This is a genomic window from Collinsella aerofaciens (assembly GCF_015557435.1).
GTDB classification, from domain to species: domain Bacteria; phylum Actinomycetota; class Coriobacteriia; order Coriobacteriales; family Coriobacteriaceae; genus Collinsella; species Collinsella aerofaciens_Z.
The window spans coordinates 1-53945 of record NZ_JADNOH010000037.1; the positions used below are offsets into that span (position 1 = coordinate 1).

At 64.4% G+C, this 53945-nt stretch carries 74 protein-coding genes and 2 pseudogenes (1 of these 76 running past the window's edge); 54 read left to right on the top strand and 22 right to left on the bottom strand.

The features are described 5' to 3' along the window. The first annotated feature begins 249 nt into the window (after positions 1-249). On the top strand, positions 250-1137 hold the full coding sequence (locus I2G43_RS02675) for a methyltransferase domain-containing protein (RefSeq protein WP_324249485.1): 888 nt from the start codon (positions 250-252) through the stop codon (positions 1135-1137). A 168-nt stretch (positions 1138-1305) separates the two neighbouring features. Then, the gene (locus tag I2G43_RS02680) at positions 1306-1605 is read left to right on the top strand and encodes a YhbY family RNA-binding protein (protein ID WP_006234690.1); all 300 of its coding nucleotides are present in this window, start codon (positions 1306-1308) and stop codon (positions 1603-1605) included. 69 nt (positions 1606-1674) lie between these two features. On the opposite strand, the gene I2G43_RS02685 is transcribed toward I2G43_RS02680, so the two are convergent. The 10 genes and pseudogenes from I2G43_RS02685 to I2G43_RS10460 form a co-directional block, all read right to left on the bottom strand. Next, entirely contained in the window at positions 1675-4674 is a 3000-nt protein-coding gene (locus I2G43_RS02685) for an AfsR/SARP family transcriptional regulator (RefSeq protein WP_195534984.1), read from the bottom strand. Positions 4675-5121: 447 nt separating this feature from the next. Continuing rightward, complete coding sequence (gene nagB / locus I2G43_RS02690) at positions 5122-5850, bottom strand: glucosamine-6-phosphate deaminase (protein WP_117583336.1); 729 nt, start codon at positions 5848-5850, stop codon at positions 5122-5124. Positions 5851-6121: 271 nt separating this feature from the next. Further along, positions 6122-6619: a PTS sugar transporter subunit IIA gene (locus I2G43_RS02695; RefSeq protein WP_035136902.1), complete on the bottom strand. Its 498-nt coding sequence runs from the start codon at positions 6617-6619 to the stop codon at positions 6122-6124. A 71-nt stretch (positions 6620-6690) separates the two neighbouring features. Continuing rightward, positions 6691-8028 (bottom strand): phosphoglucosamine mutase, encoded by a 1338-nt coding sequence (glmM, locus tag I2G43_RS02700; protein ID WP_195534985.1) that lies wholly within the window; start codon positions 8026-8028, stop codon positions 6691-6693. A gap of 123 nt (positions 8029-8151) precedes the next feature. Beyond that, entirely contained in the window at positions 8152-8547 is a 396-nt protein-coding gene (gene rpsI, locus I2G43_RS02705; RefSeq protein WP_195534986.1) for a 30S ribosomal protein S9, read from the bottom strand. Between the two features lie 2 nt (positions 8548-8549). Beyond that, positions 8550-8993 carry a 50S ribosomal protein L13 gene (gene rplM / locus I2G43_RS02710; protein WP_022094635.1) on the bottom strand — a complete coding sequence of 148 codons (444 nt, stop codon included), beginning with the start codon at positions 8991-8993 and terminating at the stop codon, positions 8550-8552. Between the two features lie 234 nt (positions 8994-9227). After that, complete coding sequence (locus I2G43_RS02715) at positions 9228-10106, bottom strand: patatin-like phospholipase family protein (RefSeq protein WP_195534987.1); 879 nt, start codon at positions 10104-10106, stop codon at positions 9228-9230. Positions 10107-10492: 386 nt separating this feature from the next. Further along, positions 10493-12043, bottom strand: a complete 1551-nt coding sequence (locus I2G43_RS02720) for a recombinase family protein (protein ID WP_195534988.1) — start codon at positions 12041-12043, stop codon at positions 10493-10495. Between the two features lie 2 nt (positions 12044-12045). Further along, positions 12046-12528, bottom strand: a complete 483-nt coding sequence (locus I2G43_RS02725; protein ID WP_229071520.1) for a LexA family protein — start codon at positions 12526-12528, stop codon at positions 12046-12048. A 36-nt stretch (positions 12529-12564) separates the two neighbouring features. Further along, positions 12565-12726: pseudogene (locus I2G43_RS10460) on the bottom strand (helix-turn-helix domain-containing protein); the annotation flags it as partial. Positions 12727-12827: 101 nt separating this feature from the next. Here I2G43_RS10460 and I2G43_RS02730 point away from each other — a divergent pair. The 52 genes and pseudogenes from I2G43_RS02730 to I2G43_RS02975 all read left to right on the top strand — a co-directional run bounded on the left by I2G43_RS02730 (position 12828) and on the right by I2G43_RS02975 (position 45706). Continuing rightward, complete coding sequence (locus I2G43_RS02730; RefSeq protein ID WP_117637851.1) at positions 12828-13025, top strand: helix-turn-helix domain-containing protein; 198 nt, start codon at positions 12828-12830, stop codon at positions 13023-13025. A 28-nt stretch (positions 13026-13053) separates the two neighbouring features. Continuing rightward, positions 13054-13392, top strand: coding sequence for a hypothetical protein (locus tag I2G43_RS02735; protein ID WP_195534990.1), 339 nt, complete (start codon positions 13054-13056; stop codon positions 13390-13392). 47 nt (positions 13393-13439) lie between these two features. After that, the gene (locus tag I2G43_RS02740; RefSeq protein ID WP_117637853.1) at positions 13440-13640 is read left to right on the top strand and encodes a hypothetical protein; all 201 of its coding nucleotides are present in this window, start codon (positions 13440-13442) and stop codon (positions 13638-13640) included. A gap of 88 nt (positions 13641-13728) precedes the next feature. Continuing rightward, positions 13729-13929, top strand: coding sequence for a hypothetical protein (locus I2G43_RS02745; protein WP_117637854.1), 201 nt, complete (start codon positions 13729-13731; stop codon positions 13927-13929). Next, positions 13917-14315, top strand: a complete 399-nt coding sequence (locus I2G43_RS02750) for a hypothetical protein (RefSeq protein WP_158551308.1) — start codon at positions 13917-13919, stop codon at positions 14313-14315. Before I2G43_RS02745 ends, I2G43_RS02750 begins: the two co-directional genes overlap by 13 nt. Beyond that, the gene (locus I2G43_RS02755; RefSeq protein WP_158551309.1) at positions 14312-14677 is read left to right on the top strand and encodes a RusA family crossover junction endodeoxyribonuclease; all 366 of its coding nucleotides are present in this window, start codon (positions 14312-14314) and stop codon (positions 14675-14677) included. Before I2G43_RS02750 ends, I2G43_RS02755 begins: the two co-directional genes overlap by 4 nt. A 125-nt stretch (positions 14678-14802) precedes the next feature. After that, positions 14803-15231, top strand: a complete 429-nt coding sequence (locus I2G43_RS02760; RefSeq protein WP_195534991.1) for a hypothetical protein — start codon at positions 14803-14805, stop codon at positions 15229-15231. Between the two features lie 42 nt (positions 15232-15273). Beyond that, a complete protein-coding gene (locus tag I2G43_RS02765; protein ID WP_117765307.1) occupies positions 15274-15570 on the top strand; it encodes a hypothetical protein in 297 nt (98 codons plus the stop codon). Continuing rightward, positions 15558-16841 (top strand): ParB/Srx family N-terminal domain-containing protein, encoded by a 1284-nt coding sequence (locus tag I2G43_RS02770; protein WP_195534992.1) that lies wholly within the window; start codon positions 15558-15560, stop codon positions 16839-16841. The genes I2G43_RS02765 and I2G43_RS02770 overlap by 13 nt, the downstream gene beginning before the upstream one ends. Continuing rightward, positions 16842-17846 (top strand): DUF1351 domain-containing protein, encoded by a 1005-nt coding sequence (locus I2G43_RS02775; RefSeq protein WP_195534993.1) that lies wholly within the window; start codon positions 16842-16844, stop codon positions 17844-17846. A 1-nt stretch (position 17847) separates the two neighbouring features. Beyond that, entirely contained in the window at positions 17848-18420 is a 573-nt protein-coding gene (locus I2G43_RS02780; protein WP_229071509.1) for an ERF family protein, read from the top strand. After that, complete coding sequence (locus I2G43_RS02785; RefSeq protein WP_117637860.1) at positions 18421-18774, top strand: hypothetical protein; 354 nt, start codon at positions 18421-18423, stop codon at positions 18772-18774. It abuts the gene before it with no gap. Further along, positions 18771-19325, top strand: a complete 555-nt coding sequence (locus I2G43_RS02790) for a single-stranded DNA-binding protein (protein ID WP_195534994.1) — start codon at positions 18771-18773, stop codon at positions 19323-19325. The genes I2G43_RS02785 and I2G43_RS02790 overlap by 4 nt, the downstream gene beginning before the upstream one ends. A gap of 19 nt (positions 19326-19344) precedes the next feature. Next, entirely contained in the window at positions 19345-20040 is a 696-nt protein-coding gene (locus I2G43_RS02795; protein ID WP_195534995.1) for a conserved phage C-terminal domain-containing protein, read from the top strand. After that, the gene (locus I2G43_RS02800; protein WP_195534996.1) at positions 20024-20752 is read left to right on the top strand and encodes an ATP-binding protein; all 729 of its coding nucleotides are present in this window, start codon (positions 20024-20026) and stop codon (positions 20750-20752) included. The genes I2G43_RS02795 and I2G43_RS02800 overlap by 17 nt, the downstream gene beginning before the upstream one ends. Beyond that, the gene (locus I2G43_RS02805) at positions 20739-21134 is read left to right on the top strand and encodes a hypothetical protein (protein WP_118349165.1); all 396 of its coding nucleotides are present in this window, start codon (positions 20739-20741) and stop codon (positions 21132-21134) included. The genes I2G43_RS02800 and I2G43_RS02805 overlap by 14 nt, the downstream gene beginning before the upstream one ends. Continuing rightward, positions 21131-21379 carry a hypothetical protein gene (locus I2G43_RS02810; protein WP_195534997.1) on the top strand — a complete coding sequence of 83 codons (249 nt, stop codon included), beginning with the start codon at positions 21131-21133 and terminating at the stop codon, positions 21377-21379. The genes I2G43_RS02805 and I2G43_RS02810 overlap by 4 nt, the downstream gene beginning before the upstream one ends. A gap of 11 nt (positions 21380-21390) precedes the next feature. After that, entirely contained in the window at positions 21391-21600 is a 210-nt protein-coding gene (locus I2G43_RS02815; RefSeq protein ID WP_195534998.1) for a hypothetical protein, read from the top strand. Beyond that, entirely contained in the window at positions 21597-21788 is a 192-nt protein-coding gene (locus I2G43_RS02820; protein ID WP_195534999.1) for a hypothetical protein, read from the top strand. Before I2G43_RS02815 ends, I2G43_RS02820 begins: the two co-directional genes overlap by 4 nt. Positions 21789-21790: 2 nt before the next feature. Beyond that, positions 21791-22297 (top strand): hypothetical protein, encoded by a 507-nt coding sequence (locus I2G43_RS02825; protein ID WP_195535000.1) that lies wholly within the window; start codon positions 21791-21793, stop codon positions 22295-22297. Between the two features lie 2 nt (positions 22298-22299). Then, positions 22300-22485, top strand: coding sequence for a hypothetical protein (locus tag I2G43_RS02830; RefSeq protein ID WP_117637868.1), 186 nt, complete (start codon positions 22300-22302; stop codon positions 22483-22485). Then, a complete protein-coding gene (locus I2G43_RS02835; protein ID WP_195535001.1) occupies positions 22482-22703 on the top strand; it encodes a hypothetical protein in 222 nt (73 codons plus the stop codon). Before I2G43_RS02830 ends, I2G43_RS02835 begins: the two co-directional genes overlap by 4 nt. Further along, entirely contained in the window at positions 22700-22834 is a 135-nt protein-coding gene (locus I2G43_RS10595; protein WP_264297873.1) for a hypothetical protein, read from the top strand. The genes I2G43_RS02835 and I2G43_RS10595 overlap by 4 nt, the downstream gene beginning before the upstream one ends. A gap of 112 nt (positions 22835-22946) precedes the next feature. Continuing rightward, positions 22947-23378: a hypothetical protein gene (locus tag I2G43_RS02840; RefSeq protein ID WP_117765325.1), complete on the top strand. Its 432-nt coding sequence runs from the start codon at positions 22947-22949 to the stop codon at positions 23376-23378. Continuing rightward, positions 23362-24645: a PBSX family phage terminase large subunit gene (locus tag I2G43_RS02845; protein WP_195535002.1), complete on the top strand. Its 1284-nt coding sequence runs from the start codon at positions 23362-23364 to the stop codon at positions 24643-24645. The genes I2G43_RS02840 and I2G43_RS02845 overlap by 17 nt, the downstream gene beginning before the upstream one ends. Before the next feature lie 224 nt (positions 24646-24869). Further along, positions 24870-26159, top strand: coding sequence for a phage portal protein (locus tag I2G43_RS02850; protein WP_195535003.1), 1290 nt, complete (start codon positions 24870-24872; stop codon positions 26157-26159). A 50-nt stretch (positions 26160-26209) separates the two neighbouring features. Then, positions 26210-27880: a phage minor capsid protein gene (locus I2G43_RS02855; protein ID WP_195535004.1), complete on the top strand. Its 1671-nt coding sequence runs from the start codon at positions 26210-26212 to the stop codon at positions 27878-27880. Further along, positions 27853-28017: a hypothetical protein gene (locus I2G43_RS02860; protein ID WP_158573939.1), complete on the top strand. Its 165-nt coding sequence runs from the start codon at positions 27853-27855 to the stop codon at positions 28015-28017. Before I2G43_RS02855 ends, I2G43_RS02860 begins: the two co-directional genes overlap by 28 nt. Before the next feature lie 200 nt (positions 28018-28217). Then, positions 28218-28778, top strand: a complete 561-nt coding sequence (locus I2G43_RS02865; protein WP_195535005.1) for a phage scaffolding protein — start codon at positions 28218-28220, stop codon at positions 28776-28778. A 3-nt stretch (positions 28779-28781) separates the two neighbouring features. After that, complete coding sequence (locus tag I2G43_RS02870; protein WP_195535006.1) at positions 28782-29663, top strand: hypothetical protein; 882 nt, start codon at positions 28782-28784, stop codon at positions 29661-29663. A 14-nt stretch (positions 29664-29677) separates the two neighbouring features. Next, positions 29678-29833, top strand: a complete 156-nt coding sequence (locus I2G43_RS02875) for a hypothetical protein (protein WP_158559642.1) — start codon at positions 29678-29680, stop codon at positions 29831-29833. Beyond that, positions 29823-30182, top strand: coding sequence for a hypothetical protein (locus tag I2G43_RS02880; RefSeq protein ID WP_117637878.1), 360 nt, complete (start codon positions 29823-29825; stop codon positions 30180-30182). Before I2G43_RS02875 ends, I2G43_RS02880 begins: the two co-directional genes overlap by 11 nt. Before the next feature lie 32 nt (positions 30183-30214). Next, a complete protein-coding gene (locus tag I2G43_RS02885; RefSeq protein ID WP_147336073.1) occupies positions 30215-30508 on the top strand; it encodes a putative minor capsid protein in 294 nt (97 codons plus the stop codon). Between the two features lie 2 nt (positions 30509-30510). Then, a complete protein-coding gene (locus tag I2G43_RS02890) occupies positions 30511-30861 on the top strand; it encodes a minor capsid protein (protein ID WP_118349157.1) in 351 nt (116 codons plus the stop codon). A 1-nt stretch (position 30862) separates the two neighbouring features. Further along, positions 30863-31261 (top strand): phage tail terminator protein, encoded by a 399-nt coding sequence (locus tag I2G43_RS02895; RefSeq protein WP_161160593.1) that lies wholly within the window; start codon positions 30863-30865, stop codon positions 31259-31261. A 2-nt stretch (positions 31262-31263) separates the two neighbouring features. Further along, positions 31264-31980, top strand: coding sequence for a phage tail tube protein (locus I2G43_RS02900; RefSeq protein ID WP_117637882.1), 717 nt, complete (start codon positions 31264-31266; stop codon positions 31978-31980). Between the two features lie 108 nt (positions 31981-32088). Continuing rightward, positions 32089-32592 carry a hypothetical protein gene (locus I2G43_RS02905; protein WP_158573936.1) on the top strand — a complete coding sequence of 168 codons (504 nt, stop codon included), beginning with the start codon at positions 32089-32091 and terminating at the stop codon, positions 32590-32592. Next, positions 32592-33248 (top strand): Gp15 family bacteriophage protein, encoded by a 657-nt coding sequence (locus tag I2G43_RS02910; RefSeq protein ID WP_161160595.1) that lies wholly within the window; start codon positions 32592-32594, stop codon positions 33246-33248. The genes I2G43_RS02905 and I2G43_RS02910 overlap by 1 nt, the downstream gene beginning before the upstream one ends. 2 nt (positions 33249-33250) lie before the next feature. Then, positions 33251-35941 carry a phage tail tape measure protein gene (locus I2G43_RS02915; protein WP_195535007.1) on the top strand — a complete coding sequence of 897 codons (2691 nt, stop codon included), beginning with the start codon at positions 33251-33253 and terminating at the stop codon, positions 35939-35941. Further along, entirely contained in the window at positions 35938-36651 is a 714-nt protein-coding gene (locus I2G43_RS02920) for a distal tail protein Dit (RefSeq protein ID WP_117637885.1), read from the top strand. Before I2G43_RS02915 ends, I2G43_RS02920 begins: the two co-directional genes overlap by 4 nt. Continuing rightward, positions 36651-39203 (top strand): phage tail spike protein, encoded by a 2553-nt coding sequence (locus I2G43_RS02925; protein WP_195535008.1) that lies wholly within the window; start codon positions 36651-36653, stop codon positions 39201-39203. Before I2G43_RS02920 ends, I2G43_RS02925 begins: the two co-directional genes overlap by 1 nt. Positions 39204-39224: 21 nt before the next feature. Next, entirely contained in the window at positions 39225-39545 is a 321-nt protein-coding gene (locus tag I2G43_RS02930) for a hypothetical protein (RefSeq protein WP_117637887.1), read from the top strand. Between the two features lie 3 nt (positions 39546-39548). After that, on the top strand, positions 39549-40451 hold the full coding sequence (locus I2G43_RS02935; RefSeq protein WP_195535009.1) for a BppU family phage baseplate upper protein: 903 nt from the start codon (positions 39549-39551) through the stop codon (positions 40449-40451). Between the two features lie 12 nt (positions 40452-40463). Next, the gene (locus I2G43_RS02940; RefSeq protein WP_195535010.1) at positions 40464-41372 is read left to right on the top strand and encodes a DUF6273 domain-containing protein; all 909 of its coding nucleotides are present in this window, start codon (positions 40464-40466) and stop codon (positions 41370-41372) included. A gap of 104 nt (positions 41373-41476) precedes the next feature. Continuing rightward, complete coding sequence (locus I2G43_RS02945) at positions 41477-41947, top strand: hypothetical protein (protein ID WP_324249486.1); 471 nt, start codon at positions 41477-41479, stop codon at positions 41945-41947. Positions 41948-41981: 34 nt separating this feature from the next. Beyond that, positions 41982-42119: pseudogene (locus I2G43_RS10685) on the top strand (DUF6273 domain-containing protein); the annotation flags it as partial. A 192-nt stretch (positions 42120-42311) separates the two neighbouring features. Next, positions 42312-43514: an RNA-directed DNA polymerase gene (locus tag I2G43_RS02950; protein WP_324249487.1), complete on the top strand. Its 1203-nt coding sequence runs from the start codon at positions 42312-42314 to the stop codon at positions 43512-43514. Next, the gene (locus I2G43_RS02955) at positions 43511-43756 is read left to right on the top strand and encodes a hypothetical protein (RefSeq protein WP_117637890.1); all 246 of its coding nucleotides are present in this window, start codon (positions 43511-43513) and stop codon (positions 43754-43756) included. Before I2G43_RS02950 ends, I2G43_RS02955 begins: the two co-directional genes overlap by 4 nt. A gap of 74 nt (positions 43757-43830) precedes the next feature. Then, complete coding sequence (locus tag I2G43_RS02960; protein WP_233514508.1) at positions 43831-44256, top strand: hypothetical protein; 426 nt, start codon at positions 43831-43833, stop codon at positions 44254-44256. A 13-nt stretch (positions 44257-44269) separates the two neighbouring features. Further along, on the top strand, positions 44270-44575 hold the full coding sequence (locus tag I2G43_RS02965) for a hypothetical protein (RefSeq protein WP_117637892.1): 306 nt from the start codon (positions 44270-44272) through the stop codon (positions 44573-44575). A 3-nt stretch (positions 44576-44578) separates the two neighbouring features. After that, positions 44579-45391 carry an N-acetylmuramoyl-L-alanine amidase gene (locus tag I2G43_RS02970; RefSeq protein WP_117765363.1) on the top strand — a complete coding sequence of 271 codons (813 nt, stop codon included), beginning with the start codon at positions 44579-44581 and terminating at the stop codon, positions 45389-45391. A 3-nt stretch (positions 45392-45394) separates the two neighbouring features. Then, a complete protein-coding gene (locus tag I2G43_RS02975) occupies positions 45395-45706 on the top strand; it encodes a hypothetical protein (protein WP_117637894.1) in 312 nt (103 codons plus the stop codon). A 333-nt stretch (positions 45707-46039) separates the two neighbouring features. Here the strand turns inward: I2G43_RS02975 and I2G43_RS02980 are convergent, their stop codons facing one another. From I2G43_RS02980 to I2G43_RS03030, 12 genes are all read right to left on the bottom strand, one after another. Further along, entirely contained in the window at positions 46040-47104 is a 1065-nt protein-coding gene (locus I2G43_RS02980; RefSeq protein ID WP_195535011.1) for a GH25 family lysozyme, read from the bottom strand. After that, positions 47085-47795: a C39 family peptidase gene (locus I2G43_RS02985; protein WP_195535012.1), complete on the bottom strand. Its 711-nt coding sequence runs from the start codon at positions 47793-47795 to the stop codon at positions 47085-47087. The genes I2G43_RS02980 and I2G43_RS02985 overlap by 20 nt, the downstream gene beginning before the upstream one ends. Continuing rightward, positions 47788-48048: a phage holin gene (locus I2G43_RS02990; protein WP_087193579.1), complete on the bottom strand. Its 261-nt coding sequence runs from the start codon at positions 48046-48048 to the stop codon at positions 47788-47790. The genes I2G43_RS02985 and I2G43_RS02990 overlap by 8 nt, the downstream gene beginning before the upstream one ends. 1 nt (position 48049) lies before the next feature. After that, positions 48050-48496: a hypothetical protein gene (locus tag I2G43_RS02995; protein WP_195535013.1), complete on the bottom strand. Its 447-nt coding sequence runs from the start codon at positions 48494-48496 to the stop codon at positions 48050-48052. Between the two features lies 1 nt (position 48497). Then, positions 48498-48944, bottom strand: coding sequence for a carbohydrate-binding protein (locus tag I2G43_RS03000; RefSeq protein ID WP_195535014.1), 447 nt, complete (start codon positions 48942-48944; stop codon positions 48498-48500). 74 nt (positions 48945-49018) lie between these two features. Next, on the bottom strand, positions 49019-50128 hold the full coding sequence (locus I2G43_RS03005; protein WP_229071511.1) for an RNA-directed DNA polymerase: 1110 nt from the start codon (positions 50126-50128) through the stop codon (positions 49019-49021). Positions 50129-50343: 215 nt separating this feature from the next. Further along, entirely contained in the window at positions 50344-50484 is a 141-nt protein-coding gene (locus tag I2G43_RS10690; protein ID WP_416378102.1) for a DUF6273 domain-containing protein, read from the bottom strand. A 12-nt stretch (positions 50485-50496) separates the two neighbouring features. Beyond that, positions 50497-50907 (bottom strand): hypothetical protein, encoded by a 411-nt coding sequence (locus tag I2G43_RS03010; RefSeq protein WP_195535016.1) that lies wholly within the window; start codon positions 50905-50907, stop codon positions 50497-50499. Between the two features lie 119 nt (positions 50908-51026). Beyond that, positions 51027-51929 carry a DUF6273 domain-containing protein gene (locus tag I2G43_RS03015; protein ID WP_195535017.1) on the bottom strand — a complete coding sequence of 301 codons (903 nt, stop codon included), beginning with the start codon at positions 51927-51929 and terminating at the stop codon, positions 51027-51029. 12 nt (positions 51930-51941) lie between these two features. Beyond that, positions 51942-52943 (bottom strand): BppU family phage baseplate upper protein, encoded by a 1002-nt coding sequence (locus I2G43_RS03020; protein ID WP_195535018.1) that lies wholly within the window; start codon positions 52941-52943, stop codon positions 51942-51944. Beyond that, entirely contained in the window at positions 52943-53344 is a 402-nt protein-coding gene (locus I2G43_RS03025; RefSeq protein WP_195535019.1) for a hypothetical protein, read from the bottom strand. Before I2G43_RS03025 ends, I2G43_RS03020 begins: the two co-directional genes overlap by 1 nt. 8 nt (positions 53345-53352) lie before the next feature. Then, positions 53353-53945 carry the 3' portion of a phage tail spike protein gene (locus I2G43_RS03030; protein ID WP_195535020.1) on the bottom strand. 1570 nt of this gene lie beyond the right edge of the window, so 593 of the gene's 2163 nt are visible here — the last part of the coding sequence; its start codon lies off the right edge, out of view; the stop codon is at positions 53353-53355.

A 53945-nucleotide genomic window follows, 5' to 3' on the forward strand; every position in this document is an offset into this window, starting at 1 on the left:
TCGCACGGAGAGCACATTAAGTGCTCTCCGGCTCGTGCGGAACTCGCGATCGACCTTATATATTTGTCCTCCCCGGGGCTCCCGCACAACGGGACCTCGGTTGGGTTCTATCCCGATTGCAGTTGCTTCGCTCCTGCACCACTTGGTTGGTATGGCGGTTTGGCGTTGGAACGGTTCTTTTTCTGATATATGCTGGTTGCGGTTCTTCTTTTGGGAGGGGCCGCTTTTTTGTTGTGAGGGGGATGGCCCGTGGCTGATGGGGTAATTCGTTCTGAGCTGCTTTCTGTGGATTGGAATGATGAATGGATGCGTTTGCAGGCTGCTCGGCATCGGGCTGATGACTCTTTTGAGTGGGATAAAAGAGCTCGGCATTTTCGGCCGCTGGAGACTGCCCCTTATGCCCGGGATTTTATGGAGCTGTTGGCGCTCCGGCCTGGTGAGTCGGTGCTTGATATGGGGTGTGGGGCTGGTTCGATTGCTATTCCGCTTGCGCAGGCCGGGCATCCTGTGATTGCTGCCGACTTTTCCCCTGCTATGTTGGGCACGCTTGATGCTGGCATTGAATACTATGGGCTCGAGGGTCGCATTGCACCGCTTGAGCTTGCTTGGGATGATGACTGGGATTTGGTTGGACCGGTCGCAAAAGCGGTAGATGTTGCCTTTGCCAGCCGCTCGGTTACTACGACCAATCTGAAAGGTGCGCTTGCCAAACTCGATCGTACGGCTCGCCGGCGTTGTGCTGTCACGATGGTCGCCAATTCCAGCCCGCGCTACGATCTGCATCTGATGAATGCCATCGGCGCCTCGTTTACCTGCAGCAATGGCTTTGTGTATGCCTTTAATATCCTCATTCAGATGGGTGCCCTGCCGCAGGTTTCGTACTTTGAATCGCCTCGTCGCGACACTTTCGATAGCCTCGAGGCGGGTGTGGCGGACTTTTCCCGCATGCTCGAGCATGGCAACGAGGATAAGGTCGACCGCCTGCGCGATTACATTGCCCAACACATGATTGAGAACCCCCATGCCGGCGAGCCAGGCTCCAAGGGTGCGCCGCAGGGACGCTTCATGCTCGATCATATCCGCAAGGTTCGCTGGGCGTTTATTGCCTGGGAGCCGGTCTCCGCGAGTCGTCCGTAGCCCATCTATAAACTGCTCGCAGCCCGCACCGGCCACTCACCCGGCATCCGCATTCTTTTTGAACTGGGCAAACGCGCTCCACACCACGCCGTTCCTGCGCTATCGTGGGACAGCTCACGTAGATTAAGGCCCCATCGCGGGGCGCCCATACATAGAAAGCGAGAACCCATGGCACTGACAGGAGCACAGGTCAAGCAGCTTCGCAGCATGGCCCATCACCTCAACCCCGCCATCATCATCGGCAAGTCCGACGTCAACGAGGGCACCGTCGAGCAGACGGTCGCCTACCTGGAGAAGCATGAGCTCGTTAAGTGCTCCGTGCTCGACGGCTCCAGCCTTTCCGCCCGCGAGGCCGCCGAGGAGCTCGCCGAGCGCTGCCACGCCGAGGTCGTCCAGGTCATCGGCCGCAAGTTCTCGCTGTATCGCGAGTCCTCGCGCAAGGACATCGAAAAGATCAAGCTCGTCTAAGAGCCAACGATCCGGCAAGCCAGCATACAGCAAGCCTGCGGGCGTCCGAGCAATTCGGACGCCCGTTTTTTATCGCTCGACCAGCACGCGGTTAAGCCTACCCTCCACCAAGCGCTCGTACAGACGCCGCGTTTCGGGCTCGGGCACGCCATTGACCTGCTCCCTCAGGTGGTGCATATGCCCGCTGTACAGCTCGACAATATCGCGCCGCCGCCCCGCCGCGCCGTAGACGCGCATAGCGCAACGCACCATGTCCTCGCGCGCTGTCTCTTGGCGCAGCCCCGACTCCACCAGCCATACCGCCGACTGCAGGTCGTTTTCTTCTAGGGCGGCATTCGCTCCCCGAATCATGCAGTCGATATACTTCGATTCCATAATGCGCCGCATGCGCAAAAAGTAGGTGGGATTGCAGCCATTGGGAACATACAACGGACCGGCGTAGAGCTGCTCGATCTTGAGGCACAGCTCGACCAGATGGGGTCCGCGCGCACCCGTGCGATTTCCCAACACCTCACGACTAATCTGATCGAATAGCCTCACATCAGTCTTAACATAGTCACCGTTAAGCCCAATGCACTCATTTTGGATCAGCACACACGATTTGCCGTCCGGCGTCGGCCCCAAGGCCGAGCGCAGGCGTGATATCGTCGAATACAGGTTGTTACGGGCGCTATTGAACTCTGCGTGGGGCCATAGCTCCATGGCCAGCGTCTCGCGGTCGACCAGCGCATCCATGCCCAGCGCAAGCCGTTCGGCGAGCGTTGCCGCTTTCTTGCGGCGCCACATCTTGTCCGTGATGGGAAACCCGTCGCGCTCGGCGCGAAACGCCCCAAACATGCGAATCTCGATATGGTCGACAGTATCGACGGCTTCGACCTCGCCAGCCTGAAACAGGCGCTCACCCTCCCCTTCCAGATCGTCACGCAGCGAATACCGCGATAGTTCGCGCACCGGGAGTTTCTTGCGGATTCTGGCCGCCGGCTCGCCCAGACAATGCATGGCAAGGCGCGCAAAGAGCCGATACGATGGGTCCAAAATCCCTGCGCGGTTCATGGACATCCAAGCCGCAAGATCGCTGTCTCGCCCTGCACAGGCCAAGTGCAGCGCTACCATCCAAGCCTCCGCACCGCCAACCTGCGTCTGACTTATATCGAGCAGCTCCGCCTCCTCGCGCACCGAAACCATCGAGGTGTTACGCAGATACGCCGCACGCTCCAGCAGCAACGCGTTGTCGCGCATGTACGCAATTGGCTCCTCAGCCAGTTTGAGTACCTGAACCGCGCGGAACTTCGCATTGACCGGCCGTCCTTCCGCCAACGATTGCCAGCCTTCTAGCAACAGGCCAAACAGCTGAATCTGGTTATCGCGCATGCGCACGGCAAAACGATCGAGCTCGTTGAACGCCGCATCGTCGGTTACCGGCAAGCCGGAAAGGAGCCGCCGTGCCGCCAGCACCATGCGTACCCAGATAGCCGGCGCCTTAAGTCCGCGCACATCGAGCGCGTCCCGCACCAGCGCCATCTCGTCGTCGCGCTCGTCGATCCCCGCAAACGACCCATCGAAGAGCTCCACCAGCATGCTATCGGCCCGTATAAAAGTCCCCGCGATATCGAGCTCGCAGTCATAGGCCTTGCGCGTTTTGAGCTGCTGCAGAGCACCACCGCCATCTCCCCGCTCGGCCAACCAGTGCTTGACCCCGATATGCGCAAAGAGCATGTCGAGCGCCGTGTGTTCCGTCTCGATTTCCGGCACAGCAAGGTTCATGGGAAGCCCAAGCCCGTTGTCCCCATAGCAAACTGCCGTAAGGGCCTGGGCGACCTTCCACGAAACGGGATCTATTTCACAGGCTGCCTGATCGCCCGCATGCTCAATGAGCGATGCCATACAGCGGGCGAGCTTTGTGTTGGACACGCTGACTGCCGCCAAATATACACCGAGCGCCTCGGCAGGCGTTGGCTCTGGGGCGGGATCGTCGGCATCGATCGTGCTCAACGCCGCCCGGCAGACATCGGCACCGTGCCCCGTCAGAGCAAGATCGACCCCATACTGCCCGGCAAGTTCAAGGACCACGCTACGGTCCAAAAAGGCGTCGGCTAGGTCCATCGCCGCATCACATCGACCTGCCTTGAGCAAAATTCGAGCTGCCCGCGGAACAAGCTCGGGACGGATCTCGGCCACCAACTTACGCAGACGCAGACGTCCGTTGTCCTCGGCGCCCAGGCACGTAAAGCTCCGGTCGGCGGGATCTAAACCAAAGATCGGGTAATCGCGTACAAGGTAAGACTGGTCGATCATCGACAGCCTCACCCCGCAAGCCTCGAGTTCTGCAATATTGCCCTCGCCCATCAAGATCATGAGGCAGGCGACGCAGAACAGCGCATTATTATCGAGCGAAGCAAGATCGACAAGTGCCGCACCATACACGTTGACAATCTCGTTTTCGAGCAGACCGGCAACATCGCCCTGGCCGTACAGACCCGTCTGCAAAGCCGAAACAAGCTCGGGCACACCCTGTGTGAGCTGGTAAAAGTCAAGCGATGTGCTAATCGAAAACGCCGATGCCCACGCCGAATACTCATAGGCATGCACCTTGAGCATTTGCGCATTGATCTTAACCGAGTCACCCAGCCCATGAATCAGCTGACGATTTGAAGGACGGCAGGAGATAAAGACCCCTACCCCCATAGCGCGCAGGCCGCGAATCCTGTCAATGAGGTCTTCGGTATCATGCTGATCGAGATTTGGCACATTATCAATCGCGACAAGGGAATGCGGCTTGTCTTTGAGCTCTTCGGTTACCACCTCGAGCTGCATAAACACCTCGCGCCCAATGGCTCGATCCGCCTCGATAATCCGAACGGGGCCTCGCGTCGGATCGCTTTTTACCTCTTGGGTGTACTGCAGCAGCACCGAGGTTTTCCCAAAGCCATCAGGCGCGTAGAGAACCACGATGCCGGCCTTTCGGCCCTTGGCGATAAGCTCATTCAGCAGACGCTCGCGTCGCACCATATAGCCTCCGCCCAGCGGCATCAGTTCGAGGTCGTCTATACTATCCAAATCGTTTACCATGCCTGCTCCTCTACTCGACCGTATGGACACCGTAACCGCAAGACCATACAAGCCGCACCATGAATAGGGCGGCCTTGTGTTTTAAGTTGTCTATCGGTACGCAAGCGGCAAGTTTTAGTACAGCGAGGGCCGATTGTTATTAATCCCCCGACTAATCGGTCTTTGAGCAGGTAAATGTACTTGTCGGCTTGTCCCATCCCAGTGGCAGTGTAACTCATATGAGCATGGTTCACCCATGTCATTCAACTCGCCTAGCACCCGCTACCGTCTGCGACCTTTTAGTGGCATTTTTGCATAGAATCTGGTATGGAATGAATCAAGCTGTTGGGTATCCGTCATCCGTCAAGGCTTGCGGCAAGATTTTGGTCAAGCATACGACAAGGACAGCAAAAGGCCCCCGCAAAGCGGAGGCCTTCGGCAAAGCTATGTCGAGATGACGGGCGCGCGCTACTCGCAGAGCGAAAGGGCTGCCTCGTCGGCGACCACGACGCAGTTGGTGTGCAGCTGCAGGATCGAGGCCGGGCACTCGGGCGTAACCGGACCATAGCACATGTCATGCACGGCCTGGGCCTTGGCCTCGCCGTTGGCGACGACCAGGATCATGCGGGCATACATGATGGTCTGGGTACCCATGGTGTAGGCCTGACGGGGCACGTCGTCGATGCTGTCGAACAGACGGCTGTTGGCCTGAATGGTGCTCTCGGTAAGGTCGACGCAGTGCGTACCCTTGGAGAAGTGGTCATCGGGCTCGTTGAAGCCGATGTGACCGTTGTTGCCAATGCCGAGCAGCTGCAGATCCGGGTAACCGGCGGCAGCGACGATCTTGTCGTACTCGGAGCAGGCAGCGGCGGCGTCGGGGTTAGAACCGTCGGGCACATGCGTGTTGTTCAGGTCGATGTTGATGTGATCGAAGAAGTTCTCACGCATAAAATAGTGATAGCTCTGGGGATCGTCATGCGAAAGGCCACGATACTCGTCCAGGTTATAGGTGCTGACCTCGGCAAAGTCGACGTCGCCCTTCTCATACCAAGCGGCAAGCTGCTTGTAGGCGCCAATCGGGGTGGAGCCGGTGGCAAGGCCCAGCACGCAATCGGGCTTGAGGATGACCTGCGCCGAGATGATATTGGCGGCCTTACGGCTCATATCCTCGTAGTCTTTAGCTTTAATGATCTTCATTACGCGTCCTTTCTCGTACAAGAGAGGCAAGGCTCCCCTTACAAGCGCTTGCCCGCGGCCCGCGTCGGCCGCAACCAACGTGTGCGGCCACCAGGGCGAGGTCGCGTAATGTATGTGTCTCGTGTCTAGCCGCGTCGAGGCCCCTGCCCGTCCACGGTGACCCGAAGCCCTTTAGCTTCGGACAAATCCCATCTTGCCACGGAGGGCGCCCTCTTTCAAGGGCGCCCTCCGTAAACGTGTTTGAATTGTAGGCTAAAGGCCAAGCGCGCTCCTAGCGCTCGCGAGCGACGATGAGTTGGTCCATCTCCTCGACATGCTCGCCAACGGAGCCCTTGATGCTCGAGAACTCAACAGAGTTGCACACCAAGATAGGAACCGTCACATCGTAGCCCTCGGCAGCGATTGCTTCGCGATCGAACTCGATGAGCACGTCACCCTTATGGACAATATCGCCCACCTGCGCATGCACGGTAAAGTGCTTGCCCTCGAGCTGAACGGTATCGAGTCCAACGTGGATAAGCACATCCAGGCCATCGACCGTGTTAAGCGCAACAGCGTGTCCCGTGGGAAAAATAGCCTCGACCTTGGCATCGGCCGGTGCGATCACACGCGTTCCGGTGGGCTGAATCGCCACGCCCTGGCCCAAAAGACCGGTGGCAAACGTTTGGTCATTGACCTCGGACAGTGGAATAACGTCGCCCGAGATGGGAGCATCCAGCGTAAGGACTCGACCACGCATACCAAAAGACCTTAGGACTTTAGTGAACATGCTCCCCCTCGGACATACCAATCAACCAAATGAACTTTACCAGTTTACCACTTGGCAACCGTTTTTGACCATTAGGGAAGTTCGCGCTTGACAACCTCAACGATGTCGTCGACAACACGCTGGGTCAGCTCATGCGTTTCGGCCTCGGCCATAACGCGGACCAGCGGCTCAGTGCCACTCGGGCGCACCAGAATGCGGCCGCGGCCGTCAAGCTCCTTCTCGGCGGCAGCGACGGCATCCCAGATGGGCCGGCAGTCGTCCAGGCCGGCCTTGTTGTCGGAATGCACGTTGACGAGCACCTGCGGATACTTCTTCATGATGCCGGCAAGATCGGTGAGGGTGCGACCAGTGCGCTTGAGCACGGCCAGCAGCTGCAGGGCCGTCACCAGGCCGTCGCCGGTGGTGTTGTGCTCCAGGAAGATGATATGGCCGGACTGCTCGCCGCCGATGACGGCGCCGTCTGCGAGCATGCGCTCCAGAACGTAGCGGTCGCCCACGGCGGTCTGGACCATCTCGAAGCCCTGCTCCTTCATAGCGATGGAGAAGCCCAGATTGCACATGACGGTCGAGACAATCTCGGAGTTGGCGAGCTTGCCACGAGCGGCGAGGTCGGAGCCACAGATGGCCAGGATGTAGTCACCGTCGATCTCGTTGCCCTCGCTGTCGACGAAGAGCACGCGGTCGGCATCGCCATCGTGGGCCAGGCCAATGTCGGCGTGGGTGCGCAGGACGAGCTCGCGCAGGGGCTCAAGATGGGTGGAGCCGCACTCGACGTTGATGTCGGTGCCGCAGTAGTCGGTGTTGATGGCATGGACCGTGGCGCCCAGGCGCTGCAATGCGGCGGGCGTGGTCTGGCAAGAGGCGCCGTGACCGCAGTCGACGGCAACAACCAGGCCGTCGAGCCTCAGGCCGTCGAGCGTATCGATAGCGTGGTCGACGTATGCCTTGCGAGCATCCTTCATCTTGATGATGTGGCCCACACCGGCGCCAGTCGGCAGCGTGTCGGCAGCCATGGCCTCCTCGGACATGACCCATGCGCTGATCTCCTCCTCGACGGCGTCGGGAAGCTTCATGCCCTTGCGGCTAAAGAACTTGATGCCGTTGAACTCCGGCGGATTGTGCGAAGCGGAAATGACGATGCCGCCGTCGAGCTCGTTCTGAACGGTGAGCAGCGCCACGGCCGGCGTAGGGATAACGCCGCAGCAGTGTGGACGGCCGCCCTCGGCCATGATGCCGGCGGTCAGAGCACTCTCGAGCATGGTGCCCGAAAGGCGCGTGTCGCGGCCGACGCAGATATCCGGACCAAGGAACTTGGTCGCCGCGCGGCCCAGGCGAAACGCGAGGTCGCACGAGAGGTCGGCATTGGCGACGCCACGAACGCCGTCGGTACCGAAGATGTTCTGGGGCATAGGATTGCTCCTTCCCTAGCGGGCGATATGCAACCGCCCACCCTAGTCGAAAAAGAAAAGCGGGACCCGCCGAGGAATCGGCAGGCCCCGCTTGTACATTGTATCTCGTAAGGAGATAAAACCTTAGCGCTTGGAGAACTGGGGAGCGCGGCGGGCCTTCTTGAGGCCGTACTTCTTGCGCTCGACCACGCGAGCATCGCGCGTAAGGAAACCGGCCTTCTTGAGGTCAGCACGGTAGTCGCCAGCGTTCAGGAGAGCGCGAGCGATGCCCAGGCGCAGAGCGCCGGACTGACCGGAGATGCCGCCGCCATCGCACAGAGCGATAACGTCGAACTGACCGGCGGTGTCGGTCACCTTGAAGGGAGCAAGGGCGTTCTCAACGAGCTGATGACGGCCGAAATACTGCTCGGCGTCACGCTTGTTGACAGTCACCTTGCCGGTGCCGGGGACGAGACGGACGCGGGCGACGGCGTTCTTACGACGGCCGGTACCCTGGTAGACAACGGTGTTCTCAGCCATCTTTAAGCCTCCAGCTCAATCTTCGTGGGGTTCTGGGCAGCGTGCGGATGCTCGGCACCAGCGTAGACCTTAAGCTTGGTCATCTGGGCACGGCCGAGGGTGGTCTTGGGCAGCATGCCGCGAACGGCGCGCTCGATGACCTTCTCCGGGTGCTTCTCCATAGCCTGGCGGAAGCTCTCAGCCTTGAGGCCGCCGTTGTAGCCGCTGTGGCGATAATAGGTCTTCGTGTCGGCCTTGTTACCGGTAAGCTGGACCTTATCGGCGTTGATGACGACAACGAAGTCGCCGCAGTCGCTGTTGGGCGTGAACTGGGGCTTGTTCTTACCGCGCAGGATCATTGCGATCTGGGTGGCAAGACGGCCCAGGACAGCACCATCGGCGTCGACGAGAACCCAGTTGCGCTGGACCTCGCCCTGCTTGGCGTAGTGAGTCGATTTCGAAATCACTTAGACTCCTCCATGTACAGTACGTGTTGTTACAGAGATTCACGGGGCTCTGCAAGTAACCCGTCCATATTACCCCGCTCGCCGCCCGAGTCAACAGGTATTTTGGCTCCGACCAGAGTTTCTGCACATGTCGTCCACGCCCGGTGTTTTCACGGGACGGGGCCTAGAGATCCCTCGACGAGCAAATGGCCCTCTAGGCCCCTATCTGTTATCGCTTTTTGCGGGTCGACCACCTTAGCGCTCGACGAACTCCTGAATTTCCGCGAGCAGGCGCTTTGCCTCCCGGCGGCCCTGGATATACAGGTCGAGCAGCTTGGCCGTGTCATGCTCCACATGGCCGACCTCGACCGGCTTTTGCGGAGCCACGATTAGCGCACGATCCTCGCGCTCATACTTCCACAGGTGCATGCGCTGGACGTTGTAGCGGTCGTGGCGCGCCTCGATGGCCTCGAGCAGATAGGGGTAGTCGCCATAGCGCGCACGCGCGGCCGGCATAAACTCGTAGGGCCCCTTTTCGTACGAGCGGTCCTGCGTGAGCACGACAATCGCGCGATCGTATCCGGCCTCCTCCAGCACGTGCTCCACGGGCACCGAATCTGCCACGCCGCCATCGACGTACTTGTGACCGTCGATCTCGACCGGCGGCGTCACCAGCGGCAACGAGGTTGAGGCGCGTACGCAGTCGATATCGAGCATGGCGTTTTTGACGGGCAGGTAGGCAGCGGTGCCAAACAGCATGTCCGTCGCGACGGCATACATTTCGATGGGACTCGCGTCGAAGGTCTCGTTATCGAAGGGATCTAGACGGTCCTGCACGTCGTTGAAGATAAAGTCGTAGCCGACGATAGAGCCCGTGGATGCAAACGACGCGGCACCCATATAGCGGTTGTCATTGCAGAAGGCCAGATTGATGCGGTTAACGCGGCCGATCTGGTGCGACTTGTAGTTCACGCCGTTGAGAGCGCCGGCCGATACGCCGAACACCGCCGGGATCTCGACACCGGCCTCCATGAGGACGTCGAGCACGCCTGCGGTAAATTGCCCACGGAAGCTGCCGCCCTCCAGAACGAGCGCGACCTTGCCGGCATTTTTCGCCTTATCTTCTGCAGTCATGTTGACCTCCTGCCATTGCGTTTTGGCCTTCTTCTACCCAGTTTTGCGATGGAGGGCGCACTAGTTTTTGGAGTTGAGAAACGGGGCGGAAAGCGCGTCCCGTTCTGAGCGTGGATTCTGGGACGTAGTTTCCGCTGGGCGACAGTTGGGAAAGCGCGTCCCGCCCTGCGTTGCCGCGGCGTTTGCTTAACGCTCGCGCCCTGCACAGAGTTCGATTCTCCGCGGTCTGGGGCTTCCGTTGACGGGTTGGGGCCGGGGCCAGACACCCGATCGGCATCGCATCTATATCTGGTTGAGGCTTTGCGCGGAGAATCCGCGTATTTGCTTCGCAAATACGCGCCGGCTTCGGCCGCCTGCCGGCGTCCTCGCCCGCGGGCTAAAAACGCTCACGCCCTGCACAGAGTTCGATTCTCCGCGGTATCTGATAAGTAATAAAAAAGCAGGTAGGTGCGTTTACCTACCTGCTTGTAACTATTGGTGGAGCTGGCGTTCATTCGGTCGAACACCTCGCCACCTGGACCTATAGCGCCAGGCAGCGACGGATTATCGCCCAAGCCGGCAGAATCGTCAAACGTGAACGCCACGCGCAGGCCGTCGTCATCGTCGGGGCCGCCCAGCACCACGCGCGCCACGAACGTGCGCAGGAGCTGCGCGTCGTCCACCTCGGCGGCGGCCATGCCCTCAAGCCAGAACAGCGCGCGGTCGTAGTCAAGGCGGGCGGCCTCAAGGGCCTCGGCCGTGCGCAGCTCGTCCTTGAGGAGCGCCTGCCGCTGCTTCAGCGCGTCTATGCGCTCCTTGCCGCCCGGCGGCGCGATGCCCGACTCGATGGCCGCCCATATGTTGGAGAACGCCGTCTCGATCTTGGCCAGCTCGCCCTTTATGGTCTCGCTCAAGGGCTTCTCGTCGGCGCGCTCCTCCTCGGCGTCGGCCAGCATGCGAGCGATGCGCTCGCGGCTGTCGGCGCTGCCCAGGGCCTCGCGCACGGCGTCGGCCACGCGCTTCTCCACGACATCGCGGCGCACGGTGCGCCCGCAGCTGCGGCAGCGGTAGTAGTGATAGGGCCTGCCCGACTTGCCCGTGCCGCTGGTGCCGGTCATCAGCCCGCCGTCGCGCCCGTCGTAGAGCTTGCCCGTGAGCGGGAAGTCCCACGCTTCGGTCTTGGCGCGGGGCCTGTGCGAGTCCTCAAGCATCCGTATCACCCTCTCCTCGTCATCCATGGGAACGATGGCGGGCATGCCGCCGGGCACGACCACGCCCGCGTAGTGGTACTCCCCGCCGTTCTCCCGCCGCATCAGTATGCGGCGCACCGTCTGGAAGCGCCACTTGCCGCCGCGCTTGGTGCGGTACGGCTCCCAGGCGCGCACCACGTCGGCCACCGACTTGCCCGACAAGACCATGCGCACGCCCAGGCGGATGGCGGCGGCCTCCTCCTCGTTGACCACGTAGCGCCCGTCCGCTATGTCCCAGCCGTAGCGCACGCAGCCGTTGGCCATGCACCGCTCGGCGTTCTTCTGTATGCCGTCGCGTATGCGCTCGCCGTCGAGCGCGCTCTCGTACTCCGCCAGCACCTCCAGCATGCCCAGCTGCAGCACGCCCGCCGAGCCGTCCGAGATGTCCTCGCCCGCGTACAGTATCTCGACGCGGCAGCGGCGCAGCATGATGCGCGCCATGGCCATCTCGTCGCGGTTGCGCATGATGCGCGTCACCTTCCAGATGACCACGAAATCGAACAGCCCGCGCCTGGCGTCCGCCATCATGCGCTGGAACTCCGCGCGGTCGGTGTTGGTGCCGGTCTGCGCGTAGTCGCAGTACGTGGCCACCACGCGCAGGTCGTTCTCGGCGCAGTAGGCGCGGGACTTCTCCACCTGTATCTCTATGGACTCGCCGCGCTGGTTGTGGCTCGAGAAGCGGGCGTATATCGCCGCGCGCCCGCCCACGGCTACTCCATCTCGTCGGCGGCCTGGAACCACACCACCGTGCCGATCACGCGCACGGGTCCGTCGTCCATGCCGAAAATCATGTCCTCGTAGTCCTCGAAGCTATCCGCCGACAGCATCAGCTTGGTGCTGCCCTTGTACCAGCGGCGCATGACCGCGCGGTAGTCCTCGGTCTCCACCACGGCGATGGACCCGTTGGCGGGCTGGCGGTCGGGGTCGACCAGCACGTGGCTGCCCTCGGGTATGACGCGGTTCATGCAGTCGCCCTCGACCTCCAGGGCGAACGCGCGCGGATGCCCGGCGCACACCGAGGCGGGCACCTCAACGCGGTGCGCTATCTCCTCCTCGTCGGCGAGCGCGCCGGCGTGCACGCGCCCGAGCGTGAGCAGCGGCACGGTGGCGCTGCTGGCCACCACGGGCATGGCACCAGCGGGCATATAGGAGCTGCCCTTGGGCTTTTTGGTCACGGGGTCAATCTGATCCATTCCGCCGTCTTCTATAAGGTGTGACTTACTAATCTGATAGCAGGCCGCCATGCGCTCAATAGCTCCCATACGGGGTTCGGAGCGGCCATTTTCCCACTGCGAAACGGCGTTACCTGTCACACCTGCAATCTCACCCAGTTCATCCTGGGTAACGTCGAAAATCTGCCGTAACTTCTTTATGTTGTCGGATATCGGCATCTTAACTCCTTCCAGGACTTAAATTTATTTTCAATTTTACCAAAATTAATCTTGACCGTGTTCTGAAGATTAATTACAGTTATGGACAGAAAGGAGGGAGTATGAAGTCACTCAAGCAGGCGCGCATGAGCAAGGGCGTAACCAAGAAGGCAATGGCTGAACATCTGGGCATTTCAGGACCTACATACGATGTTTATGAAGACCACCCCGACCGTATGCGCATCGAGACGGCTAAAAAGGCCGCCGACTTCTTGGGCTACAAACCCGAAGAAATTTTTTTCGCTTCAAACTGTAATTAGATTTACCTATCAGAAAAGGAGACACCCCATGACCACCAAGAGCCACCAGCCCGAGTTCGTCGATGAGATCATCGGCAAAACGCTCGACCACCTCATCGACGACCGCAAGCGCGTGGCCGTCAACTTCGAGCTGGCCGAGAACGGCTGCATGGAGGAGACGCACGTCAGCCTCAAGCGCCGCATCGCGGCCATGTGGGGCTTCCAGACGAGCGGCATCGAACTTTTGGAGGCGAGCACGACCCGGTTCGAGCTCGGCGGCATGCAGTTCAACGTCTACAGCTCCGTGCAGTTCAGCGTGAACGGCAAGGGCTGGAGCACCGACTTCAAGCGCATCGAGCGCGACAGCGCCTACGACGTGAAGGAGTAGGCCATGCTGAACGAGGTGACCGTACGGGGGGGTTCACCGCCCTCAACGTGAAGAGCGGCAAGTGCGTGCTGCAGTTTGAGCTGGACCCGAAGTTCCGCGACTTCATCCCCAAGCTGGTGGAGTTCACGGGGCAGATGCTCAACATCCACGTGTACGACGACCAGGAGGTGATGTTCGTGGATAGGGACACCGGTGAGGTCGCCTACGAGGACGCCCCGCTGCTTCTGCCGGGCGTCGCGGGCGAATGACCCCGATACAGCGCGCCATGTGCGACGAGTGCGCCGCCATGATGCGCGAGTTCTACAAGGACCCAGAGAACGAGAGGAAGTTCCAGGAATGGAAAAGATCAAGGGAAAGAGGGTGCGCGTCGCAGCCGGCAAGCGAAAGACGCGCACCGCAACGGTTCACTTCCGAACCGAGACCAGTGTAACACCCGAGCAGCGCCGCGAGAGGCTGCAGGCCGTTTTCGCCGCCCTGTTCGTCTGCGCGTGCATCGCCGCCACATGGGCGCTGGAGGCAACGGTATGGCCGAGGTAGACGCCAAGGCCCAGGCCCTCGTGGCCAAGGCGTGCGGCTGGGTTGCCTCGAACCCCGATACATGGGCGAAGCTGCGCCGCATCTGCTACCGCCTGATGCTGGAGGGCCACGTCATCCAGCGCGACAACGTGTACACCCTGGCGTGCCAGAACGGCATGACCGTGAGCGAGGCCAGCGAGTTCAAGCGCGACCACAACCTGTGGAGCGTGCTGTCCCGCTACATGGTGCTGCAGCGCCCCTCCATGCTGGCCGCCGTGAGCTTCCGCCGCACGCCGGTGGACTCCGTGGACCTGGTGGGCACGTGGGAGGCCATCGTGGGCCCAGCCGTTTTCGCCGCCTCCACGCTAACCGAGGCGCAGGGCATCTACGACAGGGGCGCGCAATGAGGTGCACCGTCACGGTCGAGGGCCGAATGCCGAGCCTGAACGACTACATCAGCGCCGAGCGCGCCAACCGCTACAAGGCGGCGGCCATGAAGAAGCGCGAGACGGCGCGCGTGAGGGCGGCGGCCATGCAGCAGCGCGCGCCGCGCTTCGAGCGCCGGGTGACCGTGCGCACCACGTTCTACGAGCCCGACATGCGCCGCGACGCCGACAACGTGGGCTTCGCGCGCAAGTTCGTGCTCGACGGCCTGGTGGCGGCGGGCGTAATCAAGGACGACTCCCGCAAGTACGTGGAGCAGTGCCCCGACAGGGTGCTCACCGACAGGGCGCGCCCCCGCGTGGTCGTGGAGGTGAGCGACGAGTGACCCGCCGAGACAAGGGCAGGCCACACAGGGCGTGGCGCAAGGCCGACCTCGACCGCATAGCCGAGCTGGCGGGAAAGGTGCCCGCCCGCGAGATTCGCCGCGAGCTGCGGCTGTCCAAGAACCAGTTGGATAACGCGCGGCGCGTGATCAACGCCAGCGGCGGCCACGTGTCCCTGCGCTGCTACCGCCACCGCCTGGAGCTGTGCCCGTCGTGCGGGTGCCGCAGGGCGACCCTCGGCAAGGACGGCATCTGCGAACCGTGCAGACGCCAGCAGCAGCTTGAGGCCATAGAGGCCCGCATAGCCGAGCTGCTGCCGAGGCTGACCGCAGAGGAGCGCCGCACCTACGAGCGCACCGAGTGCGGCCGAGAGAGCCGCGCCGACCCCATGCCGCAGGCCCCGGACACCTCGGGCATGAGCCGCTACGCCGCCGACAAGGCAGCAGAGGCGCACGACGAGGCCATGGAGCGGTGGCTGTGCCGCTACCTGTACCGCAGGGTCAAGGCGGCGCAGAAGCGCAAGGAGCGCATAGAGAAAAAAGTTCCGAAATCCTGAAAAGTTTTTATCACTTTTAGTTTTCCCAGTTAGGAGACCAAAATGCTCACGGAAATCATCAGCAAGACCGTCGCGGACAAGACGGTGGACAGCATCCTGAAGCGCATCGAGCGCGCCGTCCCCGTGCCCGAGCCGGGCGACGGCGGCTTCGACGCCGCCATGCGCCAGGCGTTCAACATGGGGGCCGCCTGCATGGCCGCGCAAATCAAGAACGGCCCCGTGCCCACCAAGCGCATCGCGCTCATGGGCGAGGTGGCCCGCGTGGCGTGCCGCGCCCGCCTGGTGGGCATGGAGTGCCGCGTGGTCGTAGACGAGGAGGCCCGCGCATGCAATCGCTAGAGGAGGTCGCGATCTGCGACGTGTACCCCTACGAGCGCGCCGACGGCGAGCCGATGAACCCGCGCGACTTCACCACCAAGGAGAGCGCCGAGCACATCGCGGGCCTGGCCGCGCAGTTCAAGGCCAACCGCCTCAACCCCGGCCAGCCCGTCATGAAGCCCATCCTGTACAAGGAGGGCGGCATCTACTGGATCATCGACGGCGAGTGCCGCGTGCGCGCCATGAGGGCCATCGGCACCGAGCGTTTCCTCGCCGAGGTCTACGACGACCTGGACGACGCCGAGCTGGCGCGCGTGGAGGCCGCCAAGGCCATGGTGGAGACCGACGCCAAGCTGGGGCTGACCGCCGAGGAGAAGTCGCGCGGCGTGCAGACCATGCTGGCGCTCGACATTCCCGACGAGGAGGTGGCCGTGGCCGCCCGCACCGACGCGGGCACCGTGGCCAAGGCGCGCCGCGCCACCCGCAGGGTGCAGGACGCCGCCTACGACATGACGCTCGACCGCCTGGCCGCCATCGCCGAGTTCGAGGGCGACGACGAGGCCGTGGCCGAGCTGCGCGACTGCAAGCAGTCCGAATGGCAGCGCGTGTACACGAGCCTGAAGGCCGAGGCCGAGAAGAGGCGCAACCGCGCCGAGGTGGTGGCGGTGCTTGCCGACGCGGGCGTCGAGTTCGTCGACGAATGCCCCGAGGGCTTCGCCGCATGCCGCACGTTTTCCGACTACCGCCCCGACCTGGCGGCGCTGGACGCCTACGTGGCCGACAACGCGGGCGCGGGGCTTCTGGCCGAGGAGACGCCGTTCGGCGTGACCCTGCTGGCGCCGGTGGCCGAGGGGGCCGACGAGGCCGCACAGGCCGCAGCCCAGCGCAAGGCCGACTTCCAGGCCGCCTACGAGGACGGCGCGAAGGCCCGCCGCGAGTGGCTTGCCGCCCACGCGGGCGACCTCAAGTCGATGCGCCGCACGGCTCTGGCTCTGACCGCGTTCGCCATGGAGGCCGAGGCCGTGGAATCGTTCGAGGAGCTGCTGGGCCGACCCATCGACCGCACGCCCACCGAGCTGGCCGTGGCCATGGGCTGGCGGGCGGCGTGGAACATGAGCGGCTGGACGGCCTGGAGCCTCATGGAAGGCGGCAGCCCCGTGTACCTCAACCGAGCGACGGTCGAGAACGTGACCATCATCTACGAGGCCATGAAGGCCGACGGCTACGAGCCGAACGCGGCCGAGACGGAAACCTACGAGGCGTGCATGGCGCGCCTGGGAAGCGAGGAGTAAATGAGCGAAGCAGTTGAGGCCGAGATCATCGAGCCCGAGGAGGCGTCAGAGCTGACCGTGGCGTACTCCCCCGCCGTGATCGAGGCCAACTTCGACGCCCTGGAGGCGCACGTGCGCAGGCTGGTGGCCGACTACGAGGGCGCGACCTACGACATGGGCAAGGACGAGAACGTGAAGGCCGCCAAGCGCGACCGCGCCTACCTCAACGGCATCGCCAAGGAGATAGACGAGCGCCGCAAGGCAGTGAGCCGCGAGTACACGAAGCCCCTGGCTGCGTTCGAGGACAGGTGCAAGGCCGTGGCGGGCATCGCCAAGCAGGCGGCCGACGGCATCAAGGCGCAGCTGGACGATGCCGAGGCCGAGCGCCAGGCGCGCGCATACGCGAAGCTGCAGGAGCACTACGAGGAGTTCGCCGGGCTGCTGGCCCCCGTCGTGCCCTATGAGCGTTTCCACGAGAAGCAGTGGACCAACAAGACCTTCGGCGAGGTGAAGGCATTCAAGGCCCTGGAGGCCAAGGTAGAGCGCCTGGCCCAGGACTGGGAAACCCTCAAGGCGCAGTTCCAGGGCGAGCCGTTCTACGACGAGGCCGAGCGCGAGCTGTTCGCCACCCTGGACCTGGGCGCGGCCATAACGGCGGCGCACAAGGCCGCCGAGGAGCGCCAGCGAATCGCCGAGCTGAAGGCGGCAATGGAGCCGGAACCCGTGGAAGAGCCCGAATCCGAAGCGGTGCCCGAGCCCGCGGAATGCCAGCCCGCAGAGTTCCCGCAGCCGCTTGAGCAGATGCCCGAGCCGCAGCCCGCGCCCATGCCCGCCCCGGTGCCGCCAGCGCCGCCCGCACCGGCACCCGTGGCCAAGGCGGGCGACCCGTGGACGGTCGTGGTGCCGTGCGCCACGCGCGAGCAGATGCAGGGCGTCGCGGCGGCCCTCAAGGCGCAGGGCGTCGTGGGCACCATCATGCACGGCACGGTTGGCCAGGTTTACGAGCGAATGAACGGAGGCTACTAGCATGACCCAGGAACAGCAGCCCATCGACCTCATGGCGGCCGTTGCCCGCGTGCAGCGCGCCGTGGTGGTGCCCAAGGCCAAGTACAACGCTTTCGGCAAGTTCAGCTACCGCAGCTACGAGGACATAGTGGCCGCGCTGAAGGAGCCGTGCGCCAAGGAGGGCCTGGCGTTCTTCATGACCGACGAGCTGGTGCAGATAGGCGACCGCTACTACGTGAAGTCCACGGCGTGCGTGTTCCCCGCCGAGGGCGGCGAGGGCCTGCTGCAGGTGAGCGCCTACGCCCGCGAGGACGAGCACAAGAAGGGCTCCGACGACGCCCAGGTGACCGGCATGGCGTCGAGCTACGCCCGCAAGTACGCGCTGTGCGGGGCGTTCGCCATCGACGGGCAGAGCGACCCCGACGCCATGGAGGAGCAGCCCGCGCCCGAGGAGAAGCAGCCGCCCGCAGACGGCCCCTTCACGGCCCACTGCCGCAGCTGCGGGGCGCGCTACCAGTTCGCCAGCATGCCGCAGTACATGGAGTTCGTGGCCAACAGCCCGTGCTGCCCGCGCCCCGACTGGCAGGTCGAGTAGATGCAGGCGCTCACCGAGGAGCTGGACGAGCTGACCGACAGGCTGGAGGCCGAGCTGAAGACCTGCAAGGAGTCCGGCTGCCAGTACGCCGAGAACGAGGCCGAGTACCGCAAGGCCCTGCGCATCGCCATCCTGAACGAGCGCCAGAAGGGCACGCCCGTCACCATCATCGGCGACGTGTGCCGGGGCCAGGAGCAGATAGCGGAGGCCAAGCGCCGCCGCGACTGCTCCGAGGCCATCTATAAGGCCTCGCAGGAGGCCATCAACGTAATCAAGCTGCGTATCCGCATGGTAGACGCGCAGATCACCCGCATCTGGAACAGCGGGGACGTAACCCAAGGAGGGTATCTATGAGCATCAACCGCGTATGCATATCCGGCAACCTGACCCGCGACCCCGTGCTGCGCTCCACGTCTGGCGGCATGTCCGTGCTGTCCATGGGCGTGGCCGTCAACGACCGCCGCAAGAACCAGCAGACCGGGCAGTGGGAGGACTACCCGAACTTCGTGGACTGCACGCTGTTCGGCACCCGTGGCGAGAAGCTGGCGCAGTACCTCGCCAAAGGCAGCAAGGTGGCCATCGAGGGCAAGCTGCGCTACCGCAGCTGGAACGACCAGCAGACCGGCCAGAAGCGCAGCGCGCTGGAGGTCGTGGTGGACGAGCTGGAGTTCATGAGCAGCCAGCAACAGCAGCAGGGCTACGCGCCGCAGCAGTACGCGCCCCAGGCGGCCCCGCAAGCGCCGCAGGCCCGCACGTACGGCCAGGGACGCCCCGCCCCGGCACCTGCGCCGCAGCAGCCCGCCTACGCGCCGCAGCCGGCCACTCAGCAGGCGTACGCGCCACAGCAGCCCGCGCCGCAGCAGCAGGCCATGCCCGATCTGTACGACGAGGATATCCCGTTTTAGGGAAGGCGACGGCGACACTATGGGCATGGTTATACACGACGACTTCTGGGCGGCCGCGCAGGCCATGCCCGAGAAGCAGCGCGCGCCGTTCATCTACGCCATCGTCGAGTACCGGTTCACGGGCAAGGAGCCGCAGGGCAGCCCCGCGTGGCTGCCTACCTTCCTGGTGCTCAAGGGCAGGCTCGACATGGGCGACGAGAAGAGCGAGCGCGCAAGGAAGGCGGCCAACGCCCGCTGGGGCAACAGGCCGGGGAAGGAAGACGCGGTGGACGATGCGGCGGCACGGGCGCAAGCCGATGCGCAAGCACATGCGGGAGCATATGCGGATACAGATGCAGCCGCACATGCGCAAGCAGATGCGGATGCACATGCAGGCGCATCGAGTTGCGGCAATGCAGAGGTTGAGGTTGAGTATATAGATAACCCCTTAATCCCCTTTGACGAAATCGTGCATGCGCTCAACGAGGCAGCCGGCACCCGCTACCGCTCAAGCAGCGCCAAGACCCGCAGGCTGATACACGCCCGCTGGGCCGAGGGCTACCGCCTCCCCGACTTCCTGGCCGTCATCGACACGATGGCAGCCGAGTGGGCGGGCGACCCGAAGATGGCCAAGTACCTGCGGCCCTCCACGCTGTTCTCGCCGAAGTTCGAGGACTACGTGAACAGCGGCCCGAGGACCCGGAAGGAGGCCGACGGCTATGCCGAGTACGACTGAGTGCCCCCACTGCGGGGCGCAGCTGGAGGTCCGCTACGTGGTGCTGGCTGGCCGCCGCACCTTCTGCGGCTGGAAGCCGTGCGGCTGCCCGGGTGCCGTGGCGGAGCGCGACGAGCGTTCGCGCCTTGAGGCCAGGGCCAAGGCCGAGGAGGCCGCAGCCAAACGCCGCCGGGCCTACGAGCGGGCCGGAATCAAGCCCCGCTTCATGACAGCCGCCTCCCCCATGGCCGAGGGCATTGCCGCGAAGGTTGAGCAAGGGCGCGGGGCGTACATCTGCGGCCCCGTGGGAACCGGCAAGACCCACCTGGCGAGCGCCGTGGCGCGGCTCCTGGTGGACGGCGGCACCAGCGTGAGGGTGACCGACATGCTGGGCGTGCTGGCCGCCATCAAGGGCACCTACGGCGGCGACGGCACCGAGGACGGCGTGCTGTCCAGGCTCTCCCGCGTGGGGTGCCTGGTGCTGGACGACCTGGGCAAGGAGTCCCCCACCGACTGGACGCTGGGGCAGGTGTTCCGCGTCGTGAACGACAGGTACGAGAACATGAGGCCCGTGGTCGTGACCACGCAGTACGGCAAGGGCGACCTCATACGCCGCCTGGCCAAGAACGGCGACGAGGAGACGGCGGTGGCCATCGTGAGCCGCCTGTCGGAGATGTGCGACAAGTACGAGCTGCAAGGCAGGGACAGGAGGCTATCGAATGGCAAACGTTGACACGCTGCCCGAGATCCTGCGCCCCCTCATGGAGGGGCCGAGCATCGAGACGCCCAGGTGCGCCGTGTGCGGCGCGCCGTGGCCGCTCAACCGCCACCACATCGTGAGGCGCGGGGCGGGCAAGCTGTTCCGCGACGGGCGCGAGGTTCCCAAGCCCACGGTGATGCTGTGCGGCAGCGGCAACGGCAGCGGCTGCCACGGGCTGGCGCACGCCAACCGGCTGCACTTCCGCTGGGTCAGGGCCGAGCAGAGGTTCAACCGCCCCGCCCCGCCGGGCTCGGGGCACTGGGAGTACCTGCTGCTGCCGGAACCGACCAAGTACGCGGATGCCCTGGCCATGGACGGCTGGGGGCGGCTGCCGAGGGGCAGGCGGTGCATGTGAGCGGGTACGAGCCTTCAAGCGGGTGGAACCTGCCGCCGGGCTGCTTCGAGTCCGACCCCAGGGCACCGTGGAACCGGCCCGACCCGTGGGAGGGCTGCACGTGCCGGGAGTGCCGCTTCTGCGGCCGTGTGCAGGGCGCTGGCGGCGAGGCCGTGTGCGCCTGCGACGCCATGACTGGCGGCGGCCCCGACGTGGAGGCGGTGGACGAGACAAGCGAGGCATGCGAGTGCTTCGAGTTCGAATAGGAGACGAAACGATGAAGAAGATCTACGCGGTGGCCACGGAGAGCGACGTGGTGCTGGCATTCGAGAGCAGATCGGACGCAGACGAGTACGCAGGCGAGCACGACGGCATGGCGGTGCTGCCGGTGCCGTGCGTGGGGGCCTACGAGTACCCCTGCGAGAGGCCGGCCACCGACTGGGACCGAATCGCCGACGCTCTGCCGAAGGGAGGCGAGCAGGCATGAGGCTGTACATGTGCGCATGCGAACGCTGCGGCAAGGAGGTGCCGGCGACCCTGGCGGGTTACGCCAAGATGGTGCTGGGGAACAGCGCGCGAATCGACGGCAAGGCGAGGGCCTTGTGCCCGGAGTGCGCCGAGAGCCTGCGGGCGTGGTTCCTCGCAGGCGCGGTGAAGCCGGAAGGAAGGGAGTAGACATGGGAATCATCTGCGATACCTGCGGGCGCGATATCGACGCCCTGCGGCAGGACAACATGGGCGTAGACGCGCCGCTGTGCGAGGACTGCTGGGGCGAGCAGCAAAGTCATACGGTAGCAGTGCCGCGTCGCGAGGCTCGCAACCTGAGGTTCGAGAACGCCCTACTGCGCGAAAAGCTGGACGCCGGAACCGAAGAGACGGCCGTGCAGAACCTGCGCAAGGGCATCGAGACGGCCTACGAGGCGAGCCGCGAGCGCGCCCTGGCGCTCACGAAGCTGGACGAGTGCGAGCTGTGGCTGGGGCGCTGCGAGCCGAGGGCGGCAGCGTCACCGACGCTCAAGGGCGCGGCCCAGGACGCCGCCATGCCTTGCCTCAAGGCCGAAGAGGCGCACGGTTTCGCGATGCCCGACGTGAACGTGGAGGTGAAGGCCGAGGTAACGGCCGAGGAGCTGGCCAAGAGACTGCGCGGGGCCATGAAGCCGGCCATGCGGATGGCGGTGGAGTAGCCATGGAGCAGCAGACCGAGAAGCCGAAGCGCCGACCCAGTATCGAGGTGCGCTGCCCGAAGTGCGGCATGCGCGAGATCTGGCACCACCTGCCCAAGGGCGGCGACCGCTGCCGCTGGTGCGGCCACCTGTTCGAGGACTTCACCTACCGCAAGGTCGGGCCGAGCGCGAAGGAGGGGGCGCGATGACGAACTGGGAGCACCTTTTCGGCACGCCCGAGCGGGCCATCCACACGGAGACGGAGTTCCACTCGTGGCCCTTCTTCATCGCCGTGTATGAGACGAGCCGCATGAGCAGCTGCACTACCAGCAAGCGGCTGCTGGCCAGCTTCTGCGAGGAGGCCGACTACCTGGAATGGCTCAAGGCCGAGTACGACGACGGCACCATCGAGTGGGAGGAGCGATGAACCGCCCGGGATGCAACTGGGGGTGCCTGCTGTTCATAGCGGCGGCAATCGCCATAGACGCGGCGGCCATCTACGCCATAAGGGCGCTGGCGCTCGGGCTCATGGCCATGGCCGTGGCGGCGTGCGGATAGGGGCAACCGAATACGGAAACAGGCAGAGGGCCGTCCTTCGGGGCGGCCTTTTCCGTGCCCGGCGACACGCTTGCGACCATATGGGCCGAGAGATAAGGGAAGGAGGCCGCAGGTGCCCAAGAAGGACAAGCCGCTCACGGCGAAGCAGGAGGCGTTCGCCCGCGAGATGGCCAAGCCCCGCGCAAAGCAGCAGGACGCGTACCGCGCGGCCTACGACTGCAAGCGCATGAACTACAACTCGATAAGCTGCGCCGCCTCCAAGCTGATGCGAGACCCACGAATCGCGCACAGAATCCAGGAAATCCGCGACGCGGCCGCCAAGGACTGCCGATGGGAGCTGCAGGACGCCGCCGCCCCGCTGTTCGAGGTGCTGGACGGCGCGCTGCCCATCTTCCGCCGCCAGGCGGCCGAGGGCAGCATCAACGGCGACGCACGCCTGGCCATAACCGAGAGCGTGAAGCTGCTCAACGACATGTTCGGCGTGGACGGCGCGAAGGCCGCCATGGCGGAGGCGGGGGTGACCATCGTTGACGACCTCGGTTAGGCTCTCGGACGTCGTGGCCTCCGTGTTCGCCGGCGTGTGGCGCTCCATCAAGGCGCACGAGTTCACGCACTACTGGTTCAAGGGCGGGCGCAACTCCACCAAGTCGTCGTTCATATCCATCGCCATCGTGCTGCTGGTCATGCTCAACCCGGAGGCCAACGCCGTCGTGCTGCGCAAGGTCGGCAACACGCTGCGCACGTCCGTGTACGAGCAGATAGGCTGGGCGTGCGACGTGCTCGGCGTGGCCCGCCTGTTCGACTTCGGCCTGTCGCCCATGGAGGTGACGTACCGCCCCACCGGGCAGGTCATACGCTTTGTGGGATGCGACAAGCCCAAGAAGCTGAAGTCGGCGAAGTTCCGCACCGGCTACTGCGCCGTGGTGTGGTTCGAGGAGGTCGACGAGTTCGACGGCATGGACGAGGTGCGCAGCGTGCTGGCCACGTTCCTGCGCGGCGGCGACATGTTCTGGGTCTTCTACAGCTACAACCCTCCCCGCTCGGCTCGCAACTGGGTGAACAAGGAGGCGCGCGACCTGGAGGCCCACCCGGGCGAGGACGGGCGCTTCATATGCCACACCACGTACCTGGACGTCATAGACGAGCACCCCGAGTGGATAAGCGCCACGGCGCTGGCGGAGGCCGAGCGCAGCCGCCGCAAGACGCCCGAGTCCTACCGCTGGCAATGGCTCGGCGAGGTCATCGGCACGGGCTCCGAGGTGTTCCCCGACGAGCTGCTGGACATACGCCCCATAACGGACGAGGAGCGCGCGTCCATCTCCCTGCGCTCGTTCGGCGTGGACGCGGGCAGCGTGCACCCGTGGGTGTTCATGGAGGCGGGATACGACGAGAACGAGCGCGTGCTGTACCTGCTGGACGAGGAGAGCCGCCAGGGCACCGAGGCCATCGACGTCAAGACCGCCGAGCTGGTGGCGGCCAAGCTGCAGGCGGCCGAGGACCCCGCCGCCGACGTGTGGTGCGACAGCGCGGCGCGCGGCATGATCCTCTACTACCAGGAGCAGGGCATCGGCGCGCAGAAATCGCTCAAGCAGGGCCTAAACGCGCCCAAGAACCGCATCAGGTGGATGCAGAACCTCACGCGCATAGTCATCGACCCCGACCGCTGCCCGCTCGCCGCCAAGGAGTTCCCCGAGTACGAGTACGTGTCAAACGGGCAGGGCGACATAACCGAGACACTGCCGAAGGTGAACGACGACGCGATAGACGCGGCGGGCTACGCCGCAGGACTGTGGATAAGGAGCAACCTCTGATGGAGAAGCGAGGCAACACGGGCTACGCCGAGGCGTGGCTGCGCCGCATGGGATACCAGCCGGACACCCGCATGCAGGGCATGGTGGGCGTATGGTTCGGCTGGTTCGCGGCGAACAACAGCTGGTACCACTACAGCGAGCGGCGCGGCTTCCGCGTGTACAAGCGCGAGCGCGCCAGCCTGCACCCGGCGGCGCTCGTGGCCGACGAGTGGGCCAGCCTGCTCATGAACGAGAGCACGATCATCTCCAGCACGAGCGACGAGCGCCGCGCCTGGATGGCGCGTTACTTCGCCAACCCCACGGCGACGGGCGGCGTCGGCGACGAGGGGCCCGAGGGCGGCCAGGACGCGCCGCAGCCGACAGAGGACGGCGACGCGCCCACATCGTTCGCCATGGACAACGCCGACTTCATAGCCCGCGCGTTCGCCATGGGCACGGGCGCGTGGGTCATCGAGCCGCGAGGCGTGACCGACAGCACCTACACGCCCGACGCCGAGCTGCGCATCGTGCGCTACGACGCCACGCAGATAGTCCCGCTCACGTGGAGCGCCGACGACTGCACGCAGTGCGCGTTCGTGGGCCGCGTGGAGGTCGCCGGGCGCGACTACGACCAGTGCCAGGCGCACGTGCTCAAGGGCGGCACCTACCACATCCTCACGCAGCTGTTCGACACCCGCACGCACAAGCAGGTGGCGGTCGAGGGCATCAGCGCCGACATGGACACGCGCTGCACCCGCCCGCTTTTCGCGCTGGTGCGCCCCGCCGTGTCGAACCGCTTCTACGACTACTGCGCGATGGGCGCGAGCGTGTACTGCAACGCCGTGGGGGCCATGAAGGTGGTCGACGAGGCCGCCACCTCCCTGCTCGACCACATTCGCGTGGGCCGCCCGCGCACGTTCGTGGACAAGACCCTCATAGAGTCCAAGACCGACAAGGGGCCGGACGGCAGCCTCACGAAGACCTACTACGCCTTCGGCGAGGCCGACGACACCATCTTCAGCATGAACCCCGGCGACGAGGGGTCGGCCAAGATTCAGACCGTTCAGAGCGACCTCAAGGCCGACGAGAACGCCAGCGCCATCAACACGGGCCTGCGCCTGCTGTCGGTGGCGTGCGGCTTCGGCAACGGCTACTTCTCCTGGGAGTCGCACACGGGCCTGAAGACCGCCAAGGAGGTGGCGGCCGACAACTCGCAGCTGATGCGATCCATCCACCGGCACGAGAACGCCCTGCGCAAGTCCATCGTGCGCCTCGTGAACGGCATGGCCGACGCGTGCCGCAGCATCAAGGGCGAGGCCGTGCCCTACGGCGACGTCACCGTGGACTTCGACGACTCCATCATCAGCGACACGCAGAGCGCGCGCGAGATGGCCATGAGCGAGGTCGGCGCGGGCATCATGGCCCCGTGGGAGTACCGCCGCCGCTTCTACGGCGAGACCAGCAACGAGGCCAAGGCCAACGTGCCCGAGCAGCAGGGCGGCGCGTTCGACATGCTGGGCGACGGGCTCGCCTGATGCTGGGGCCGGACTACATAGAGCACTTCACCGACGCAGCGCAGGGGGCCATGGACGAATACACCCTGCGCCTGGTGTGCATCTACGCCGCGCTCATAGGCTCCATCGACTTCGAGGGCGACAGCGCCTACTCGCAGGCCGCCCGCAAGGCGGCGCTTGCCGCCAAGGACGTGCAGAAGGCCATGAACGAGGAGGGCCGCAGAGCCGCGCGCGAGGCTGCCAAGGCTGCGGCCGAGGCCGTGGCCAAGAGCGCCGAGGCCGACCTGGCCACGCTGGGCACGGCCATGGGCGCGCTGTCCAAGACGATGCAGTGGAGACTGCACAACTCAACGCGGGCCACGGCGGCGGGAGTGCAGGACGTCGTGAGCCGCGACAACCTGAAGATGCCCGCCAACGTGCAGCGCGCCTACCTCGAAGTCGTGGCGCAGGCCGTGGCTCGGGTGAACTCGGGCATGGCGGGCTACGAGCAGGCCACCCGCGAGGCCGTGCTGAAGCTGGCGCGGCGCGGCGTGTCCGTCGTGGACTACAAGAGCGGGGTGTGGGCGCAGCCCGACGTGGCCATGCGCCGCCACATTCGCACGCAGGCGGTGCAGGCCGGCAGCCGCAACACGCTGGAGCTGCTTGAAGAGACCGGGCACGACCTCGTGCAGACCTCCTCGCACGGCGGGGCGCGCGAGAGCCACGCCAAGTGGCAGGGCCGCGTGTTCAGTCTGTCGGGCAAGTCCAAGAAGTACCCGCCGTTCTACCGCGAGACGGGCTACGGCTCTGTCGATGGCCTGTGCGGCGCGAACTGCAAGCACGACTTCGGCATCTACGTGGAGGGCCAGCAGCTGCGGTACGAGCGCGATCCCGATGGCGGCGACGAGAAGCGCGAGGAGCGATACCAGGCAGAGCAGAAGCAGCGCGAGCTTGAGCGCGGCATACGCGCCGCCAAGCGCGAGGCAACGGCCCTGGAGGCCGCCGGGCTCGACAACACCAAGGAGCGCCTGCGCCTGGGCAAGCTGCAGAAGCGCCAGCGCGAGCACATAGCCGCCCATCCCTACCTGTCCCGCGAGCGCACGCGCGAGGCCGCCGTGGAATCGAAGGAGCGCATCTACCCGCTTGCCACGGACAAGACCTGGGTGCGCGAGAAGTTCATGCCGGGCAAGGGCGCGGGCACCGCCGCAGACGTGAGCCGCCGCGCCGTGAACGGCAGGGCCTACCACGACAAGGTGGCGTCCCTCCCCATCCCGAAGCGCGCAAGCGAGGCCGTGTACGCCGAGAGCCGCCGCATCCTGCGCGACCGCGACGGCACGGGATACGAACGCATGTCCGTCGTGTCGTGGAAGAAGGGCGAGCGCGTCACCGACACCTTCGGACACGGCCTGAAGAGCCAGGCGTGCGGCCTGACCGCCAAGCAGGTGGAGGCGTGCAGGCGCACCAAGGGCGGCGTGGTGCTGATTCACAACCACCCCATGAGCTCGCCGCCGTCGTGGACCGACATTCGAACGGTGGCGGAAAACGACTGGGTGCGCAGCTCGGTGGTGGCGTGCCACGATGGTACAATCTACGAAATCAAGGTGAACGACCGCAGCGTCGTACAAGCGTACGAGGAGCTGCGAGAGCTGGCGAAAAGAGAGTGCCCGAACGCGGGCGGCGACGTTATCGACCAGCTTGCCACCGAAATGCTCTACGAGCGAAACGAGGAAGCGAAATGGTTCAGGCTGACAAAAAAGAAGTGACGCCAGAGGACTGGGTGCTCGTCATAGATGACAGCGCCTCCGAGTCGAAAGCCGCCGAAAAGCTGACCAAAGAAGAGCGCGAGGAGCTTTTCGCCAAGTCCCGCAAGGTTCTGCGCGACGCGGGGCTGATGAAGTAGACCAAGCGACAACCGAGTAGACGCACGGCATCAAGGCCGCCCATCACGGGCGGCCTTTTCTTTTGCCTGGCGACACCTCGGGGAAGATGCGGTCACGCGATGGGGCGGCGACAACATGCCCCGCACGCGACCGCGGCGACAACGGCGGGCCATCCAAGCGCGCAGGGAAGCGCGACAACCAAACACGGAAGGAGCAAGCGATGGCGGACGACAACAAGCCCCAGGGCAACGAGGGCGGCGACAACGGCCAGCAGACCGAGCCCGCGAAGGAGGTCGTGTCCTACGCGAAGTACAAGCGCGAGACCGACGAGTACCAGGAGCAGGTGAAGGCCCTCAAGGCCGAGCTGGAGCAGCGCGACAAGCAGATCGAGGAGTTCACCGCCAAGGCGGGCAACGCCGACGAACTGCAGGCCGCGCTCGACAAGGCCAAGGCCGACAACGAGGCGTACAAGGCCGACGCCGAGAAGCGCGAGGCCGACATGCGCCGCGACTTCGCCATCGACACCAAGCTGGCGCAGATGGGGGTGCGCAACGCCAAGGCGGCGCGCGCGATCATCCCGAACATCGCTGACGCGAAGCTGGACGAGCAGGGCAACCTCACGGGCATCGACTTCGAGGCCCTGAAGAAGGATAACGCCTACATGTTCACCGACCAGCCCCGCGAGAGCGCGGGCGGCGACCCCAAGGGCGGCGCAGGCTCCGACGGCCTGGCCGACTTCCGCGCAGCTTTCGGACTCACCGACGAATCTTCAAAGGAGTAAATCATGCCAAACAGCATCGAACTGCCCAAGGGCTACGAGAACGTGCTCATGGAGGCGTACCGCAAGGAATCCCTGACCGCAGTGCTTGAGAGCGCCGCGCCGCAGGGCAACATCGCGCAGATGGAGCAGCTGGGCGAGTTCTACTACCCCGTCTACTCCATGGGTGGCCTGGGCGACGTGCAGGCCAACGGGCGACTGCCGCAGAACAGCGGCGCGTCCCTGACTTGGAAGCCCATCAGCGCCAACTACGACCGCGGCACCATCCTGGAAATCGACCAGAAAGTGGACGCCCAGTCCTTCAATCTGGCGTTCGGCAACGCCGCCGCGCACTTCAACCGCACCAAGGTGGTGCCCGAGGGAGACGCGTTCGTGTTCTCCACGCTGTGCGCAGGCACCGGCATCACCAAGGAGCAGAAGACCTACTCCGACGGCGCGGACATGCTCAAGGGCCTGAACGCCGCCATGTGCGACATGGACGAGAAGGAGGTGCCGGAAGAGGGCCGCGTGCTGTTCATCACCCCCACCCTGCTGGGTATGGTGAAGGACCTGGACACCACCAAGTCCCGAGAGGCGCTGGACGGCTTCTCCTCCATCGTGAAGGTGCCGCAGTCCCGCTTCTACAGCGCCATCGACCTTTTGGACGGCACCACCAAGGACGAGGAGATCGGCCACTACAAGAAGGGCACCGGCGCGGTGGACATGAACTTCCTCATCGTCCACAAGGACGCCGTGGTGCTGCGCTGGAATTTCGCGCACGGCAAGGTCATCGACGCCGAGGACAACCAGCAGGGCTTCGGCCACCTGTTCAAGTACCGCAAGTACGGCGTGTGCGGCGTCCGCGAGAACCTGGCGCACTACATCACCGCAGGCATGAAGGCCGCATAGGAAGGAGGCGCGACATGCGCACAGTTGGACTGGCCTTCGAGAAGGAGGCCCCGAAGAAGGCCAAGCCCGCCAAGGGCAAGGCGGAAAAGCCCGAGGCGAAGGCCGCAGACGAGCAGCCCGCCAAGGGCAAGGCGGAAAAGCCCGAGGCGGCCGAGGACGATGGAAACTAGAGCCCCGACCCACGAGGACTACCTGGCAGCCGGGCGCGGGGAGCTGTCCGCCGAGGAGTTCAAGGCGGCGCTCCCCCACGCCACGGCAGCCGTGCGCGACCTGATCTTCCCCAACGAGCCGGACGGCTCCGAGGAGTGGGCGCGCGCGGTCATGGCGGCCTGCGAGGTCGACGCCGCATACGGATGCTCGGGCGGCATCATGGAGGGCGGCGGCTTCACCGTCGGCTCGTTCTCGTGGAACCCCGGTACCGAAGGGGCCAGCACCTACCGCAGCGACATGGAGGCCGCCGTCCGCCGCGAGCTGCTTGGAACGCCGCTGCTCTACGCGGGCATCGGGGGTACCAGATGATGCGGGTGCCGCGCTCGGCGCGGCCCTCCACCATGTCCGTCAAGGTGCCCAGGGAGGGCGGCTACGGCGGCGAGTTCGAGCAGCCCGTCGAGGTGCGCCGCGTGCGCTTCGAGCCCGTCTCGGCGTGGCTCGTGCGCGAATACGCCCTGGGCGACGGCGCGCAGGGCCTCGTGATAGCAGACGGCGCGGACAGCCCCGGCATGTTCGACGTGCCCGTGGGCAGCCGCGTGAGCATCGACGGGGGCGAGTGGATGAACGTGGCGAGGTGCACGCCCCGCCGCGCGTTCGGCACCCGTCCCCACCACTGGGAACTGGAGGTGAGGTAGCCATGCCCGCAGCAGTTACGGTCGACCTGACCAAGCTCATGAAGCGTTTCAGCGCGAAGGAGCTGGAGGCCAAGCAGGTGAAGTTCGCCATGAGCGTGGCCGAGGACATGAACGCGTTCACGCCAGAGGACACCAAGCGCATGCACAACTCCATGCAGGCCGCCTCCGACTTCAGGCAGGGCCTCGTCATATGGGACGCCGACTACGCCGCCTACGTGCGCGACCTGCCCGACAGCTCCATCAAGCACGGCAAGAACCCGAGGGCCAAGGCCGACTGGCCGAAGGCCGCGAAGGAAGCGCACGGCGAGGACTGGGAGCGCCTGGCCGTCGACCTCCTGACCGAGGGGGCGTGACATGGCCCCGGACGTGATGGAGGCGGCGAAGGCCGCCATAGAGGCCCTGGGCTACGGCCCGGTGCTCCTCACCCGCCTGGCAGCATCGCGCGGCCACGACGACGCGGTGGTGCTGAGGCCCATGCCCACGGCCGACGCGGTGCGCCACATGGACGGCACCCGCCGTGTCGGATACGTGCTGCAGGTCATCGTGAAGGACACCTCCGAGGCCAAGGCCATGGGCGACGCCTACGACCTGGCCGACGCGTTGGACGGGGCCGACCTGTCCTCGCCCACCGGCTCCTACGGCTTCACCAGCGCGGCGCTGTACACAGAGCCGCAGGAGATAACGCCGCCGGAGGGCGGGCCGTACCTGTGGGAGTTCCGAATCAAAGCGACCATAACCATAGAGAAGGGATAACGATGGCAAAGAACCAAGACCTGGGCTTCGCGCCCAACTATATGAGCGCGCTGGAGATCGACACCACGCCAGACGCGGCCAGCCCCACGTGGGCCATCTTCTCGCGCGGCATCACCGAGGTGAAGCCGACCACCAACGAGACCACCGAGACCAAGGACTACTACGACGGCTACGGCACTCCCACCGACAAGGTGAAGAGCGTGCAGCCGCAGTACGAGGTCACAGGCGACCGCTGCTACGGCGACCCCGCGCAGGACTTCGTTGCCAGCCTGGCGCTTGAGACCGGCGAGGGCCGCACGGGCCACTTCCGCCACACCGACCCCAACGGCGACGTGGTGGAGGGCGACTGCACCTACCTGGGCTTGACCGTCGGCTCGCAGCAGGGCGCGGCGTCCGACCCCGGCGCGTTCTCCTGCACAATCTCGGGCGCTGGCGCTATGCGCTACATCCCCGCCAACAAGCTCAAGCAGCCCACGGGCGTCACCTGCACCGCGCCGACCGGCCCGGCCGTGGGCAAGTCCATGAAGCTCGCGCCGACCGTCACGCCCGCCGAGGCGAACGCCAAGTGCTTCTTCGCATCGGGCAACACCGACGTGGCCACCGTCGACAGCGACGGCAACGTGACGGGCGTGGCCGCAGGCGAGGCGGTCATCACCGTGCGCTGCGCGTCCAAGCCGAGCATCTGCACGCAGGTGAAGGTCACCGTGGCGGCGAAGTAGCCGCAGGCGACACCAGACATAACCTCCTGGACATGGGGGCGCGGGCTAGTGAGCGGCCCGCGCCCCTTTTCTATGCCCGACGCTCACCGCTCACGAAAGGGGCAACAAATGGAGCTTCTGAAAAACATCCGCGCGTACGAGGACGTGTTCTTCGAGGACCCCGAGGAGAACCCCGACACGCCGCGCTTCCGCGTGTGGTTCGACGACAAGCACATCGAGGAGTACCTGGCCAAGGTCGGCAACGCCATCGACCGCGCGCAGGCCAACGAGCAGATGGCCCGCGAGGCCGACACCCCCGAGAAGGCGGCCGAGGCCAACGCCGCGCAGGCCCGCCTCATGAAGCGCACCATCTCGGCGTTCATCGGCACCGAGGGCTGGGAGCAGCTGCTCGCGTGGATGGGCGGCGACGAGGGCCCCATCGCGCCCGAGGAGAACATCCGCATCCTGGGCGAGGTCTTCGCCACGTTCCTCAACATGTTGGCGCGCCACGCGACCAGCGAGCAGCTGATGGCGTGCGGCCTTGCATACAGCGAGCGCGCCGATCAGGTCCAGGCGCTCAACCGCGCCCAGCGCCGCGCCAAGGCCAAGCGCAAGAAGAAGGGCGGCAAGTAATGCTGCCAGCCGCGCTCACGGCCGAGCGGGTGCGGCTGCCCGACGGCACGAGCGCCACGCGCTACCCGTGGAACGGCGAGGAGGTGCTGGTGCGCGACGACGCGCTCACGATCATCCGCGTCATCGAGGTGCTGACCGACGAGGGCAAGTCCGACGACCAGCGCCGGGACGAGTTCCTGGCGCTGTTCTTCGTGGACTGGGCGGACGCGTGGTGCGCATGCGACTACGACGCCGCCGAGTTCGTGCGGATGCGCGACGCGGCGGTATGGGACATGTGCGGACTCGACCTGACCGGCGACCGCCCGCACGAGACCCCGCTGTGGGACTTGGAGGAGGACGCGGCGCGCATACGCACCAGCTTCCGCCAGGCCTACGGCATCGAGTGGGACGAGGTGCGCGGTCGCATCAGCTTTGCCGAGTTCGTGGCACTCGTGGGCGGCTGCCCGCAGGACACGCCGCTCGGCGCGGCCATCCACTACCGCAACCCGGCGACCAAGCCGAAGCCAACCAAATACAACAGGCAGGAGGTCGAGGCCTGGAACGCCGCCCACAAGGCGTTCGAACTCGGCAAAGGCCGCAGCTCACACGGCTCTGAGGAAGGAAGCGACGCGGCGATGCGCGATGTGTTCGCCGCGCTCAAGAGAGCGACGAGGTGAGCATGGACGGCAACGTCATCATCAAAGCGGTGCTCGACACCGTTGACGTATCCAAGAACATCAAGGCCCTGGAGCGCGACCTCCAGGGCATCTCCTGGAAGAACATAACCGAGGGCGACGAGAAGGCCGCGAAGCTGTCGTCCTCGTTCAAGAAGGCCGGCACGGCCGCCACGGTGACGCTGACCGCGCCCGTGGTGGCCGCCGGCAAGGCCGTATTCGGCGTGGCCAGCGACTACGAGCAGGCCAACGCCCGCATAGCCGCCGCGTTCGGCGTGTCCGGCGAGGAGGCCGAGCGTTTCAGCGGCATAGGCAAGCGCATATACGAGGGTGGCTGGGGCCAGTCCCTGGACGAGGTCAACGATGCGCTGATCCAGTGCAAGTCCACCCTTCGCGACGTGTCCGACGAGGACCTGCAGACCGTCACCACCAACGCACTCATGCTGTCGGACACCTTCGGCGCAGACGTGAACGAGTCCATACGCGGCACCAACGCCCTCATGGAGGGCTTCGGGCTGTCCGCCACCGAGGCCAGCGACCTGCTGACGGCGGGCATGCAGCGCGGCCTGAACTACACCGACGAGCTGGGCGACAACCTGAGCGAATACTCCGTGCGATGGGGCGAGGCGGGAATGAGCGCCAGCGAGTACTTCTCGCTGCTCGAAGCGGGCACGTCCAACGGCGCGTACAACCTGGACAAGGTGGGCGACTACCTCAACGAGTTCCTGACGGCGCTGTCCGACGGCCGCATGGAGGAATCCATCGGCTCGTTCAGCGAGGGCACGCAGGAGGTCTTCGAGAACTTCAAGAACGGCAGCGCCACCGCCAAGGACATGCTGCAGGCGGTGCTGGGCGACCTCACGCAGATGCCAAACGAGTACGACAAGGCCGCGCTGGCCTCCACCCTGTGGTCCTCGCTGGGCGAGGACAATGCCATGGGCATGATCGAGTCCCTGGCGGGCGTGCAGGACAGCTTCGGCGACGTGGCGGGCGCTGCGCAGCAGGCCCAGGAGGCCGCCTCCGACAGCTTCGCCGTGAAATCGCAGGAGGCCATGCGCGAGCTGCAGGGCTCCATCGAGCCGCTTGGCGAGCCATTGCTCAACATCGCCACCAACGTGGCGGGTGTCGTCAAGTCGTTCTCCGAGTGGTTCGCCGGCATCGGCGAGGGCGGCCAGACCGCCGTGCTGGCGATCGCCACGATAGCGGCCGCCATAGGCCCCGTGCTGTCGACGGTCGGCACCGTCGTGGACACCGTGCCGAAAATCGGAGCGGCCTTCCAGGTGGTCGGCAAGCTGGGCACCGGCGCGCTGGGGCTCATAGCCGCGCATCCCGTGGTAGCGGCCATAGCGGCCATCATCGCCGCCGTGGTGCTGCTGTGGAACAACTGCGAGGAGTTCCGCGACGCGGTGACCGCCGTGTGGGATGCCGTGTGCGCCGCGTTCGAGGTGGCCACCCAGGTGGCGGGCGACGTGGCCCAAAGCGTCGGCGAGTTATTCTCGCAGCTCGGCGAGACGCTGGGCGGCGTGTGGGACGGCATCTGCTCCACGGTGCAGGGGGCCATCGACGCCATAGCCGGGTTCTTCCAAGGCCTGGCCGGCACCGCCTCGTCCATCTGGGACGGCATCTGCAACGTGGTGCAGGTCGCCGTGATGCTGCTGGGCGAGATTCTGAACCTGGCCATCGAGACGCTGCTCATACCCTGGAACTTCATCTGGGAGAACTTCGGCGAGCAGCTGACGGCGGCATGGGACGCAATCTGCAGCGCGGTGGGAAGCTACATCGACGCGGTGAGCCAGGTCATCACCGACGCGGTGACGGCGCTCTCCGAATGGTGGGGCGCGACGTGGGAAGGCATCAGCGGCACCGCCAGCGCCATATGGGAGGCCATCTACGGCGCGGTGAGCGCATACATCCAGTACGTTAGCGACGTGATAGGCGCAGCCCTTTTGGTCATCCAGGGCGTGTGGGACACGGTGTGGGGCGCGGTGAGCTCCACCGCCTCCAGCATATGGGATGCCATCAGCTCGGCGATAGGCGCGGCCATCAATGCCATCAGCTCCACCATATCGGCGGTGCTGTCGGCAATTCAGGCGGTGTGGGACTCCATATGGGGTGCCGTGAGCAGCACGGCGTCGAGCGTGTGGGGCGGCATCAGCTCCACCATATCCAGCATCGTGAACGGCATCCGCGACACGATCTCCAGCGTGTTCAACGCCGCCAAGGACACCGTGAGCAGCGTGTGGAACTCCATCAAGAGCGCCATCGAGACGCCGATACAGAACGCCCGCGACACCGTGCGCAACGTCATCGACTCCATCAAGGGGTTCTTCAACTTCTCGTGGTCGCTGCCCCACCTGAAGCTGCCGCACCTGTCCATCTCCGGCAGCTTCAGCATCGCCCCGCCGAGCGTGCCGCACTTCGGCGTCGACTGGTACGCCAAGGGCGCCGTGTTCAACGGCCCCAGCGTCATCGGCGTCGGCGAGGCGGGCCCCGAGGGCGTGGTGCCGTTCAACGAGCGCGGCGCGCGCCCGCTGGCCGAGGGCATCGCCAAGCTGCTCGACGGCAAGGGCGGCGCGGCCCATGGCGACACGAACGTGACAATCAACCTGTACGCGACCGTGCGGGAGGAGGCCGACATCGAGAAAATCTCCCGCCAGATAGCCAAGGAAATCAAACGGCAGGAGTGCTTCGCATGATATACAACGGCTTCGACTTCGCGCCGTGGTTCGACACCCGGCTCGTGACCCGCTCGCTGCTGCCCGAGTACGAAATCGCCACGCGCGACGTGCCCGGGCAGCCCGGCTCGCGCTTCATGCGCGCAGAGCTGAAACCCCTGACGATAGACGTGGCGGCGGCGTGGAGGGCGCGCCCCGCCGACGACATGGCGGCCCTTCGCCGCCTCATGGCCTCGCGCCTGCTGTGCCTCAAGGAGGCCGAGCTGTGGCTGGACGACGAGAGGCACCTGGGCCTGCGCTACATGGCCGTGCTGACCTCGCCGGGCGCGCTCGACACGTTGTGGCACACCGGCGAGGCCACGCTGACGTTCACGGCATACGACCCCGTGGCCTACGGGGCCGAGGGGCGCGCAACCGTGTCGGGCACCTCGGGCGTGCAGGTGGGCGGGACGTTCCGCACCTACCCCACCGTGACCGTCAGGCCCGGCGGCAGCACGTCGGCGCTGCGGCTGACGAACATGGGCACGGGCGAGTTCGTGCAGATCGACAAGGCGGTGACGGCATCGAGCGCGGTGGTCATCGACATGGCCGCCCCGCAGGCCACGGTGGACGGCAGCCCCGCGCCCGTGACCTTCGAGAGTGACTTCTTCCCGCTGGAGCCGGGGGCCAACAGCCTCAAGCTGTCCAGCGGCACCGCGACGGTACAGTGGACGGAAAGGTACGTGGGCTGATGATTCTGTGGGTATGCGACCGCTGGGAGGCGTACAAGGGACCCATCAAGACGCTGTTCGAGTGCGAGGACACGCGCGAGGTCAACGGCGAGAACGCCCTGAGCATCACAACGCTGGCGCGCCTGGACAAGGGCGACCGCCTGGTGTGGCGCGACCTCAAGGGCCGCTGGCACGAGAACATCGTGGACGGCGTGGAAGAGGAGCGCGCAAGCGCGGGCATCCTCTACACGTACTACTGCCCGACCTCGGCGCAAATCGAGCTCCTGGGCGACTACCTGGAGGACAAGCGCCCCTACGACGTGAGCGCCTACGCCGCGCTGGCCTCGGCGCTGTCCTCCTCGCGCTGGCAGGTCGGAACCGTGGCCGACCTCGGGCAGGCCGGCACGAACTTCTACCACACCAACGCATGGGCGGCCATCCACGACGTGGCAGACACTTGGGGCGGCGAGCTGTCGTTCGAAATCCAGGTGAGCGGCACCAAGGTGACCGCACGCCGCGTGTGCATGGCCAAGCAGGTCGGCGAGGACAACGGCAAGCGTTTCACCTACGCCAAGGACCTCGTGAGCGTCAAGCGCAGCGTGGACGAGGGCAACGTGTGCACCGCCCTGTACGGCTACGGCAAGTCCCTGCAGACCGCCGACGAGGACGGCAACCTGACGGGCGGCTACGACCGCAAGCTGACCTTCGGCGACGTGAACGGCGGGCAGAACTGGGTGGGGTCGGCCGACGCGCTGGCGCGCTGGGGACGGCCCGACGGCAAGGGCGGCAAGGCGCACGTGTTCGGCGACGTGGAGTTCTCCGACTGCGAGGACACCGCCGAGCTGAAGAAGCTCACCGAGGCGCAGCTGGCGCAGTCGTGCGTGCCCACCGTGTCCTACACCGTGGACGCCGTGGCGCTTGCGCGCGCCGGCGAGGGCTTCGAGGGCGCGGACGAGGGCGACCTGGTGACCGTGGTGGACAAGGTGTACGACCCGCCGCTGCGCGTGCGCACCCGCATCACCAAGGTGGTGGAGGATCAGCTGCGCCCCGGCGAGGTCACCTACACGTTCGGCAACTACCAGACGGTCGCCGAGCTGATGGCCGCGCAGAAGTCGGCCACCAAGTCCACCGCCTCGACCATCCGGGCGACCGTGACCGAGGCCGTGAACGCCTCGAACAAGGCATCGACCGGCAAATGGGGCGAGAGCCTGGCGGCCGCCGAGGAGCGCCAGAAGGCGTACGCCAAGGAGGTCGGCGGCGCCGCCCAGGACTACACCGACCAGATAAGGGACGAGCTGGACAAGGCCCTCAAGGAGTACGCCGACAACGGGGACACCACGCTGGAGGAGGCACTGAAGAAGTACTCCGACGACGGCAACCTGGACCTGGACGAGGTGCTGCGCCTGTACACCGACACGTCGATAGAGCAAAGCGAGAGCGTGCTCAAGCAGATAGACGAGGCCAACAAGGAGTACCTGGAAGGCGTCACGGGCAAGCTGGACGAACGGCTGACGAGCGCCGAGGGCGAGGTGGATGGGCTGCAGAAACAGCTCGACCAGCTGCCGACGGATATCCGCAAGAAGATCGTTGGCATGCTCAACAGCGAGGTGAACACCACGGGCGGCTGGGTGTACGAGGAGCCCGGCCAAGGCATCCTGGTGTACGACAAAAAGCCCGAGAGCGCCACCAAGTGCGTCAAGATAGGCGGCGGAATCATCGGCGTGGCCAACTCCAAGTACTCCAGCGGCGCGTGGAAGTGGCGCACGGCCATAACCGGCGACGGCGTGACCGCCGACGAGCTGACCACGGGCCGCATCAAAGGCGGGAACTCGTACTGGGACCTCGACAGCGGGGCCTTCTACCTGCGCGACGGCTCCATCTTCATGACCGACAGCAACGGCAACAGGGTCTATATCAACGCCACCAACGGCTTCCAGATATACGACAAGAACGGCTCCATCATCGCGGGCACCGTGCTGGTGGGCAGCACCTCCATGTTCCGCTGCAACATGGTCGGCACGTCGTCAACCAACTACATCACCACCGGCACGACGACGAACAACCACCCGGGAGCGTCGTTCGTGAACGGCTCGACCGAGTACTGCACCATCGAGGCCGTCCACGCGAAGGACAGCCCCACGGCGAGCTCGACCGACGGCGTGGGCATATCCACCTGCGGCTACGGCTTCCTGGCAGTCAACCGCTACTACCGCCAGACGTGGCTGACGACCCCCTACTACGCGGGCTACATGAGCCATCCCGACGAGCAGCTGTACATGAAGAGCGGCAACAGCAACGCGGGCGGCTCGGCGTACGTGAAGCTGCAGGAGAACTCCAACAACTACGTGTACCTGGATAGCAGCCGCGCAGACATTGGGTCGTCGGGCACCGCCAGGATACTCGCCCCGAAGTTCGCCATAGGAACCAGTCCGAGCAGCGGCGGCACCTACGGGTACACGGGCTCCACGCAGTTCATCGGGTGCATCACCAACAACGGCAACAACTGGACGTGGGGCACCATCAACGTGGTGAACGGAATCATCACCGGCATGAGCAGCATCACGGGAAACTAGACCAGCGAGAGAGGAAACGGAATGTTCTACCACCTTGTGCAGCAGCCCGAAGCGCCGCAGGCGCTCGACGGCGCGCCGAAGCCGCCCGAGGCGCTTCCGGTGTTCGAGTGCATCAGCGACCCGGCCACGGCGCGGGCCATCGTGGAATCGGAAGACGTGTTCGAGTTCGACGGCAAGGGCGGCTTCACGCTCGTGTCCAGCCCCGTGGCCGTCATGGACGCGGAAGGCGGCGAGGCCAACGCCGTGGACTTCTCGGCGCTCACCGACGAGGAGATATGCGGGGTCCACAGAGCGCAGCCCGGCGACATATCGCGGACACTTGCGGCCGAAGGAAAGGAATGAGGCATGGCAACGCACGAGCTTACGCTCAACCTCAAGAAGACCAACATAGCGCCGCCCGTCATCACCGTGCACCAGGGCGACAGCGCCGAGGTCCTGAAGGCCGCCATCTACGACGGCGACAAGAAGGCGGCCCTGACGGGCTGCAAGGTGCACCTCATGGCTGCGAAGCCCGACCACACCTACGTGGAGCAGCAGTTCACGGGCATCAGCGACAACGTGGCCACCGTGACCGTCAACCCCGCCGTCTTCGGCGTGGCCGGGCTGCTCAAGGTGTGCTACGTGCGCGTGCGGAACGCGGCAGGGCTGGACGCCACCACCGAGAACGTCCTGGTGAACGTGCTGCCCTCGGCGAGCGCGTCGGGCGAGATATCCGGCCCGTACGTCGATGCGGTGGAGGCGATCATCGCGAACCTCGAAGGGCAGCTAGCCGACGTGAGCGCGCTGAACGCGCAGATGCAGAAGGCCGAGGCCTCCCGCGCGAGCGCGGAAAACCAGCGCGCCACGAACGAGAAGGCACGCCAGACCGCCGAAACCAGGCGCGCAGAGGCCGAGAAGAAGCGAGCCACGGCGGAAAGCGACCGCGTGACCGAGGCGTCGCAGCTGAAGACGGCCTCGCAAGCCGCCACGGCTGCGGCAAACGGCGCGGCCTCGAACGCCGGCGCGGCGGCAAACATCGCCCTGCAGATAGCCAACAGCGTGGCGCAGGGCAGCGCGGGCAGCTCGGACATGGCCAAGCAGAAGCAGCAGATAGCCGACCTGTACGGCAAGCTGGCCGACGCCACGGACGCGTTCATCTACGACGACGGCACCGTGTACTGCCCCGCCTCCAAGGCCAGTGCATCTGGCAGCACCATCACGTTCGGGAGCACCTGCACGGCGTCCGGCACAACCCTCAACCTCAAGTAGAAAGGCAACGAAATGGCACAAGCGAAAACCCTGTCAGTGGGCGGCATCGGCTACGAGGTCATCGACGATACCGCGCGCAGCAACGCGCAGACGGCGCTCAACAACGCCGAGTACAACCGCCAGGGCCAAATCGGCAAGTACGGCGGGCAGAACATCGCCACCATCCTGGCGGGAGAGATCGGCAGCGGCAGCGTGTACGACGCGCTGCATAAGCGCATCGCCGCCGCGAACTTCGCAGGCCTGCGCGTGGGCGACTACCTGGACGTGCCGCTTGTGAGCGCATCCGCCGTCACCACACAGCAATCTGTGCGGTTCCTGCTTGCCCACATCGACCCGTACCTTTACTGCGGCGACAACAGCAAGGGACACCATATCGCGTTCGTGGCCTCCGCGCCCATCGCCGTGGCCAAGACCGTGACCGGCGTTGCCAACGACAGCTTCCTGATGTGGAACACGACCAACACGAACCAGGGCACCGCCGACCAGAAATGCCCCTACCCCAACAGCAACCTCAAGGCGTGGGAGACGGCCTTCGAGGCGTGCCTGCCCGAGGGGCTGACCAAGTACCTGCTTACCCAGCGCGTGCTGCTTGAGGAGCGGTACAGCGCCAGCGGCGCGCTCAACGACTCCAACTCGTGGAGCTGGCAGGATATCGGCAAGGTGTTCTCGCTGTCGGAGATGGAGGTGTACGGCTGCCCCGTGTGGGGGACGCCAGGCTGGTCGGTCGGCTTCGACTGCCAGTTTGACCTGTTCCGAGACACGGCGCACCGAGTCAACGGAAGTCGGGACGGTTGGTGGCTGCGTTCCGTTGCGTCGGGCTCCGCGTCCAGCGTGTGCTATGTCAGCGACAACGGCTATGCCACCTGCCACTCGGCGGCGTACGTCTGGGTTCGCCCCCGCCCCGGCTTCCTCGTCGGCTAGCCAGCCGAGTGCTCTATACTCTGCTTTTAGGCGACCGCCTTGCGCGGTCGCCTCCTGCCCGCGAAGCGGGCCGTTTTTTTCGCCAGTTTCCCCAGGAGGTGCACGTGAGCGGCGTCTACCAGCGCAACCGCGAGGTGTCCGAGTACAAGTTCTTCACGCAGGCCATCGCCATCCGCGTGGAGGTCAACAAGCTGATGGCGTCCTCCTCCGTGGTTCCGAAGGCCTACCGTCTGCTGAACGCGGTGCCGACCGTGGAGACGGCACGCAGCATCGTGTACAACGTCAACCGCGCCGACTGCTTCTATCCCAACAGCTCGTTCAACGCGCTGGAGAGGAAACGCTACCTGACGCTGGCCATAGCGGACTGCGAGCAGCTTATGCTGGACATGCAGTGCCTCATGGATATCGGCCTGCCCGTGAACGCCAACCGCTTCGAGGGGCTGGCGGCCATGGTCGAGGAGGAGATCAGGCTGCTGAAGGGCGCGCGCAAGAACGTGCGCGTCACCGGCAAGAAGTCCACCGAGGAGCGCATAGCCGAGGCCGAGGCCGAGCTAGAGCGCCTGCGTTCGCTATAATGGGCGGCGGTCGCGCCTTGTTTATCGGTACAATTGGTGGCTGCGTTCCGTTGCGTCGGGCTCCGCGTCCAACGTGTGCTATGTCAACAACAACGGCAATGCCAACTACAACTCGGCGACGAACGTCTGGGTTCGCCCCCGCCCCGGATTCCCTTATTGCCAGACCGAGTAGGCCCCAGGGCCGAAAGCAGAGCGCGAAGAGGAAGGAAGGCGCGACCGTCGGGCATGCGCCCGTAAATACGCACCCCGCGAGGGTGGCCGGACGCTGCTTGCATGGCGCGGCGCTCCGTGGCTTCGCCGCGTTTCATGGCCATACCTCAAGCGGCTGCCAGAGCCACATTGCAAGCCGCGCGGGGTGCCTCCTGTGAACTCCGAGCAAAGGCGGGCGGCGCGCCGCAAGCGCCGCGAGGAGAAGCGCGCGCAGGCCAAGGCCGAGCGCGTCAAGGCGTGCACCCTTGAGACGGTGGCCGACCTCAACAGCCTGTGCAAGGCATCGAAGCAGGCCGCGCGGGGCGTGATGTGGAAGTCGTCCACGCAGCGGTACATGAGAAGCTACCTGCGCAACGCCGTCCTGTCCCGCCGCGACCTTTTGGAGGGGCGCGACATATGCCGGGGCTTCATACGGTTCGACCTGTGGGAGCGCGGCAAGCTGCGCCATATCAGCGCCGTGCACTTCCCCGAGCGCGTGGTGCAGAAGTCCCTGGCACAAAACGCGCTCGTTCCCGCCATAGCCCCCACCCTCATAGCCGCCAACTCCGCGAACATAAAGGGGCGCGGCACCGACTACGCCCTGAAACTGCTCAAGCGCCACCTGGCCGACAACTGGAGGAGGCACGGTGGCGATGGCTACATACTGCTTGGCGACTTTTCCGACTACTTCGCCCGCATAGCGCACGGCCCCGTCAAGGAGCAGGTTGCCGCCGCGCTGCTCGACCCGCGCGTGATCGCCCTTGAGCACCGCCTGATTGACGCGCAGGGCGAGGTGGGCCTGGGGCTGGGCAGCGAGCCGAACCAGATATGCGCGGTGGCACACCCCAACCGCATCGACCACTACGTGACCGAGATGCTGCGCCCCGAGGCGTACGGGCGGTACATGGACGACTTCTACCTCATACACGAGAGCAAGGAGTACCTGCAGGTGTGCCTGCTGCTGATAGGGCGCAAGTGCGCCGAGCTGGGCATAGAGCTGAACCCGCGCAAGACCCGCGTGGTGAAGCTGTCGCGCGGCTTCACGTGGCTGAAGAAGCGCATCTTCTACACGGAGACGGGCCGCATAGTCGTGAAGCCGTGCCGAGACTCCATAACGCGGGAGCGCCGCAAGCTCAAGAAGATGGCCCGCATGGTCGCCGATGGCATCATGACCCCCGAGCAGGTGGAGCAGAGCTACCAGAGCTGGCGCGGAGGCATGAAGCGGCTGGACGCGCACCGCAGCGTGCGGGCCATGGACGCGCTGTACCGCAGCCTGTTCGGAAATCCCGCGGGGGGGGTTGCTCAATGCAATCCAAACCTGGAGGCGACACGGATGGGAACATGCCCCTACCCTAGCAACAGAAGGAGCGACCCATGACGGAACAGGAAATCGCCGGGGAGATCAACGGCTACAAACAGCAGCTTGAGCAGAGCGACTACAAGGTCATGAAGGCGGTGGAGCGCATCTTCTCCGCATCGTCCATCACCGACCTGCTCTCGGCCATCGCCGCAGCTGCCAAGGAGGTGGCCGAGATCATCTCGCAGCGCCAGACGTGGCGCGACCGCATCAACGAGCTGGAAGCCATGGAGCCCGACCAGCCGGAAGCGCCGCAGGAGTAGCGAGCGCCCCTTCGGGGGCGCTTTTCTTTTGCCCGGCGACACCTCGCGGACAATCGCGGCAGCGATTCGAGGAGGTGAGAAAACGAATGACCGACGTGCTGGAAATCTTCGCGCCGTACGGCCCCGGGTCGCTTTTCGGCGCGCTGCTCGTCCTAGTGGTCCTGTACTTCGGCAAGCAGTTCCTCGAAGAGTTCAAGGCCCAGAACGAGCGCAAGGCGAACATCGACCTCAAGCGCGAAGAGCGAAAGCAGGACGAGGTGAACGAGCGGGCGCAGCGCGACCGCGAGCGCAGCCAGATGGAGGGCCGCATCGCCGCGCAGATGGAGCGCAGCAACGCGCTGATGGAGGCTATGAAGGCGCTCATGGAGTCCGTCGTGACCTCCAACGAGGTGCTGCACGCCGACCTGGCGAACAGCCAGGCGCGCAGCCAGGGCATGGCGGCGAAGGTCGACCACATCGCCGACCGCGTTGACCTGCTCTACAAGGAATCGGCTCGATAGAAAGGAATCCGAAATGACAGAAATGCAAGCAATCGCAGCCATCGTGCTGTCTTTCGCCGTGCCGTTCGCGGTGCAGCTGATCAAGACCGAGGCCATGACCGGCAAGGCCGCGCGCATCCTGGCGCTGGGCTGCTCGCTCCTGGCGGGCGTCGTGACCGGCTTCGTGGGCGGCGTGCCCGCAGACCCGGGCGCATGGGTCACGTGCGCCTTCGCCGTGGTAGGCGGCGTGCAGGCGGCCTACACGCTGTTCAAGAGCGTCGGCATCACGTCCAAGTGGCTCGATGCCCTGCTGGGCGTGACCGTAGGCGGGAAGGAGTAGGCAATGGCTAAACTGTTCATCATCTGCGGCCACGGCGCTGGCGACCCCGGCTGCTGCGCAGGCGGCTGCACCGAGGCCGAGCGCGTTCGCGCCCTGGGCCAGCGAATCAAGGAACTGGGCGGTTCCGAGGTCGAGCTGGGCGATACGTCCCGCAACTGGTACGCCGACGGCGGGCTTAACCGCCTGAGCACCGACGCGCCAGTGGTGGAGCTGCACATGGACGCCAGCGGCATCGCCACGGCCCACGGCGCGCACGTCATCATCAAGGAGGGCTTTGAGCCTGACGAGTACGACAATGCGCTGGCCGACAAGCTGGCGGCGTTCATGCCCGGGCGCTCCGAGAAGCTGGTGCGCCGTTCCGACCTCGCGAACCCGAACCGAGCCGCCGCGCGCGGCATCAACTACCGCCTGTGCGAGAACGGCTTCATCGACAACGACGGCGACCGCGAGAAGTTCAACGGCAACCTGGACGAGCTGGCGCGCATCTACCTGGAATGCTTCGGCATCACTGCTGGAAGCGCCCCAGCAGCCGTCCCGCAGCCGCAGCCTGCGCAGCAGGAAACGACCGAGAACTTCGGCGGCACCTACCGCTGCACTGTGGACTACCTGCGCGTGCGCGACGCCCCCGGCCTGGGCGGCACCGAGGTGGCGCACTATTCCAGCGGCGAGACCGTGACGCTGGATAACTGGTACAAGATCGCCGACGGCTACGTGTGGGGCCGATACACGGGCTACAGCGGCGCAACGCGCTACATCGCCGTAGGCAAGGCCACGGGCAAGCCAGAGGCCGACGACTATCTGGTGAAGGTGGGATAGGCCATGCCGTACCCGAGCCCCGCAGACGAGGAGCGCAACGGCGGGTGCGGCCCCATCCTCGCGGCGGTCGTCCTGCTGTTCATCGTCCTGGCCGCCGCCAGCTGCGCGTCGCAGGCCATGGGAGCGCAAGACGTGACCGTGAGGCAAGCCCGCACGGACGGCCCCATATACGACCTGCCCGAGGGCATCGGCCAGGAAATCGTGTGCGACGAGCACAACCGCGAGTACCTGCTGCTTACCACCGAGCAGGGCGGCGTGTTCCTCATGCCGTACATGGACGAGGACGGCGAGCAGGAGATCATGCCGCAGGCCTAGAACGCAAAGAAGCCGCCCCGTATGGAGCGGCTTCTTTCTATCTGACGAGCAATACGAACGCCCGCCTAACGACGAACACGCGTATGTGTTCGCCTACTGAACAGTTGGTGGAGCTTATGAGAAAAACGGCGAACTCCACCAATACCGCCACCCGCGCGGCTATCCAACTCGATACTTGCATTGTAAGGGTATCGAAAAACTGGTTTGTTGTCGTTGGAACGTGCCAGAAATAGCCATTTCTGGTGTTTGCAAAACACCAGATGGGCGGCTTGCTGTAAGCCCGTATAACGGCATAAAGCGGGGCACCCCTTGTCAGGGTACCCCGCTTGAACACTAATAAGAAAGCTTCTGGCCGGGGTAGATCGTATAAGGTGCCCCAATGCCGTTCTTGCTTGCGATGGTGTGCCAGTCGATGCCGAGCGAAGCGCCAATCTCGCTGAGCGTGTCGCCGCTCTTGACGGTGTAGACGCGCGCAGAGCCAACGCCCGCCCTCTGGTTGACGATTGCCTGAACCTCTTTGAAGCGGTCGCCCAGAACGTCGCTGCGCGTCGGCACAACGCCGAACATTCCGCGCTCCACATCGTCTGCGAGCTGAGAAGCGGAAGCGCCGTCAATGTAGTTGATGAGGTCTTGCACCTCTTGGTAACGGTCGCCGAGCTTTTCGCGGCGCTCATCATCAACGCCATACTCGCCGCGCATGACCGCCGCTGCAAGGTCAAGCGTCGTGCCCTCCGGCGAAGGCTCGGCGACCTCTGCGGGCGGAACGTCGGGAGCTGCCGCGCCGGACGGGTTGGCGAACTTGCCCCACGCTTCGCGCGTCATATAGGCGATATCGAGATCAAGCGGCGCGTTGAAGCCATCGAGACGGCCATTCGAAGTGTATTGGTGGATTGCGCAGCTACCCCAAGCGCCGAAGCCGCCATCGGGAAGCCACGGCGAAGATTGGTAGCCGGTGCGGTTGTTGTTGGCGTACTGCGCAACCCATAGCGCGTGATTCGGTGCAATCTTCGACCAATCTTCTTCGGTGCAAACGCTACGGCTCATGTAGACGATGCAGCGAACGCCGGTCTGATCGTAGACGTAATCGAGGAACTGCTTTGCCTTGTCGGTTCCGATGCGCCCGTACATCTCATAATCGAGAACGGGAATACCGTTGCCGAAGTAGTTACGGCAGCTTGCGACGAAATGCTTAGCCTGAGCGATGGGGTCTTCTCCGTTCATGAAGTGATAGAAGCCCCAGAGCTTGCCGAGCTTGATAGCCTGCTGAATCCACGGGTCGCAGGTGTTGTGAACGATAGTGGTTCCCTCGGTCGCCTTGCAGATAACGAAATCGCAAGGCACCTGCGCGAGGTCAAGCCCGCGCTGGTAGTTGGAAATGTCAATGCCGTTGAGTGCCATAGAAGCCCCCTCTGATGCAGTAGAAGTAATGAAAATCGACCTTCTCTAGCTCTTCGAGCGTGAAGGCGCGCGCCGAGTTCCCGGCGCTCGCCGGGTCGCGTATCCAGTAGCCGTCATCGTCGGCGCGCCAGATCAGCACGACGTGCCCGCCGTAGTCCCTATCGCCTAGCGTTCCGCTCATGCCAGCGAAGGCAAGCCATCCGTCAGACACGTTCTGAAGGACGGGCGCGAGATCGTAAGAAATCGGCGTGCTCTCAATGCCGTATTCCGGGTAATGCTCGGCAATCCACGCGCAGAACTTGCCGGGGTCGTTCACGCCATCGGTAAGGCAGGCGTCGCCCACGAACGATGCGAGCGTGAGCGGCGTAATGTCCTGAAGCGTCATGTATTTGATAGCCATAGCGGCGCACGTAAGGCCGCAGCCGTAGTCGCCGATGGTGCCGCCCGCATAGGGTATGTAGTCCCATTGCGGGTCTGTCTGAAGCCATAGCGGCATGCTGTTACCCTCGGCAATCGGCCTATCGACAACGATTGCTAGGCGGTCTTCCTCAGCCGCCGCGTATCCCTCTTCGCGCGCTTCAGCGAGCGCGCCCGCGTCGCTCTCGATATGGCCGACGATGAGCCAGCCGCAGAAGAGCATTGACGCGAGCGCGCCGGAAAGCACGAGGGCGACAGCCTTTAGCCTACTCATCGCGCTTCGGCTCGGTGTATGTGAGCGCTTGCGCGGAATCGCCCACGCCAGCCGTGGTCGGGTCAGTCACGATGCCCAGAATCGCGAGCACGGCGAAAAGCGCGTTGATGATCGCTGCCAACTGCTCGTTCAGAACGCCGAAGTCCCACTGATAGCCGAACGGCGCGGCGACAACCTGCACGAGCAGCAGAACAGCGGGAATGAGGGTCAGCCAAAACGTCTTGTTCTTAATTCGTGCGGTGAAGTTAATCATTTCAGTTCTCCTTTTCATAGATGAGGTCTACGCGGTCGTAGATGTGATCGACTTTGTTTGCCATGTCGTGCGAGTGCTCGCGCGATTCCCTGATTTCGTCGTGCAGCGCTTCAGTGGAAGCCCTGAGAGATTCCATAGCGGCTTGCAGCCCTTCCGAAATGTTGTTGCTTCGCTCCATCTGCGCAGCGATACGGCCTTCCATCTCCGAGCGCTCGCGGTCGCGCTGCGCGCGCTCGTTGAGTTCGTCGCGCTTGCGCTCTTCGCGCTTCAGCTCTAGCTCTGACTGTCGCGCCGCGTTTCGCTCTTCAAGCTCCGCCTTGCGCTCGTTGTTGCGCTGGTACTCGTTAAGCAGCTGCTTTGCGAGGATTCCGAAGCCGATAGCGATAAGGAACGCGAAGAACCATTCGGCACCGAACGCCGCTGCATGGTCTAAAACGCTCTCCGCCACGTCAGCCCTCCGTCACCTCTCGCCAGACGGTTTCGGTGCCGACAGCCCCCGGCTCCCATACGTTGTTGGCAACGAGGGATTCCCAGACCTTGCCGTTGTGCTTCACGCGGGCACCGAGCGGGTAGGGATTCGTAGAATCGGGCTGCACCCATTCGGGCACTTCCTCTGTCGGCGTGTCGGGCGTTCCGGCTTCAAGCACCTTCGCCCAAAGGCTCGGCGCTGCCGTGGGCGACCAATCGGGCTGCGAAGTGTGAGCCTGAAGGCACGTGTAAAGCACGCCCTCGAAGCGCACGCGCTCGCCCTCGGCGTAGGCGTGGCCGTCTCCGTCCCACTCTGCGAAAAGCGCAGGGCACTTCGCCGCCACGTCGCTAGAGAGCGACGGCGCTTGACCGTCGAAAATGGCGATGATCGCGCGAAGCTTGCCCTCTTCCTCTTCGGTGAATGTCATGTGTTCCCCTTTCTCTCGCAACAAAAAAGCCCCCGCTAATGCGAGGGCTTCGATACCTTGCCATGTCGGCTTCCTCAGCCGAAAAGCTCCTTGTATAGCGCGTCCATGCGCTTTACCGTCTCGTGCGCGCTAAGGCGCTTCATGCTGCCGCGCCACGACTGGTAGGATTGGTTGACCTGCTCGACGGTCATAATCCCCTTGGCGACCAGCGCGGCTTGCTTCTTCAGCTTGCGCCGCTGCCGCGTCACGGAGGAACGGCACGGGCGAACGACAACCTTTCCGCCCTCGCCATATGAAAACCTCTTCTTCAGGAACACGAAGCCGCGCGTCAGCTTCACAACGCGCGTCTTCTTGCGGTTGATGATGATTCCCAGATCGTCGCAGAGCGCTTCGATGCGCGAAAGAGCGTCCCAAAGCGTCTGCTTGTCAAGAGCTATGCAATAGCTATCGTCCATGTATCGCCCGCTCGCCAAGATGCCCGGAAGGGACAGCATCAGATGGTCAACGGGCGAAGGCAGGGCGACGGCTAGAATCTGGTTCGGCTCGCTGCCAAGACCCAAGCCGCGCGCGCCGTGAGCGTCTATCTGGTCGCTCATGACGCGCTTAACGCGCTCATCGTCAATGGCGCGGTCGATAAGGCGCTTGCATGCGTCGTGGTCGATGTTTGCGAAGTAGTCCGCGAAATCGACCTGCAAGATGTAGCCTTCCGTTCCGTGCTTTCGGTGGTGCTCGACAAGCTGGCGCTTCATGCGCCGAATCGCGTAGTCGGTGCCGCGCCCCTTGACGTTCGCGGTGCATCCCTCGGCGAGGGTAGGCCAGATCGCGGGTGCTAGGGCGTGACGGCTCAACGATTTCTGTATGACGCGCTCTGAGAAGTGGACAGAGCAGATGTGACGAAGCTTGCCGCGCTCGAACAAGTCAAACTCTATGAAGCCGCGCCGGAAGTCTGCGCCCATGAGAAGGTCGCGCCGCGCTCTCATGATGTTAGGAATGACGCGCGCCATGTAGCGCTGCACGCTCGATTTCCAGCGCACGCCAGCGGCAGCGCCGTTGGCGGCATCGTATAGGTTATCGAGATCGGCGACGGCTTCTAGCGTGCATCCCTCGATGCGCTTAGCCCTGTTTTCCGCGCGCTTGGCATCGCGCCTTGCTCGGCGCGCAGCCCTGCGCTCTTCAGAGTTCATGAGGGCACCCCGCACGGCTCGCAATCGGCATCCAGCAGCCGCTTGACGGTTGACCATGAAACGCGGTCGAACACCGAGAACCGCGCCATGCAAGCAGCGAACGGCAACCGTCGCGGGGTGCATATTTACGGGCTTGCGCCCGATGGTCGCCCCTTCCTTCCTCAAATGCACGGCGCGCGGCGCTTCCGGCCGCACGGTCTGGCAATGCTTGGGAATCACGGCAGCGGGCGCACCCAGTCGTTCGTCGGGGCATTGTTGTTGGCATTGCCGTTGCTGTTGACATTGCACGCGCTAGACGAAGACCCGCCCATGACCGACCGCAGCCACCAATTGACGCGATGATTTCCAAGGGACAACGCGCGAACATTCTACCCCTTTCCAATGAGCTTCACGCCCGCGCGAGCGCCCTTTATGAGCTTTATATCGTTCTCGATGCTCTCTGAGATCTCTTCGAACTTAGCCACCTTGACGGGTAGCTTCATCGCCAGAAGGCATTGCAGGTCTTGGTAAAGCTGGTTTAGGTCTGCCAAGGCAAGCGTCATGTAATGCTTGCGTTCCTCGACGTTCCGCTGTGTGTTCGGGTAGAAGGCATCAGCCTTCACGAGGTTGAACACCACGCTTCGCGCCGTCTCCGCCATGGGGACGGCGAAGATGAAGCGATAGGATTTGGGCACCGCGCCCGAAGTGACAAGCCGCGTCACTTCGTTTCGAATCGAAACCGCAGTGTTGAAATACTCGAACGTGCTTAGGTTGCGGTTCCGCACATATACGCCGCTCAATTTGCAACATCCCCCCCTCCGTGATTTTCAAAAAAATACTTCGCCCGCGCTTCGCGCGGGGAAGTATAGGCGCATGCGCAAGGCATGCGCCAGACCTGTACTATGTACGGCTGATTTTATCAGCCTAGGAGGAAGCACGGCAGCGGGCGCACCCAGTCGTACGTCGGGGCATAGCCGTAGGCATAGCCGTAGCCGCCGACATAGCACGCGCCAGACGAAGACCCGCCCATGACCGACCGCAGCCACCAAGTGACGCGACCGCCCACGATGCGGCTTGCGGTGTCCGTGAAGATGGGGAACTGCGAATCGAAGCCGACAGAGTAGCCCTTGCTGCCCCATACCGGGCACCCGTAAACCTCCATCTCTGAGGGCGACCAAATCTTGCCCAAGTCCGCCCAGCTCCAACCGCTCGCTTCAGTGAGCTTGCCGGAAGAAGAATAGCGCTCTTCGAGAAGCACGCGCTGCGCGAGAATGGCGCTCTGAAGCGTGGACGGCAGAGCGGGCAAGAAATCGTTGATCTCCCAATCGTGGAGCTTCGAGCACAAGTAAGGGTGCTTCTCTTCGGCGGTGCCGTTGTTGTCGTTCGTCTCGCGCCACTGAAGGTAGCTCGTGTTAGAAGCCTTGTCGCCCGTCACGGAGACTGGCGCTTTCGGCACCATGACGATATGGTGCCCCTTCGCGGTGTCGTCGCACTGGTAATACTGGTCGATAGCGCCGATGCGGTAACGCACCGTCTGCGCGGGCACGTTAGCGCCCTCGGAAACGGGAACGTCGATGTAGTCGCCGATACGAAGACCGGCGAAGTTGGCGTTTCGCGCGCGGTTGCGAAGCCACGTGTAAATGTCGGTGTCGCCGATCTCGTTAGCGAAGACCGAAGCGAGCGAGCGCCCCGCGTAAGCGTTGATGTTGTGCTGGCGGTCGTATTCCTCGGCGGTCGTGACGGCGTTTGCCGAGTTGCGCGCCGAAGTGTCCTTGATGTTCTTAGCCGAGCCGCCGACGTTGAGAACGGAAATGTCAGCCATGAAAGAACCTCCTTAGTTGAGTGTCGCAGTCTCTCCCGAAACGCTCGACTGAGAAAGCGTGATGCTCTCGCCAGATTGAGCCGTGACCCTGCTTGAAGGCACGTAGAGCGTTTCGCCGAGGTATAGGTAATCGTCCTGAAGCTCAGTAACCGCATGCGCAAGCGTCGCATTCTCTTCGCGCAGCTCTTGCACCTCGTCATCTGACGGCGGTTCGATAGCCGCGATAGAGTTTGCGATGTTAAACGCGTTCTGCGCGGCGGCGGTGGCATCCTCTGCCGCGCCGTTTGCAGTCTCAGCAGCGGCGTTCGCGCTCGCGGCAGCGGTGTTCGCCGCGCTCGCGGCGGCGTTGGCGCTTGCGGTCGCAGCGTCGGCGTTCTGCTTCGCCGTGTTGGCGGCAGACGCGGCGTTGTTCGCAGCCGTGGTCGCAGCGTCCGCGTTCTGCTTCGCCGTGTTTGCGGCAGATGCGGCGGTGTTGGCGGCATCTGCCGCGTTGTTCGCGTTCGTCGCGGCGCTGTTGGCTGTGCTCGCCGCAGTGTTTGCCTTGCCAGCGGCGGTATTCGCCGCGCTCGCCGCGCTGTTTGCGTTCTTTACCGCCGTCTCTCCACGGTCGATGAGGTCTTGCACGGCATCATCCCAGTTCTGCGCGGGCTGCTGCCCGTCAAGAGCGCTGCGCAGGATTTCAATTGCGAAGCGCTCCGTCGAATAGGTCTTGCCGCTCTTCGTGATCGTGAAATAGGCTTCGTCGGTGTAGCCGGACACGCTGCAAAGCTTCGATTCGTCAACCGTGATCGTGGCGGAGTTTCCGCTCACCGAGCACTGGCCGCGATAGTAGTTCCGCTTGTTAGGCAGAAGCACGACAAGCCATGCCGTAGCGCCGGAAAGCGAGAACTCAGCGCCGTTGTCGTAGATAAGAGCCTTGATGGTGGTTCCGCCATCGTCGCCCTGACCAACCTTGATGCAGGTTCCCGCGCCCTCCTTCGAGATATCGAGTTCAAGCGTCCGTGTGTTGCTCATCACTCGCCGCCTTCCTCGCCGGTTCCGTAAGCGAGCGCGCGGAGGGCTTCGAGCGCTTCGGCGAAGCTCATAGCAGATCGCGCCTTGCTAGACACGGGCTGCACGTCCGCGCTCGCGGCGACGGCTGGCACGCTCGCAGCCAAAGCGTCGAACACATCGACAACCGCCCTCATTCGGTCATCGACGTACAAGGGCTGAACGAGCGTGAAGGGCTGATCGTCGTTGATTGGCTCCTTCACGTCTTCCGGCTGCACGACGGTTCGGTTTCCGTCTTCATCAACTGCAATGAAAATCATTCCGTTGCTCGCGGCGCGGTTGATAAGCTCTTCGTCGTATTCGGTCACCATCGCTTCGCAGTTGCCTATCGGGTCGTGCAGCATGTGATAAAGGGTCTTGCTCATCGTTCCTCCTAGTCGAAGTTGCATACCGTGCAGAAGCCGTCTACAAAGTCGATGCTTCGCGTTGCGTTCCACCATGTAATCGTGCCGTCGCCGTCATCCTGAATCTTGCTGATGTAATGCAACGTGCAATCTTTCGTAATCGCATGCGTTGTCGTGGTGCTCTCACTGCTAGATGCAGCGGCGGAAATAAGCGGCGTGGTGATTCGTATATGCTGGTTTCCCGTCAACTGAAGACCGGTCGTTAGCTGTCCGGTGCTAACGTTTCGCATGTGCGCTGAGAAGTCGATAGTCCCGATCTGCGTTCCGTCTTCGTAGCCTTTAATCTCGCCACTGGCAAGACGAATGAGGTTTGAAGCAGAACCGCATTCGAACGTACCGTTAGCGTCGATATTGTTTGCCGTCATGTAGTTTGTCGTAAGCGAACCGGTGTTGAGGTTCCACGTGCTGCGACCGTATCTGTCGCTGATGATGCCCGTTTCAATGTAGTTGGCATTGATGTAGAGCAGACCACCGCTAAGGTAGATTCCCTGTGTCTGCCCGTTGTTGGTCAGCTTGTTGAATATGTCGCGTTGCGTCTGAGCATCGACGGCTGAGCTTGCCG

Bases quoted from the DNA above. Each gene is read 5' to 3' on its own strand.
- I2G43_RS02680 (WP_006234690.1), top strand. From the start codon at position 1,306: ATGGCACTGACAGGAGCACAGGTCAAGCAGCTTCGCAGCATGGCCCAT.
- I2G43_RS02685 (WP_195534984.1), bottom strand. From the start codon at position 4,674: ATGGTAAACGATTTGGATAGTATAGACGACCTCGAACTGATGCCGCTG.
- nagB (WP_117583336.1), bottom strand. From the start codon at position 5,850: ATGAAGATCATTAAAGCTAAAGACTACGAGGATATGAGCCGTAAGGCC.
- I2G43_RS02695 (WP_035136902.1), bottom strand. From the start codon at position 6,619: ATGTTCACTAAAGTCCTAAGGTCTTTTGGTATGCGTGGTCGAGTCCTT.
- glmM (WP_195534985.1), bottom strand. From the start codon at position 8,028: ATGCCCCAGAACATCTTCGGTACCGACGGCGTTCGTGGCGTCGCCAAT.
- rpsI (WP_195534986.1), bottom strand. From the start codon at position 8,547: ATGGCTGAGAACACCGTTGTCTACCAGGGTACCGGCCGTCGTAAGAAC.
- I2G43_RS02715 (WP_195534987.1), bottom strand. From the start codon at position 10,106: ATGACTGCAGAAGATAAGGCGAAAAATGCCGGCAAGGTCGCGCTCGTT.
- I2G43_RS02725 (WP_229071520.1), bottom strand. From the start codon at position 12,528: ATGGATCAGATTGACCCCGTGACCAAAAAGCCCAAGGGCAGCTCCTAT.
- I2G43_RS02730 (WP_117637851.1), top strand. From the start codon at position 12,828: ATGAAGTCACTCAAGCAGGCGCGCATGAGCAAGGGCGTAACCAAGAAG.
- I2G43_RS02735 (WP_195534990.1), top strand. From the start codon at position 13,054: ATGACCACCAAGAGCCACCAGCCCGAGTTCGTCGATGAGATCATCGGC.
- I2G43_RS02745 (WP_117637854.1), top strand. From the start codon at position 13,729: ATGGAAAAGATCAAGGGAAAGAGGGTGCGCGTCGCAGCCGGCAAGCGA.
- I2G43_RS02750 (WP_158551308.1), top strand. From the start codon at position 13,917: ATGGCCGAGGTAGACGCCAAGGCCCAGGCCCTCGTGGCCAAGGCGTGC.
- I2G43_RS02755 (WP_158551309.1), top strand. From the start codon at position 14,312: ATGAGGTGCACCGTCACGGTCGAGGGCCGAATGCCGAGCCTGAACGAC.
- I2G43_RS02765 (WP_117765307.1), top strand. From the start codon at position 15,274: ATGCTCACGGAAATCATCAGCAAGACCGTCGCGGACAAGACGGTGGAC.
- I2G43_RS02770 (WP_195534992.1), top strand. From the start codon at position 15,558: ATGCAATCGCTAGAGGAGGTCGCGATCTGCGACGTGTACCCCTACGAG.
- I2G43_RS02775 (WP_195534993.1), top strand. From the start codon at position 16,842: ATGAGCGAAGCAGTTGAGGCCGAGATCATCGAGCCCGAGGAGGCGTCA.
- I2G43_RS02780 (WP_229071509.1), top strand. From the start codon at position 17,848: ATGACCCAGGAACAGCAGCCCATCGACCTCATGGCGGCCGTTGCCCGC.
- I2G43_RS02785 (WP_117637860.1), top strand. From the start codon at position 18,421: ATGCAGGCGCTCACCGAGGAGCTGGACGAGCTGACCGACAGGCTGGAG.
- I2G43_RS02790 (WP_195534994.1), top strand. From the start codon at position 18,771: ATGAGCATCAACCGCGTATGCATATCCGGCAACCTGACCCGCGACCCC.
- I2G43_RS02795 (WP_195534995.1), top strand. From the start codon at position 19,345: ATGGGCATGGTTATACACGACGACTTCTGGGCGGCCGCGCAGGCCATG.
- I2G43_RS02800 (WP_195534996.1), top strand. From the start codon at position 20,024: ATGCCGAGTACGACTGAGTGCCCCCACTGCGGGGCGCAGCTGGAGGTC.
- I2G43_RS02805 (WP_118349165.1), top strand. From the start codon at position 20,739: ATGGCAAACGTTGACACGCTGCCCGAGATCCTGCGCCCCCTCATGGAG.
- I2G43_RS02815 (WP_195534998.1), top strand. From the start codon at position 21,391: ATGAAGAAGATCTACGCGGTGGCCACGGAGAGCGACGTGGTGCTGGCA.
- I2G43_RS02820 (WP_195534999.1), top strand. From the start codon at position 21,597: ATGAGGCTGTACATGTGCGCATGCGAACGCTGCGGCAAGGAGGTGCCG.
- I2G43_RS02825 (WP_195535000.1), top strand. From the start codon at position 21,791: ATGGGAATCATCTGCGATACCTGCGGGCGCGATATCGACGCCCTGCGG.
- I2G43_RS02830 (WP_117637868.1), top strand. From the start codon at position 22,300: ATGGAGCAGCAGACCGAGAAGCCGAAGCGCCGACCCAGTATCGAGGTG.
- I2G43_RS02835 (WP_195535001.1), top strand. From the start codon at position 22,482: ATGACGAACTGGGAGCACCTTTTCGGCACGCCCGAGCGGGCCATCCAC.
- I2G43_RS10595 (WP_264297873.1), top strand. From the start codon at position 22,700: ATGAACCGCCCGGGATGCAACTGGGGGTGCCTGCTGTTCATAGCGGCG.
- I2G43_RS02850 (WP_195535003.1), top strand. From the start codon at position 24,870: ATGAACGAGAGCACGATCATCTCCAGCACGAGCGACGAGCGCCGCGCC.
- I2G43_RS02855 (WP_195535004.1), top strand. From the start codon at position 26,210: ATGGACGAATACACCCTGCGCCTGGTGTGCATCTACGCCGCGCTCATA.
- I2G43_RS02860 (WP_158573939.1), top strand. From the start codon at position 27,853: ATGGTTCAGGCTGACAAAAAAGAAGTGACGCCAGAGGACTGGGTGCTC.
- I2G43_RS02865 (WP_195535005.1), top strand. From the start codon at position 28,218: ATGGCGGACGACAACAAGCCCCAGGGCAACGAGGGCGGCGACAACGGC.
- I2G43_RS02870 (WP_195535006.1), top strand. From the start codon at position 28,782: ATGCCAAACAGCATCGAACTGCCCAAGGGCTACGAGAACGTGCTCATG.
- I2G43_RS02875 (WP_158559642.1), top strand. From the start codon at position 29,678: ATGCGCACAGTTGGACTGGCCTTCGAGAAGGAGGCCCCGAAGAAGGCC.
- I2G43_RS02880 (WP_117637878.1), top strand. From the start codon at position 29,823: ATGGAAACTAGAGCCCCGACCCACGAGGACTACCTGGCAGCCGGGCGC.
- I2G43_RS02885 (WP_147336073.1), top strand. From the start codon at position 30,215: ATGTCCGTCAAGGTGCCCAGGGAGGGCGGCTACGGCGGCGAGTTCGAG.
- I2G43_RS02890 (WP_118349157.1), top strand. From the start codon at position 30,511: ATGCCCGCAGCAGTTACGGTCGACCTGACCAAGCTCATGAAGCGTTTC.
- I2G43_RS02895 (WP_161160593.1), top strand. From the start codon at position 30,863: ATGGCCCCGGACGTGATGGAGGCGGCGAAGGCCGCCATAGAGGCCCTG.
- I2G43_RS02900 (WP_117637882.1), top strand. From the start codon at position 31,264: ATGGCAAAGAACCAAGACCTGGGCTTCGCGCCCAACTATATGAGCGCG.
- I2G43_RS02905 (WP_158573936.1), top strand. From the start codon at position 32,089: ATGGAGCTTCTGAAAAACATCCGCGCGTACGAGGACGTGTTCTTCGAG.
- I2G43_RS02910 (WP_161160595.1), top strand. From the start codon at position 32,592: ATGCTGCCAGCCGCGCTCACGGCCGAGCGGGTGCGGCTGCCCGACGGC.
- I2G43_RS02915 (WP_195535007.1), top strand. From the start codon at position 33,251: ATGGACGGCAACGTCATCATCAAAGCGGTGCTCGACACCGTTGACGTA.
- I2G43_RS02920 (WP_117637885.1), top strand. From the start codon at position 35,938: ATGATATACAACGGCTTCGACTTCGCGCCGTGGTTCGACACCCGGCTC.
- I2G43_RS02925 (WP_195535008.1), top strand. From the start codon at position 36,651: ATGATTCTGTGGGTATGCGACCGCTGGGAGGCGTACAAGGGACCCATC.
- I2G43_RS02930 (WP_117637887.1), top strand. From the start codon at position 39,225: ATGTTCTACCACCTTGTGCAGCAGCCCGAAGCGCCGCAGGCGCTCGAC.
- I2G43_RS02935 (WP_195535009.1), top strand. From the start codon at position 39,549: ATGGCAACGCACGAGCTTACGCTCAACCTCAAGAAGACCAACATAGCG.
- I2G43_RS02940 (WP_195535010.1), top strand. From the start codon at position 40,464: ATGGCACAAGCGAAAACCCTGTCAGTGGGCGGCATCGGCTACGAGGTC.
- I2G43_RS02955 (WP_117637890.1), top strand. From the start codon at position 43,511: ATGACGGAACAGGAAATCGCCGGGGAGATCAACGGCTACAAACAGCAG.
- I2G43_RS02965 (WP_117637892.1), top strand. From the start codon at position 44,270: ATGACAGAAATGCAAGCAATCGCAGCCATCGTGCTGTCTTTCGCCGTG.
- I2G43_RS02970 (WP_117765363.1), top strand. From the start codon at position 44,579: ATGGCTAAACTGTTCATCATCTGCGGCCACGGCGCTGGCGACCCCGGC.
- I2G43_RS02975 (WP_117637894.1), top strand. From the start codon at position 45,395: ATGCCGTACCCGAGCCCCGCAGACGAGGAGCGCAACGGCGGGTGCGGC.
- I2G43_RS02980 (WP_195535011.1), bottom strand. From the start codon at position 47,104: ATGGCACTCAACGGCATTGACATTTCCAACTACCAGCGCGGGCTTGAC.
- I2G43_RS02985 (WP_195535012.1), bottom strand. From the start codon at position 47,795: ATGAGTAGGCTAAAGGCTGTCGCCCTCGTGCTTTCCGGCGCGCTCGCG.
- I2G43_RS02990 (WP_087193579.1), bottom strand. From the start codon at position 48,048: ATGATTAACTTCACCGCACGAATTAAGAACAAGACGTTTTGGCTGACC.
- I2G43_RS03000 (WP_195535014.1), bottom strand. From the start codon at position 48,944: ATGACATTCACCGAAGAGGAAGAGGGCAAGCTTCGCGCGATCATCGCC.
- I2G43_RS03005 (WP_229071511.1), bottom strand. From the start codon at position 50,128: ATGAACTCTGAAGAGCGCAGGGCTGCGCGCCGAGCAAGGCGCGATGCC.
- I2G43_RS03015 (WP_195535017.1), bottom strand. From the start codon at position 51,929: ATGGCTGACATTTCCGTTCTCAACGTCGGCGGCTCGGCTAAGAACATC.
- I2G43_RS03020 (WP_195535018.1), bottom strand. From the start codon at position 52,943: ATGAGCAACACACGGACGCTTGAACTCGATATCTCGAAGGAGGGCGCG.
- I2G43_RS03025 (WP_195535019.1), bottom strand. From the start codon at position 53,344: ATGAGCAAGACCCTTTATCACATGCTGCACGACCCGATAGGCAACTGC.